The sequence below is a fragment of the Arsukibacterium sp. genome, assembly GCF_018402695.1.
GTDB lineage: Bacteria > Pseudomonadota > Gammaproteobacteria > Enterobacterales > Alteromonadaceae > Alishewanella.
The window spans coordinates 1-57,671 of the sequence record NZ_JAGYIM010000011.1 but is presented as its reverse complement, the minus strand read 5'-3'; the positions used below and the strand labels follow the sequence as shown (position 1 = coordinate 57,671).

General features: G+C 49.5%; 56 protein-coding genes and 1 pseudogene (1 of these 57 running past the window's edge). 26 read left to right on the top strand and 31 right to left on the bottom strand.

Annotation, left to right across the window (positions count from 1 at the left end):
- On the top strand, window positions 1-857 hold the end of the coding sequence (locus KG631_RS05055) for a family 20 glycosylhydrolase (RefSeq protein ID WP_213995978.1). It extends 1,711 nt beyond the left edge of the window; 857 of the gene's 2,568 nt are visible here — the last part of the coding sequence; its start codon lies beyond the left edge, outside the window; its stop codon occupies window positions 855-857.
- Between the two features lie 71 nt (window positions 858-928).
- Here the strand turns inward: KG631_RS05055 and KG631_RS05050 are convergent, their stop codons facing one another.
- The 3 genes from KG631_RS05050 to KG631_RS05040 form a co-directional block, all read right to left on the bottom strand.
- Window positions 929-1,639 (bottom strand): SapC family protein, encoded by a 711-nt coding sequence (locus KG631_RS05050; protein WP_213995974.1) that lies wholly within the window; start codon window positions 1,637-1,639, stop codon window positions 929-931.
- Window positions 1,640-1,824: 185 nt separating this feature from the next.
- Window positions 1,825-2,853 carry a cupin-like domain-containing protein gene (locus KG631_RS05045; RefSeq protein ID WP_213995970.1) on the bottom strand — a complete coding sequence of 343 codons (1,029 nt, stop codon included), beginning with the start codon at window positions 2,851-2,853 and terminating at the stop codon, window positions 1,825-1,827.
- 71 nt (window positions 2,854-2,924) lie between these two features.
- Entirely contained in the window at window positions 2,925-5,600 is a 2,676-nt protein-coding gene (locus tag KG631_RS05040; protein WP_301003615.1) for a TonB-dependent receptor, read from the bottom strand.
- 423 nt (window positions 5,601-6,023) lie between these two features.
- On the opposite strand from KG631_RS05040, the gene KG631_RS05035 reads away from it, so the two are divergent.
- The gene (locus KG631_RS05035) at window positions 6,024-7,049 is read left to right on the top strand and encodes a substrate-binding domain-containing protein (protein ID WP_213995963.1); all 1,026 of its coding nucleotides are present in this window, start codon (window positions 6,024-6,026) and stop codon (window positions 7,047-7,049) included.
- 55 nt (window positions 7,050-7,104) lie between these two features.
- Here KG631_RS05035 and KG631_RS05030 read toward each other — a convergent pair whose 3' ends face one another.
- Entirely contained in the window at window positions 7,105-8,706 is a 1,602-nt protein-coding gene (locus tag KG631_RS05030; protein WP_213995957.1) for an AbgT family transporter, read from the bottom strand.
- Between the two features lie 413 nt (window positions 8,707-9,119).
- Between KG631_RS05030 and KG631_RS05025 the strand changes: the two genes are divergently transcribed.
- From KG631_RS05025 to KG631_RS05000, 6 genes are all read left to right on the top strand, one after another.
- Window positions 9,120-9,869, top strand: coding sequence for a 3-hydroxybutyrate dehydrogenase (locus KG631_RS05025; RefSeq protein ID WP_213995951.1), 750 nt, complete (start codon window positions 9,120-9,122; stop codon window positions 9,867-9,869).
- 43 nt (window positions 9,870-9,912) lie between these two features.
- Window positions 9,913-13,398: a PAS domain-containing hybrid sensor histidine kinase/response regulator gene (locus KG631_RS05020; protein ID WP_213995943.1), complete on the top strand. Its 3,486-nt coding sequence runs from the start codon at window positions 9,913-9,915 to the stop codon at window positions 13,396-13,398.
- A 127-nt stretch (window positions 13,399-13,525) separates the two neighbouring features.
- Window positions 13,526-14,674, top strand: a complete 1,149-nt coding sequence (locus KG631_RS05015) for a hypothetical protein (protein WP_213995938.1) — start codon at window positions 13,526-13,528, stop codon at window positions 14,672-14,674.
- Complete coding sequence (locus KG631_RS05010) at window positions 14,665-15,678, top strand: HlyD family efflux transporter periplasmic adaptor subunit (protein WP_213995933.1); 1,014 nt, start codon at window positions 14,665-14,667, stop codon at window positions 15,676-15,678. The genes KG631_RS05015 and KG631_RS05010 overlap by 10 nt, the downstream gene beginning before the upstream one ends.
- A gap of 6 nt (window positions 15,679-15,684) precedes the next feature.
- Window positions 15,685-17,220, top strand: coding sequence for a DHA2 family efflux MFS transporter permease subunit (locus KG631_RS05005; RefSeq protein ID WP_213995927.1), 1,536 nt, complete (start codon window positions 15,685-15,687; stop codon window positions 17,218-17,220).
- A complete protein-coding gene (locus KG631_RS05000; protein WP_213995921.1) occupies window positions 17,217-18,272 on the top strand; it encodes a YbdK family carboxylate-amine ligase in 1,056 nt (351 codons plus the stop codon). Before KG631_RS05005 ends, KG631_RS05000 begins: the two co-directional genes overlap by 4 nt.
- Here KG631_RS05000 and KG631_RS04995 read toward each other — a convergent pair.
- The gene (locus tag KG631_RS04995) at window positions 18,269-18,910 is read right to left on the bottom strand and encodes a response regulator transcription factor (protein WP_213995905.1); all 642 of its coding nucleotides are present in this window, start codon (window positions 18,908-18,910) and stop codon (window positions 18,269-18,271) included. The genes KG631_RS05000 and KG631_RS04995 overlap by 4 nt on opposite strands.
- A 72-nt stretch (window positions 18,911-18,982) precedes the next feature.
- On the bottom strand, window positions 18,983-21,295 hold the full coding sequence (locus tag KG631_RS04990) for a TonB-dependent receptor (RefSeq protein ID WP_213995899.1): 2,313 nt from the start codon (window positions 21,293-21,295) through the stop codon (window positions 18,983-18,985).
- A gap of 154 nt (window positions 21,296-21,449) precedes the next feature.
- Between KG631_RS04990 and KG631_RS04985 the strand changes: the two genes are divergently transcribed.
- The 3 genes from KG631_RS04985 (at window position 21,450) to KG631_RS04975 (ending at window position 24,871) form a co-directional block, all read left to right on the top strand.
- On the top strand, window positions 21,450-22,751 hold the full coding sequence (locus tag KG631_RS04985) for a GntP family permease (protein WP_213995895.1): 1,302 nt from the start codon (window positions 21,450-21,452) through the stop codon (window positions 22,749-22,751).
- A gap of 10 nt (window positions 22,752-22,761) precedes the next feature.
- Window positions 22,762-23,937: a homoserine O-acetyltransferase gene (locus tag KG631_RS04980; RefSeq protein WP_213995888.1), complete on the top strand. Its 1,176-nt coding sequence runs from the start codon at window positions 22,762-22,764 to the stop codon at window positions 23,935-23,937.
- A gap of 190 nt (window positions 23,938-24,127) precedes the next feature.
- Window positions 24,128-24,871 (top strand): transporter substrate-binding domain-containing protein, encoded by a 744-nt coding sequence (locus tag KG631_RS04975; protein ID WP_213995885.1) that lies wholly within the window; start codon window positions 24,128-24,130, stop codon window positions 24,869-24,871.
- Between the two features lie 14 nt (window positions 24,872-24,885).
- Here the strand turns inward: KG631_RS04975 and KG631_RS04970 are convergent, their stop codons facing one another.
- The 6 genes from KG631_RS04970 to ilvC form a co-directional block, all read right to left on the bottom strand.
- The gene (locus tag KG631_RS04970) at window positions 24,886-25,926 is read right to left on the bottom strand and encodes an ABC transporter ATP-binding protein (RefSeq protein ID WP_213995878.1); all 1,041 of its coding nucleotides are present in this window, start codon (window positions 25,924-25,926) and stop codon (window positions 24,886-24,888) included.
- Window positions 25,927-25,928: 2 nt separating this feature from the next.
- A complete protein-coding gene (locus KG631_RS04965; RefSeq protein ID WP_213995871.1) occupies window positions 25,929-27,563 on the bottom strand; it encodes an iron ABC transporter permease in 1,635 nt (544 codons plus the stop codon).
- 42 nt (window positions 27,564-27,605) lie between these two features.
- Entirely contained in the window at window positions 27,606-28,625 is a 1,020-nt protein-coding gene (locus KG631_RS04960) for a Fe(3+) ABC transporter substrate-binding protein (protein WP_213995863.1), read from the bottom strand.
- Window positions 28,626-28,721: 96 nt separating this feature from the next.
- The gene (locus KG631_RS04955) at window positions 28,722-29,534 is read right to left on the bottom strand and encodes a TlpA disulfide reductase family protein (RefSeq protein WP_213995858.1); all 813 of its coding nucleotides are present in this window, start codon (window positions 29,532-29,534) and stop codon (window positions 28,722-28,724) included.
- A gap of 7 nt (window positions 29,535-29,541) precedes the next feature.
- Window positions 29,542-29,976, bottom strand: a complete 435-nt coding sequence (locus KG631_RS04950) for a methylglyoxal synthase (protein WP_213995851.1) — start codon at window positions 29,974-29,976, stop codon at window positions 29,542-29,544.
- Window positions 29,977-30,142: 166 nt separating this feature from the next.
- A complete protein-coding gene (gene ilvC, locus KG631_RS04945) occupies window positions 30,143-31,624 on the bottom strand; it encodes a ketol-acid reductoisomerase (RefSeq protein WP_213995844.1) in 1,482 nt (493 codons plus the stop codon).
- 188 nt (window positions 31,625-31,812) lie between these two features.
- Between ilvC and ilvY the strand changes: the two genes are divergently transcribed.
- Window positions 31,813-32,715: an HTH-type transcriptional activator IlvY gene (gene ilvY / locus KG631_RS04940; protein ID WP_301003613.1), complete on the top strand. Its 903-nt coding sequence runs from the start codon at window positions 31,813-31,815 to the stop codon at window positions 32,713-32,715.
- Between the two features lie 47 nt (window positions 32,716-32,762).
- On the opposite strand, the gene KG631_RS04935 is transcribed toward ilvY, so the two are convergent.
- The 8 genes and pseudogenes from KG631_RS04935 to zapE all read right to left on the bottom strand — a co-directional run bounded on the left by KG631_RS04935 (window position 32,763) and on the right by zapE (window position 38,914).
- On the bottom strand, window positions 32,763-33,182 hold the full coding sequence (locus KG631_RS04935; protein WP_213995838.1) for a ClpXP protease specificity-enhancing factor: 420 nt from the start codon (window positions 33,180-33,182) through the stop codon (window positions 32,763-32,765).
- Window positions 33,182-33,820: a stringent starvation protein SspA gene (gene sspA, locus KG631_RS04930; RefSeq protein WP_213995832.1), complete on the bottom strand. Its 639-nt coding sequence runs from the start codon at window positions 33,818-33,820 to the stop codon at window positions 33,182-33,184. The genes KG631_RS04935 and sspA overlap by 1 nt, the downstream gene beginning before the upstream one ends.
- A gap of 77 nt (window positions 33,821-33,897) precedes the next feature.
- On the bottom strand, window positions 33,898-34,635 hold the full coding sequence (locus KG631_RS04925) for a cytochrome c1 (RefSeq protein ID WP_213995825.1): 738 nt from the start codon (window positions 34,633-34,635) through the stop codon (window positions 33,898-33,900).
- Window positions 34,635-35,895: pseudogene (locus KG631_RS04920) on the bottom strand (cytochrome b N-terminal domain-containing protein). The gene KG631_RS04925 and the pseudogene KG631_RS04920 overlap by 1 nt, the downstream one beginning before the upstream one ends.
- A gap of 14 nt (window positions 35,896-35,909) precedes the next feature.
- Window positions 35,910-36,500: a ubiquinol-cytochrome c reductase iron-sulfur subunit gene (gene petA / locus KG631_RS04915; RefSeq protein WP_213995818.1), complete on the bottom strand. Its 591-nt coding sequence runs from the start codon at window positions 36,498-36,500 to the stop codon at window positions 35,910-35,912.
- Between the two features lie 272 nt (window positions 36,501-36,772).
- Window positions 36,773-37,165: a 30S ribosomal protein S9 gene (gene rpsI, locus KG631_RS04910; RefSeq protein WP_097112381.1), complete on the bottom strand. Its 393-nt coding sequence runs from the start codon at window positions 37,163-37,165 to the stop codon at window positions 36,773-36,775.
- A gap of 12 nt (window positions 37,166-37,177) precedes the next feature.
- Window positions 37,178-37,606 carry a 50S ribosomal protein L13 gene (gene rplM / locus KG631_RS04905; RefSeq protein WP_019675269.1) on the bottom strand — a complete coding sequence of 143 codons (429 nt, stop codon included), beginning with the start codon at window positions 37,604-37,606 and terminating at the stop codon, window positions 37,178-37,180.
- A 216-nt stretch (window positions 37,607-37,822) separates the two neighbouring features.
- On the bottom strand, window positions 37,823-38,914 hold the full coding sequence (gene zapE, locus KG631_RS04900) for a cell division protein ZapE (protein ID WP_213995811.1): 1,092 nt from the start codon (window positions 38,912-38,914) through the stop codon (window positions 37,823-37,825).
- 123 nt (window positions 38,915-39,037) lie between these two features.
- On the opposite strand from zapE, the gene KG631_RS04895 reads away from it, so the two are divergent.
- The 3 genes from KG631_RS04895 (at window position 39,038) to KG631_RS04885 (ending at window position 42,106) form a co-directional block, all read left to right on the top strand.
- Window positions 39,038-39,484 carry a YhcB family protein gene (locus KG631_RS04895; protein WP_213995806.1) on the top strand — a complete coding sequence of 149 codons (447 nt, stop codon included), beginning with the start codon at window positions 39,038-39,040 and terminating at the stop codon, window positions 39,482-39,484.
- Between the two features lie 91 nt (window positions 39,485-39,575).
- Complete coding sequence (locus KG631_RS04890; protein ID WP_213995799.1) at window positions 39,576-40,928, top strand: Do family serine endopeptidase; 1,353 nt, start codon at window positions 39,576-39,578, stop codon at window positions 40,926-40,928.
- A 92-nt stretch (window positions 40,929-41,020) separates the two neighbouring features.
- The gene (locus KG631_RS04885; RefSeq protein WP_365868211.1) at window positions 41,021-42,106 is read left to right on the top strand and encodes a trypsin-like peptidase domain-containing protein; all 1,086 of its coding nucleotides are present in this window, start codon (window positions 41,021-41,023) and stop codon (window positions 42,104-42,106) included.
- Window positions 42,107-42,133: 27 nt separating this feature from the next.
- On the opposite strand, the gene murA is transcribed toward KG631_RS04885, so the two are convergent.
- Genes murA through mlaF form a run of 7 tightly spaced genes read right to left on the bottom strand, consistent with a single transcriptional unit; the run spans window position 42,134 to window position 46,679 of the window.
- Window positions 42,134-43,393, bottom strand: coding sequence for a UDP-N-acetylglucosamine 1-carboxyvinyltransferase (murA, locus tag KG631_RS04880; RefSeq protein ID WP_213995790.1), 1,260 nt, complete (start codon window positions 43,391-43,393; stop codon window positions 42,134-42,136).
- A 7-nt stretch (window positions 43,394-43,400) separates the two neighbouring features.
- Window positions 43,401-43,658, bottom strand: a complete 258-nt coding sequence (locus KG631_RS04875) for a BolA/IbaG family iron-sulfur metabolism protein (RefSeq protein WP_213995773.1) — start codon at window positions 43,656-43,658, stop codon at window positions 43,401-43,403.
- Between the two features lie 9 nt (window positions 43,659-43,667).
- Window positions 43,668-43,961 (bottom strand): STAS domain-containing protein, encoded by a 294-nt coding sequence (locus KG631_RS04870; RefSeq protein ID WP_213995767.1) that lies wholly within the window; start codon window positions 43,959-43,961, stop codon window positions 43,668-43,670.
- A 4-nt stretch (window positions 43,962-43,965) separates the two neighbouring features.
- Complete coding sequence (locus tag KG631_RS04865) at window positions 43,966-44,640, bottom strand: ABC transporter substrate-binding protein (protein ID WP_213995759.1); 675 nt, start codon at window positions 44,638-44,640, stop codon at window positions 43,966-43,968.
- A 2-nt stretch (window positions 44,641-44,642) separates the two neighbouring features.
- On the bottom strand, window positions 44,643-45,107 hold the full coding sequence (mlaD, locus tag KG631_RS04860; RefSeq protein WP_213995748.1) for an outer membrane lipid asymmetry maintenance protein MlaD: 465 nt from the start codon (window positions 45,105-45,107) through the stop codon (window positions 44,643-44,645).
- A 1-nt stretch (window position 45,108) separates the two neighbouring features.
- Window positions 45,109-45,891: a lipid asymmetry maintenance ABC transporter permease subunit MlaE gene (mlaE, locus tag KG631_RS04855; RefSeq protein ID WP_213995747.1), complete on the bottom strand. Its 783-nt coding sequence runs from the start codon at window positions 45,889-45,891 to the stop codon at window positions 45,109-45,111.
- Window positions 45,888-46,679: a phospholipid ABC transporter ATP-binding protein MlaF gene (gene mlaF / locus KG631_RS04850; protein WP_213996920.1), complete on the bottom strand. Its 792-nt coding sequence runs from the start codon at window positions 46,677-46,679 to the stop codon at window positions 45,888-45,890. Before mlaF ends, mlaE begins: the two co-directional genes overlap by 4 nt.
- Window positions 46,680-46,966: 287 nt before the next feature.
- On the opposite strand from mlaF, the gene KG631_RS04845 reads away from it, so the two are divergent.
- From KG631_RS04845 to KG631_RS04795, 11 genes are read left to right on the top strand one after another with little or no spacing between them, the layout of a single operon-like run.
- Window positions 46,967-47,944, top strand: a complete 978-nt coding sequence (locus KG631_RS04845; RefSeq protein ID WP_213995746.1) for a calcium/sodium antiporter — start codon at window positions 46,967-46,969, stop codon at window positions 47,942-47,944.
- Window positions 47,945-47,972: 28 nt separating this feature from the next.
- Window positions 47,973-48,941, top strand: coding sequence for a KpsF/GutQ family sugar-phosphate isomerase (locus KG631_RS04840; protein WP_213995745.1), 969 nt, complete (start codon window positions 47,973-47,975; stop codon window positions 48,939-48,941).
- A gap of 1 nt (window position 48,942) precedes the next feature.
- A complete protein-coding gene (kdsC, locus tag KG631_RS04835) occupies window positions 48,943-49,497 on the top strand; it encodes a 3-deoxy-manno-octulosonate-8-phosphatase KdsC (RefSeq protein WP_213995744.1) in 555 nt (184 codons plus the stop codon).
- A complete protein-coding gene (gene lptC / locus KG631_RS04830; protein WP_213995743.1) occupies window positions 49,494-50,051 on the top strand; it encodes an LPS export ABC transporter periplasmic protein LptC in 558 nt (185 codons plus the stop codon). The genes kdsC and lptC overlap by 4 nt, the downstream gene beginning before the upstream one ends.
- Complete coding sequence (lptA, locus tag KG631_RS04825) at window positions 50,038-50,532, top strand: lipopolysaccharide transport periplasmic protein LptA (protein WP_213995742.1); 495 nt, start codon at window positions 50,038-50,040, stop codon at window positions 50,530-50,532. Before lptC ends, lptA begins: the two co-directional genes overlap by 14 nt.
- Window positions 50,529-51,251, top strand: coding sequence for an LPS export ABC transporter ATP-binding protein (gene lptB / locus KG631_RS04820; RefSeq protein WP_213995741.1), 723 nt, complete (start codon window positions 50,529-50,531; stop codon window positions 51,249-51,251). The genes lptA and lptB overlap by 4 nt, the downstream gene beginning before the upstream one ends.
- Window positions 51,252-51,297: 46 nt before the next feature.
- Window positions 51,298-52,794, top strand: coding sequence for an RNA polymerase factor sigma-54 (locus KG631_RS04815; RefSeq protein WP_213995740.1), 1,497 nt, complete (start codon window positions 51,298-51,300; stop codon window positions 52,792-52,794).
- Window positions 52,795-52,820: 26 nt separating this feature from the next.
- On the top strand, window positions 52,821-53,108 hold the full coding sequence (hpf, locus tag KG631_RS04810) for a ribosome hibernation promoting factor (protein WP_019675250.1): 288 nt from the start codon (window positions 52,821-52,823) through the stop codon (window positions 53,106-53,108).
- A gap of 7 nt (window positions 53,109-53,115) precedes the next feature.
- Window positions 53,116-53,589 carry a PTS IIA-like nitrogen regulatory protein PtsN gene (gene ptsN / locus KG631_RS04805; protein ID WP_097112363.1) on the top strand — a complete coding sequence of 158 codons (474 nt, stop codon included), beginning with the start codon at window positions 53,116-53,118 and terminating at the stop codon, window positions 53,587-53,589.
- Window positions 53,586-54,443: an RNase adapter RapZ gene (gene rapZ, locus KG631_RS04800; protein ID WP_213995739.1), complete on the top strand. Its 858-nt coding sequence runs from the start codon at window positions 53,586-53,588 to the stop codon at window positions 54,441-54,443. The genes ptsN and rapZ overlap by 4 nt, the downstream gene beginning before the upstream one ends.
- Window positions 54,433-54,705, top strand: coding sequence for an HPr family phosphocarrier protein (locus KG631_RS04795; RefSeq protein ID WP_213995738.1), 273 nt, complete (start codon window positions 54,433-54,435; stop codon window positions 54,703-54,705). Before rapZ ends, KG631_RS04795 begins: the two co-directional genes overlap by 11 nt.
- An 11-nt stretch (window positions 54,706-54,716) precedes the next feature.
- Here KG631_RS04795 and KG631_RS04790 read toward each other — a convergent pair whose 3' ends face one another.
- From KG631_RS04790 to KG631_RS04775, 4 genes are read right to left on the bottom strand one after another with little or no spacing between them, the layout of a single operon-like run.
- A complete protein-coding gene (locus tag KG631_RS04790; protein WP_213995737.1) occupies window positions 54,717-55,115 on the bottom strand; it encodes a Na+/H+ antiporter subunit G in 399 nt (132 codons plus the stop codon).
- Between the two features lie 10 nt (window positions 55,116-55,125).
- Complete coding sequence (locus tag KG631_RS04785; RefSeq protein ID WP_097112359.1) at window positions 55,126-55,395, bottom strand: K+/H+ antiporter subunit F; 270 nt, start codon at window positions 55,393-55,395, stop codon at window positions 55,126-55,128.
- Window positions 55,389-55,925 (bottom strand): Na+/H+ antiporter subunit E, encoded by a 537-nt coding sequence (locus KG631_RS04780; RefSeq protein WP_213995736.1) that lies wholly within the window; start codon window positions 55,923-55,925, stop codon window positions 55,389-55,391. Before KG631_RS04780 ends, KG631_RS04785 begins: the two co-directional genes overlap by 7 nt.
- Window positions 55,922-57,445, bottom strand: a complete 1,524-nt coding sequence (locus KG631_RS04775) for a monovalent cation/H+ antiporter subunit D (protein WP_213995735.1) — start codon at window positions 57,443-57,445, stop codon at window positions 55,922-55,924. The genes KG631_RS04780 and KG631_RS04775 overlap by 4 nt, the downstream gene beginning before the upstream one ends.
- Window positions 57,446-57,671 lie beyond the last annotated feature (226 nt).

The window sequence follows — 57,671 nt, the reverse complement described above, 5'->3', positions numbered from 1 at the left end:
CTTATTTTATTAACCGGGTAGCCCAGCTGGCGGCAAAGCGGGGGCTGGCATTAGCTGCCTGGGAGGATGGGTTAATGGCCACCCCAGCCCAACCTTTTGCCCGCGACCAGTTCCAAAATCCGCAGGTGGTGGTAAACGCCTGGGATAATATCTGGGAATGGGGTTATGGCGACAGAGCTTATCTGTTTGCAAATGCCGGTTACGACGTGGTGCAATCACCAGGCACAAACCTGTATTTCGACCACCCGCAGGAGGCACACCCGGCAGAGCGGGGTTACTATTGGGCGGCCCGGTATACCGATACAGAAAAAGTATTTTTCTACCGGCCGGATCATTTGTATCACAACGCAGAGTTTACCCGCGACGGTACCGCCATTACCGATTTAGCGGCGCTTCTCGGCCGGCCATTGCCTCAGCTGGAAAAGCCACAGCACATGCTGGGCATTCAGGGCCAGCTATGGAGTGAAACCATTCGTACCCCGGCCCAACTGGAGCAGATGCTCTATCCCAGATTAATTGCCCTGGCAGAGCGGGCCTGGCATAAAGCCAGCTGGGAGCCGGATAAAGCGGCCAGTGCCGCCCGCGACGACTGGCGACACTTCAGTCAGCGTTTGGTCAGTTATGAATTACCGCGGCTGCAGCAGAGTAACAGCGGGCATTATTTACCGCCTCCGGGTGCTCTGCGAGACAATGACAAGCTAAAAGCGAATACGGCCTGGCCGGGTTTAACTATCGAGTTCAGTACGGATCAGGGGCAAAGCTGGCAGCGCTATCAATCAACACTAACGGTCTCTGAGCAGCAGGTATGGCTGCGTAGCCGGCTTGGCAAAGTCAGTAGCCGGATCATTAAACTCTGAGTCTTTAAACTTATAAACTTAACCAAAAACGGCACCTGTTCAGGTGCCGTTGTCAGTTAAACAGCTTGCTATCAGGCAGGTTTAACCAGCTTCTGCACCAGTTTCTGGGTATGCTGCAGTGACATTAAATGGGCATAAATAGCGGTCAGGAAGCCCAGTTTCCGTAATTCCAGAAACACTTCGTTGTCCAGTTCATTTAGCTTTTTTTCATCAATCATGTGAATACCATTAATGTTGCGCGGCTCACCGTCAACTGTAATGGTCAGCACCTGTTCTTTAATCAGATCCAGACTCTTTAACTTTTCACTGAAACCACGGGTCATCCGGCTGAATTCAACATATTCACCCATTTGCTTTTTCCGATCGGCCAGGTAATCGGTTTCGCTGCCGTCGTCTTTAAACAAAGGCAAGCCTTCCGTCTCGTTAACCCGGGCAGATGACTCATCTACCGCTACCACTAACCGATCACTGTTCGGCTCTGGCTGTACCAGCACTAACGGATAATTCCGCGCCACCCGCGGCACATACAGCGCCTGCCATTTACCATCTTCAATAACCAGATTCTGATTTGCCGCTAAGCCCAGTAACACTACTGGCTGATAGCTGTCACTCTGACCATCTTTGACAAATACCACCGGAAACTCAGCACCGGCAACCACGAATTCCTGCACCACGATTGGCAGCATATGTTGATCGGCAATGTGGCTGAATGCATTTTCATTACTGATTCTGGTCTTGGCGTGTTGTTCTTTATTTAGCGCTACTACTTTTTTCTGTTCCATAGATAACTCATTGTTATGGGATTTTTAAGATACCAGCTGGTTGCGGTGTCGATATTTTAAGCAGCTGCAGGTGCTGCGACCGTCTAATCCACTGGCGTACCGGCGTTATCTTGCGTCAAGTTGGCCTGTGAATCAACTGCTGAATGCCGATAAAGCCCGCTACCCCTTATCACCCGTCAGCGATATCAAACATCGGTTTGTCTGGTCAGCGAACTTATTAACCACCGGGTTAATGCATCTTCCGCTGCAAAGGCACCTTGCCCCTGAATTCCCTGCTTATCAACTGGAATATGGGCCAGGGCTTCATTACTGCTGTTATTCAATATGAAGTGGCGGAACATCGCATTCCACGCCTGCCGCTGCGGCGCAGGTAAGCCGCGTAAGCAGAGCAAACTGTGCAGCAGGGCATTTAACGGTGCCGGCCGGCTGTCAGCCGTGCCGATGGAGCCGTTCCACCAGTAGTTAACCAGCAAATTGATAGCAGCTGTGGACTGTACCTGATGCCACCACAATGCCGGAATATACAATACGTCACCCGGCTCAAGCTCTGCTACCTGCGCCTGTTGCAGTGCTTCAGCCGCTTTAGGAAAACGCTTCAAATCTGGCTGGCTAAAGTCAACCAGGCTAATTGGCGCGCCGGTTGGTGTATAGTCCAGCGGTCCGATGTACAAATTGGACACCTGCTCTGGCGCAAACAAAGTAAAAATCCGTTTGCCGGCGACAACACATGCCAGATTATCGGCGTCATCGAAGTGCGCGGGCACCGTCACCATATTACCCAGCCAAATTCGGGGGATCACCGTCCGCGGCAGCAACGGGTTAGGGTTCTCTGAAGTAAAATCAGGCAAGCAATCACTGACTAAAGCACTTTGCGCGGCAATACGCACGGCCTGCGGATCTGTTTTAGTTTTCTGCAGCTGCGCCAGTATGGCAGTTAGCGGGTACTGACGTTTTTCATAGTTAAAGCCTGCCCAATCTGGCTTATAGCCTATCCGGCCAGCTGTTTGCGCTGCCAGTAGCAAGGTATCAACCTGCCAGCCGCTATCCATAGCAGCGATATACTGCTGCAAACTCTCTGCAGACGCCACTGCCCGTTGCACCACCGGCCAGTGCTTTACCAGCCCTTTTAAGATTGCCGGCTTAGCAGCAGGCATTATCTCTTGCTGCCACTGCGCCAGCGTGACGTTATGCCAGCATTTTACTGCCTCAGCCATCGTTCACTCCAAAAACTAAAAGGGGTTAACACCTGATGCCAACCCCTTATCCTGACTATTGTTTAGCTCGCTCAGAATGCCATTCTAACCCCAGCAGTAAAGCGGCGGCCATTCTGATAAATCGAGAATAAGCGTGCCGTATCGGTGTTGTACTCCACCACTTCTTCATCAGTCAGGTTAACCGCTTCCAGTGACAATGTGATCGTGTCTGTCAGATTGTAACCGAAACTGGCATCCAGCTGACCGTAGCTGTCATTCCACAGTTCATCACCATTGAAATGTAAGCCTTTATACCACTCCGTCCGGTAGTTATACATCAGCCTGGCACTGAGGGTATCCGTTTCATAGTAGATACTGGCATTCATCATATGCCGTGAAGTACCTTCCACCAAACCAGAGCCCGGCTGTGTCAGTTGCCGCTCTTCATCACGCTGGGCATTGGTGTATGTGTAATTCGCACTGACCCCATAATCACCAAAAGCCTGCTGAAATGTCAGTTCGATCCCGTCGGTTGTGCCACCAGGGCCATTTTCCGGCCGGGTAAAGGTCACATCAACCCACTCCTCGCCTTCTTCCCAGTAGCGCTGATCAACAAAGGTTGAGAAGCTGCGGTAGCTTTTAATATCTTTATGGAAATAGGTAACGGCTAACAACGCTGACGCGTCGAAATACCATTCAAAGGATAAATCAAACTGGTCAGCAATTTGTGGCATCAAATTGGGGTTGCTGGCGCTGCCCGTTGGCTGCGCCACATTCAGTGAGCCATAGGTAACTGAAGAGGAGATATTATTCCAGTCCTGGCGCGCCATTACCCGGGCGGCGCCAAAGCGCAATATTTGATCGTCAGATAAATCAAAAGCAATATTCAGGCTGGGCAGCACTTCGCTGTAATCATTATCAGTCTCGACCCATTCCAGTACTTCAGGAGTCAGCCACTCCCTGTCAATGGTCCACAATCCCCAGGAATCACCGGAAAATTCATAGCCACCGGATGTTTGCCGGGTATCGACAAAGCGCACCCCGACATTGCCGCGAAAGCCTTCACCTTCAAAATCACCCTGGGCATATAATGCCAGAATGTCTTCCTCCACCGCCCAAATCTCAGCCAGGTTTTTCGAGCGGGCGAAATCTGCCGGTACCCCATTTAAGCCGTCAAAGGCAATTTGCTCCATCGCAGCGCGGTTGTGCGCCATTTGCTCAGTCATATTGCCATTGACCACCGCATCAATATTGACCGTGCCATTAAACAGGCCGCACTGTGCCCAGTCGTAGCACGTGGCAAAAATATGATCAAGATAACTGCCGGCGATATCTTCATTGCCAGTCATCGTTTGCGGGCCATGCCAGCTATAGGCTACCCGGTCCTGAGTCCGTTCAGCCATCCGGTATTTGGCCCCGGTTTTAATGGCGGTAAAGGCCCCTTTCTGTACCGGAATAGTAAAATCAAACTGGGCATAGGTTTCTTCATCAGTGGTCGGCTTTTCGCCACCCCATATCCAGCCCGGCCGAAACTGGGTCGGATCAGTTGCATCGACAACCGTATTGGCCGTCGGCGTGCCACCCCGTAAATCGAAGTTATAACCGGTGCCACCTGCCGGACCGTATTCCCACGATGTCTCCCGGTAGGTGCCTCCTTTCGCTTCGGTATGGCCAAGCTGAGTATGCAATTCAAAGTTGTCGGCACTGTAGTTCAAATCAAAATCAATAGCGCGGGTTTCAGTAGACGAAACCCGGTTAATAAAGTTATAAGCCGCTGTGCCAGCGCCAGCCACGTCACCAGCAACAATGCTGCCGTTTTCAAGCGCAGTATTAGTCAGTGAATCCGCATTATTGTTAACGAATATTAACCAGTTCTGATTGTGGTTATTGGCATCAACTTTTGAATCCAGAATATTGAGTACCATATCCAGATTGTCGTTGGGCCGGGATTGCAACGACAAAAACAGGGTTTCACGCTCGCGATCCTGCTCAAAGCGGGGCACGCCAATATGGCTTGGTAAAGAAGCGTCTAACTCGGCATTATTTGGCCAGCCCAGCACTTCAAAGCCCTGCCGTACCACTTTCCGATCTTGTTTTATCGCTGATACCAACACACCAAAACTTTCGGCTTCATTCTTCCAGGAATACATGCCTGACAGTTGCGGGTCCCATTGCTCCGAGGCCTCTGAATACTGCCCTTCCAGCGAAAGGTTTACCGCGTTTGCTTCCATCGACAACGGCGTACGGGTACGCAATATAACAGTGCCACCGATTGAACCTTCATCAATACTTGCCAGCGGAGATTTATACACTTCTAAATCTGATACCAGAGCCGACGGCAACATGGTGTAGTTAAAACTACGCCCCGGGTTATCCAGAATAAACCAATCGGCCGTTGCCACCGTCTGACCATTTAATAAGGTACGGTTTGTTGAAGAACTGGCGCCACGAATGGTAATTTTTTCACCTTCACCAAATTCCCGGCTTACACCGACACCAGTGATCCTGGACAATGATTCGGCGACGTTTTTATCCGGAAACTTGCCAATGTCTTCCGCTGTCACCACATCAACCACTGCATTGGAATATCGTTTGGCATTCAGGTTGGCTTCCTGCGAGGCACGAATCCCCCGAACCTGAATGACTTCAACCTGTTGCTCTTTTGCAGCGTCATCCTGCGCCAGTACCGGCATTGCAGTAACTGCAGCTCCGGCGATTAGCGCCATTTTTACCGCTATAACACTTTTTTTTACGTTGTTGTGCAGCATGTGTTTCTCCCGTTCCTGTGCTCTTTGGCATGGTACTTTTTATGCTTTATCCTAATGACAGCGTTGTCATGCAAATTAAACATACACAAATTAATATGGCTTTGCAAAGTTTTTCAGCTGTTTTTTTAACCAGCTATTTTGGCAGTGCCATTGCCAACCTGCCCTGACCTATAGACTAAAAACAGCAGTAATCTGCCACCAAAATAATGATAAGTAATTAATTTAAAATGAATTAATAGCGTTTACAGTTTAATTGCCGCAACATCTTGAATAGCACTTAGCTTAGCTAGCTGCGATGTTGCAGGTTAAATTTATTCCGAACATTGACCAGCGCTGTCATCGAAGGCGATAAGGCATGTTATAAACGCGCTTCAGTATGCTAGACTGAGCGGCATAAACGGCTATGCCGAGCTGAGAAGACCAATGAAAATAACAATTAATGATGTAGCAAAACTGGCAGGGGTATCGATAAAAACGGTATCGAGGGTGATGAACAACGAACCGTCGGTACGCAAAGACACCTTTGATAAAGTGACTGCCGCCATGAAGCAGCTGCAATATCAACCCAACTCGGCCGCCCGCAATCTGGCCAGTAGCCGCTCGTACAGCATCGGTTATGTTTACGACAACCCAAACGCCTATTATGTAATTGAAATGCAGCGCGGCATGCTGGATGCCTGCCGCAAACATAATTATGAGTTAATTATTCACCCTACCAACGCCAAATCACCCGATATCGTGCAGGAAGTACTTGAACTGGTTGATCGCTCCCGCCTGGCTGGTCTGGTGCTCACCCCGCCGTTTTCTGAAATGCCGCATCTGGCTGATGCACTGAACGAAAAAGATATTGCCTTTGTCCGGATAATTTCCGGTTCTACGCCATCGCCAAAACTCAGCAACTGTGTGTTGGTGGACGATTTTACTGCGGCATTTAAAATTACTAATCACTTACTGGAGCTTGGCCACACCGATATCGCCTTTTTAGGTGGCGACGAAGAACATAGCTCCAGTGGTGAACGGCTGGCAGGCTTTGAAGCTGCGCTGGTTAAACGTGGCCTGAAACCAAAACCTGAGTGGGTCGTATCCGGCTCCTATTCATTTGAATCGGGTGTCGCGCGTGCCAAAGCCTTGTTAACTGCCAGGCAGAAACCCACAGCAATATTTGCCTGTAATGATGAAATTGCGGCCGGTGCCTTATTCAGCGCCCGGCTAATGAATGTCTCGATTCCGGATCAGCTGGCCATTGCCGGTTTTGAAAACAGCCCGTTTTCACGCCAAACCTGGCCTCCCCTCACCACCGCCCATCAACCAAATACGACGATTGCCCAATATGCTGCTGAACTGCTATTTAAGTGCAGCAAGAAAACCAACAATAAAGCGGATGTTAAACAGCAAACGGTATTTATTCCGGAACTGGTAGTACGCGAGTCGACTTCGCCCGGCAGTTAAGCGTTAATTATAAAAAAACCGCTGAAATCAGCGGTTTTTTTTATAAACGCCAGTATTACCCGGCACTAAACTGATAGTAAGTTGGCGCATTCGGCCCCACCGGAAAACCGCCTACAAATACCCATAAAATAAATAAAAGCGTCCAGCCAACAAAGAACACCATTGAATATGGCAGCATGGTCGCAATCAGCGTGCCAAGCCCCATGTCTTTTTTATATCGTGCTGCTACAGCGAGAATAAGTCCGAAGTAGCTCATCATTGGCGTGATAACATTGGTTACCGAATCACCTATCCGGTAAGCCGCCTGAATAACTTCCGGTGAATAACCAACAATCATCAGCATAGGCACAAAAATGGGCGCCGTAATAGCCCACTGCGCCGATGCCGACCCCAGCATCAAGTTTACAAAACCACACATGGCAATAAAAAACACAAACAACAATGGCCCGGTCAGACCCATTTCCTGCAGAGCAGTCGCACCTTTTACCGCGAAAATAGCGCCCATATTTGACCAGCCGAAGAAGGCCACAAATTGCGCCGCAAAAAACACCAACACAATATAAAGTCCCATGGAGCCGATGCTTTTCGACATTGCATTAATGACATCACGATCGGTTTGCATCGTGCCGACAATTTTGCCGTAGACAAAGCCTGGTATGGCGAAGGTTACAAAAATAAAAACCACTATCCCTTTTAAAAAGGGTGAACCCGGTACGCCTCCGGTTTCCGGGTTACGTAAGATCCCCCACTCGGGCACTATGCTTAATGCCAGTAAAACGGCTAACAGTAAAAATGTCAGGCCGGCCCCGGCTAAACCACGCTTTTCTTTCGATGTCAGTTTATCAAGCTGTTGGGCCCCTAAATCGATGGACGCTTCATCAGCATTGTACTTACCTAGTTTGGGTTCAACAATTTTTTCAGTGACAATGGCGCCTAACGTTGCAATAACAAAGGTACTGGCAATCATAAAATACCAGTTTGCCTCAGGGCCGACATTATAATCAGGGTCGATCAGGTTAGCCGCAGATGTGGTAAAGCCGGCCAGCAACGGGTCGACAGTTCCAATAAATAAATTAGCACTATAGCCGCCTGATACCCCGGCAAAAGCGGCAGCTAAACCGGCCAGCGGATGACGGCCCAGAGAGTGAAATATTACCGCCGCCATCGGGATAAGCACCACATAGCCAAGCTCAGAGGCGGTATTCGAAATAATACCGGCAAACACAATAGTCACGGTAACCATTCTTTTTGATGCGCCCATCACCAGGCCACGCATCGCTGCCGAGATAAGGCCGGAGTGCTCAGCAATACTGACGCCAAGCAGCGCTACCAGCACTACGCCAAGTGGCGGGAAGCTGGTAAAGTTAGTCACCAGATTAGCAATAATCCGTTGCAGGCCATCAACACTAAATAAGCTGACTACCCGGATAATGCCATCGGCAGAACGGCCGGCTGCTCCCTCTGGCCTTGGGTCTACCGCGCTGAAATCAAAATAGGCAGCAACACCGCTACCGACAACAACCAGCACAGCAAATAAAGCAAATAAGGTTACCGGATGGGGTAATAAATTCCCCAGCCACTCTACCGTATCCAGAAAACGGGTAAACCAGCCACGCTTGGGTCCTGCCGGAGCAGGTGTTCTACCAGCGTTTGTCATAAATGAATTCCTCTTGGTCAAAGCACAGATAATGTCGCCAGTTATCTGGAATTAGTTAACAGCTTTATAGTTATTTTGTAGCTCAGGGCAGGAAATTAGCGCAAGAGCCTGATATATCCCAACTTAACCAGGCCAGAAACGGCCTTAAGCTGACTTTTTATAGTATTTATCGGCCAAATCTATCACAGGAAAGAGCAAGCGCAAAGCCTGAGACTGTAGTCGCACCGGCTATTAGGGCAAACTGCAGTTGAAAACAACCGAAAATATGACTAATCCAGTGTTTTGCCGGCCAGGCTTGCTAATGATGCCGCATCCTGCTGCAAACTCATCATCCGCAAATAGCACTAAAGTACCGTTGCCAGTGGCGTGCTGACTGCCTAGCATAAGCTATTACCGATTACAGGAGTAACCCTATGCGTGCAGTCATTACCGGTGGTACCGGAGGTATTGGTTTTGCTATCGCCAGCCACTTTGGTAAAGCCGGCTATCATATTGTGTTAGCCGATTTAAACCAGTCCCTGTTGCAACAAAAAACAGATGAACTCAGTAGCCAGGGTATTGCCGCTGACTATTGTGTGCTGGATGTTACTGATCAGCAAGCCATTGAAGAATGCGCCAGACGCTTTCCGGCGGACATTCTGGTCAACAATGCGGGTATTCAGCACGTGGCACGACTGGAAGACTTTCCGCCGGAAAAGTGGGCTCTGTTGCTCAGCGTCATGCTAACCGGTCCGGCAATGCTCACCCGCGCTATGTTGCCATATATGCGCAATAATAATTTTGGCAGGGTTATTAACATCGGCTCTATCCATGCGGTAATAGCCTCACCGTTTAAGTCTGCCTATGTTGCTGCCAAGCATGGCCTGCTGGGTTTTAGCAAAGTGGTGGCGCTGGAAAATGCCGATAAAAACTTTACGATCAACACCATTTGCCCGGCTTATGTGAAAACGCCACTGGTCGAACAGCAAATTGCTGCTCAGGCTAAAGAGCATAACCTGACCGAGCAACAGGTCATCGAACAGATTATGTTAGCGCCGATGCCACAGAAAGCTTTTATTGATGTTAGCGAAATCGCCGAGATGGCCGCGTTTTTATGTCAGGATGGCGCCCGGCATATGACCGCACAAACTCTGATCCTGGACGGTGGCTGGACAGCCCGCTAGCACTAAGCCGGCAACTGAGGCACAATCGGCCTACGAGTATTAGATGACCTCACCACAACAGATGATTGAAAATGGCAGCGGCATTGGCTTAGCCACCATTGCCGCCATTTCACTGGTATACCTGCTGATTTTATTCAGTGTTGGCCGCTTTGGCCGGCGCATTACGGCCCGTCATCCGCTGGCTCCCTGGATATTCAGCTTCGCCCTGTCGATTTACTGCACCTCATGGGCGTTTTATGGGGTTACCGCTCAGGCGGCGGTAAATGGCTGGTGGATCCCACCGACCTATATCGGCTCTTTTATTCTGTTCTGGTTCGGTTTTAAATTAATCGCCCGCATCGCCATAGCCTGCCGGCGCTATCGCATTACCTCTGTGGCCGACTTTATTGCCACCCGCTTTGGCCATTCCCGCTCGCTGGCGGTATTAATTACCTTAATTTTGATCATGGCGGTTATCCCCTATATTGCGCTGCAACTGCACGCGGTCTCTACCAGTATTAATACCCTGGTTCAGGCAGAGGTAGGTCAGCATTGGTATACCGATACTGGCTTCTATGTCAGCTTATGGATGGCGGTATTTGCCCTGCTGTTTGTCAGCAAAAGCGCCCGGGCCCATCAGCCAAACCCGGGCCTGATGACGGCCATCGCGTTTGAATCGCTGATAAAACTGCTGGCGCTGCTGGCCATTGGCTGTTTTGTGGTGTTTGGCATGTTCGATGGCTTTGCCAGTATTTTTGACAGTGCCGCCGCTGATCCGGCAATCAGTAAGTTACGCCAACAAGCCTTACCGATGCATGCTTACTGGCTACACGCCCTGCTCGGCTTTTTTGCAACCCTTTGTTTACCCAGACAGTTCCATGTCAGCTTTGTGGAAAATCAGAAGCTGAGCCATCTGCGCAGTGCCCGCTGGATTTTCCCGCTCTATTTACTGTTAATGAGTATTTTTACCCTGCCGCTCGCCTTAGCTGGCGTGATGTTACTGGGAAACGATGTCAATATTGATGTAGTGGTATTACAGTTGCCGCTGGCAGCTAACCGCACCGATATTGCCTTGCTGGCTTATCTTGGTGGGTTTTCTGCGGCTACCAGTATGGTAGTGGTCGCCACGGTGGTGCTAGGCATTATGATCACTAACGAATTACTGGCGCCTCTTATTTACCGCAGCAGCCAGTTACATCCCGAACAACAGAATAAAGTTAAAGTAGCCACGCTGCGTCGCTCGGCGATGTTAACTGTGATGGCGCTGGGCTTTGTGTACTACCGGTTTATCGGCACCGAAACCGGGCTGGCCCAACTGGGCTTAATGGCTTTCGCGCTGGTGGCACAACTGGCACCATCGTTAATTCTCGGGTTGTTGTCCCGTAAGGTCAACCGCCAGGGTGCGATCGCCGGGGTGCTCAGTGGCGCGGTGGTCTGGGCTTACATTTTGCTGTTGCCGGAAGTCAGCCGGGCCGGCCTGATGGGATCTGACTGGCTGGGCCAGGGGCCACTGGGTTTGTCGTGGCTGGCCCCGCAGCAGTTGTTTGGCTGGCAGGCCGATCCGTTAAGTCTTGGGGTTTTGCTAAGCCTGTCAGTAAACTGCCTGATGGTGTTACTGGTCAGTCAATTCAGCAATACCCGGGTTAGTGAATGGCTGGAAAGCGGCCGTTTTTTGCGGGCCCAGCTCAGTAGCGAACATAACCGGCGCAGTCTGCCACTGAGCGTGCAGGATTGTTTCTTACTGGTAAAGCGTTTTGCCGGCGAAAAAGAGGCACGGCGCCTGCTACTGCGCAATTTAAAAGATCCCAGTCCGGCTCAGAACCAACTGGCCCCGCTTAATCTGGTGCAAGCTGCAGAGCGCAGTCTGGCGGCGGTGGTAGGGGGCGCCTCGATGCGACTGATCATGGATGCTGCCGGCAAACATGCCCAATTGCCGATGGAAACGGTAGAACGTTTCGTTGACGAAGCCAGCCAGGTGTTTCAGTTTAATCAGGCTCTGCTGCTGTCGACCATTGACAATATCAGCCAGGGGATTAGCGTCGTCGATGCCGATTTAAGGCTGATAGCCTGGAACCAGCGTTATATTGATATGTTCAGTTATCCGCCGGGTATGGTTGAAGTAGGCAAACCGGTCGCTGAGGTCATTCGCTTTAATTTGCAACGTGGTCTGATTGACAGTGAAAATATTGATGCAGAAATCAGCAAACGGCTGAGCTTTCTGCGCCAGGGCAGCAGCTATAAGTTTCAGCGCCAGCAGCAAGATGGCCGGGTATTGGAAATGCAGGGTAACCCGTTACCTGGCGGCGGCTTTGTCACGACCTATACCGATATCAGCTCATTTATTGAAGTACAGACCCAGCTGGAGCAAAGCAATACCCTGCTTGAGCAACGGGTAAGTGAACGCACCTATGAGCTGCAGCAGTTAAATCAGCAATTGCAGCACACCCAGCAACAGCTGGAAGTCAGCACTGCCGCCAAAACCCGCTTTTTCGCCGCCGCCAGTCACGACCTGATGCAGCCTTTCAATGCTGCGGCATTATTTGCAGGCTTACTTCGCCAGCAAAGCACCACTCCTGAACTGCGTCAGCTCAGTGTCAATCTGACTAACTCTCTTAATTCAGCAGAAGAGCTGTTAACCGCAATTCTGGATTTAACCAAGCTTGATTCAGGCGTAATTAAAGCCTACCCGCAAACGGTTACCGTCAGTCAGCTGCTGGATGACATTGGCCGGGATGCGGCCGCACTGGCCGCCGAGAAAGGCCTGCAGTTTCGGATTTACAGCAGTAAACTTAGTGTCAGCACCGACCGCAAACTGGTAAAGCGGGTCATCCAGAACCTGCTGGCCAACGCAGTGCGCTATACCAGTAAAGGTAAAGTAGTACTCGGCGTTAAACGCACTGGCAAGCACTTGCAGATCAGAGTGATGGATACCGGGGCTGGCATTGCGAAAGCGGACCAGCAACGGATATTCGAAGAGTTTCAGCAAGGCAGCCAGCCAGATCAGAAAGGTCTGGGCCTGGGGCTGGCCATTGCGCTTAGAATAAGTGATATTCTCGGTCATAAATTAAGCGTGCAGTCGATACCCGGCAAAGGTAGTTGTTTTAGTTTAATGCTGCCGTTGACAACATCACCCGCAGTTTCAGCGGCGCTGCCTGCCAGCAGCAATGAAATCAGTGCCAGCTTTGCTGGCAAAAAAATCTTGTTGTTAGATAACGAAGCGCACCTGCTCAGCGCGGTTAGTGCCCTGCTAACCAGCTGGCAGTGTCAGGTTACCGCGGTTAGCCAACCCGGCGAGGCATTGGCAGCCATTAGTCAGGGACTGAAACCTGACCTGTGTCTGTTTGATTATCATCTGGACAACGCCGCAACCGGCGTAGCAGTGGCAGAGCAATTAGCCAGCCATTTCGCGATAAACGTACCGGTGATTATTCACTCGGCAGATCACGATCAGAATATCCGCGAACAAGCGCTGAACAGTGGTTTTTACTTTTTGTTAAAGCCGTTAAAACCCGCTGCATTAAAAAAGCTGTTTAGCCGGTTACTCCGCTAACCTCCCATCAATTAATACACAATAAACCGACATCACCGACAATTAGATAAATAAACTAAAACTGTAATTTACTTTGGCGCCAAATAAGATAACATTTGCTACATTTTTGACCATCAATGTAGTAACAATGGATCTGAACCTAGTTAGGGCCCCTTACCGACCTGATGCAAAGGCCGCATTACATCGTCTAATCCAGCATCATAGCGCCGGTGTGGTGACCGACTATCCACTATTACTGGCGCCTGAACTTAGCCGTCGCATACTCCATGCCAATACTGAGGTGATGCATCAGGCAATGCAACAGCATACCCTTGCTGGCGTCAGGGCTTTATTACCCTCAGCTATGTTGCTGGGGAATGCACCCGCAAAGCCGCATTTTTTCGCGGTCGACTTCGCGCTAAGTTATGACCGGCAAGCACAACTGACTCCTCAGCTAATTGAGTTGCAGGCTTTCCCATCAATGCTGGCGATGAGTTTTTTTCTGGAACAACATTATGGTCCGACGGTACTGGCCGGACTAACGTTAATACAACGCCAGCAGCTATGGCAGCAGATGCTCAAAGCGGAACTACTACCAGAGCAGGGTGAGGTTATTATGCTGGACTACCAGCCGCTGGCCCAGCGTTCAGCGTTAAGCTTTATTCTGACCGCCAAACTCGGTGTACCAACGGTATGTCTCACTGGATTGTATCGCAAAGGCCGACAACTATATTTTCGTCTGAATGGCCGTGAACGCAAAGTGCAACGAATTTACAACCGGCTTATTTTAGCTGCATTGCCACCGGACGTTGCGCAACGGGCCAGACAATTACTCAGTGATGCCGAAGTAAACTGGCTTGGCCACCCGGACTGGTATTATTTTGTCTCCAAAGCCAGCATGCTGTTTATGCACGGGCCCTGGTTACCTCAGGTCAGTCTTATTAACAGTCCGGCGACAGACCCCCTGCTGCCAAACAGTGTGTGTAAGCCACTATTTGATTTTGCCGGTCGAGGTGTAGAGTTGTCGCCGACAGCTGCTTATCTGTCGTCCCTGCCCTCTGCTGACTATATGTTGCAACAAAAGGTGTGCTACGCCCCTTGCGTGATGACAGCGCAACAGCAATCGCTGAAAACCGAGATCCGCGTCCTGAGTCTGTGGCCAGAAAATACGCCTGAACCTGTAACGGTAGCAATGATGGCGCGAGTATCTGCCGGAGCCTACATGGGAATGAATCAGCAGCAGGATGCAGGAGGAGCAACAGTAGCACTGTCTCCGCAGGAGGCTTTATGCGGATAAAGTGGTGGCTGCTGCCGACCCTGCTGGCAACCCTCATTTTGAGTGGGTATGCCCTGTGGGAGCACCATTGGAATCGCACAATACGGACTGATATGGCTTATGTCGAAGCCGATCTGGTCTATGTCAGGGCTCAGCAAAGCGGTATCGTCCTTACCCGTTACACGCAGGAACTCAGCCAGATCAATGCCGGACAACCTATATTGCAACTGGACGATGCAACTGAACGACATCAGCTGGCTAACTTAGGGGCTGAGCAGCTGCAATGGCAACAGCAACTGGATGCCAATGCCAACCAGCAGGCGATAATTCATCACCAGCTCCAACAACTGCAATTTGATATTGCACTGGCCCAATCGGAGTTAGAGTTGGCTGAGGCAGATTTATTTCGCCAGCAGCAGCTACAACAGCAAGGCCTGGTGCAACAGCGCGACTGGCAACAAGCTTCCTACCGGGTGCAGCAGACCCGTATTATGCAGCAGAAACTGCATGGCCAGCAGCAGGGTCTGACACTACAACAACAACAATGGCAGTTGCAGGCAAAAGTCCTGCAGCAGGACCTGGCAAAAAATGTTCTTGCTCAGCAAGACAGTAACAGACGCATCAGCCAGTTCCGGCTGATAGCACCAGCCAGTGGTATCTTGTCAGGCATCAGCTTTCAAACGGGCGAGCTGGTTAATGCTGGCGACCATGTGGCCACACTGGTACCTACTGATGCGATTTGGATTGAAGCCTACTTCAAAGAGAGTGTCATCGCCTCGATTACCCCTGGCCAGCCAGCCGAAGTGCAGATTGATGCTTTTCCAGACCAGAAATTTGTTGGTGAAGTGATGGCGGCGTCCCCACTGGCCGGCGCTAAACTCAGTTTAATCAGCCCTAATTACACTTCAGGAAATTTTATCCGAATTGAACAGCGAGTACCGGTAAGGATCAAGCTTGACGATAATGTCGTGACCACGTTGCGCCCGGGATTATCAGCCCGGGTTACTCTTAACCGCCCTGATTAACGACTGATGCAATTCTCCCGTCAAAGTATTGCTGCAGTTGCCATTATGCTGGGCGCCTTTATGGCGCTGGCTGGCATTAATATCACCAACACGGCTACCGAATTATTACAAGCCAGAGTAGGCGCCAGTTTGCGTGAAATGACCCTGATCACATCCAGCTATATTATTGCCGAAATTGCTGCGATGCCTTTAATGCCTGTGCTGGTCCGCCGGTTGGGGCTGAAACGGCTTGCAGTATGCGTTTTATGTGGTTTTATGCTGGCATCTGTTGCCTGCGCCCATGCCAACAGTCTTGACACCCTGATTGTCTGGCGGATTGTGCAAGGTGCCTTTGGCGGCATTTTGCTGCCTTTAGTCCATACATCAATAAAATTGCTACTGCCACAAAATAAGCATGCTGCTGCATTTGGCGTATTTTCTGTGTTTGCCTCGCTGGCACCGGTAGCTGGCCCCGCTTATGCCGGGTTGCTTAGTGCTGCAGATTACCCCTGGTTGTTTTATATTAATATTCCACTTGGTCTGGCAGCACTGACTGGTCTGCTCTGGGCATTGCCAGGTCCGGACAGTTGTGGTCAGGTTGCAGAACAACGCAATTGCAGGTTGGACGCCTTTGGCATCGCCATACTATCGCTGTCGCTTGCCAGCCTGGTATTTGCCCTTGAGCACGGTGTCGAGCGTGAATGGCTTGCCGACCAAACTATTCGGGCAAGTCTGGTATGTGGTCTTATTGGTCTGATGTATATTGGCTATCTGCAAACCCGGTTGCAGCAGCCCGTGCTGAACGTGCGCCTGCTGGCCTCTTCCCGCTTCGCCTTAATTTGTCTTGCCAGTTTTATGGCGGGTGTAGTCATTTATGGCTTTGTTTATCTGATCCCGTATTACCTTATTTCGGTGCACGGTTATAGCCCGGCGCAGGTCGCCAGGGTCATTCTGATGGCTGCGGCACCGCAACTCCTGATGTTACCCCTGATGGTAAAATATGCGCCACGGCTCAACCCCTGGCTGGCAATAGTAGCAGGGGCATTACTGTGTGCTGTCAGCACAGCGCTGTGCAGTCGGATGACTGTCGACTTTGCCGGCGATCAATTTCTCTGGCCACAGTTAATCCGGGTTATTGCTGTACCGCTGCTTATTATGCCACTTACCCTGCTGTCACTGCAGGTGGTATCTGACCGCGACGCGCCCTCAGCCGCAATTTTGTTTAATGTGGCGCGTAATCTTGGCGGTGCGGTAGGCGTAGCAGGACTGGTGACTTATGTCGAACATTACAAAGTTGTATTTTTTCAACAAAGCCTGTTGCAGTTTAACCAGCATACCTTGCCCATGGCTCAAAGCCAGAACAGCAATGCATTCGCCAGTCAACTGACCCTGCAGCTAAACCAGCATAGCAGTATCTGGGCTTTTAATGGCGCGTTCAGTATCCTGAGTGTCAGCTTGCTGCTGATGGCAATATTGTTCCTGACACTGTATCTGCTTGACGGTAAATACCGCTCACTTTCCGCTTCCCTCTCTCTGGATCACGCAAGGACTGGCAATTCATGAGTATAAAATTGAGCTTTGGTAATGAAGAAGAGTTTTTACTGTTGAAAAACACACAGCCGTTTGTGATGCCTTTGCAACCGCTGCGGGCAGAGCCTGACTGTCCGCCGGGGATTTGGTCATACGAAGCACATCAAGGCGTGTTGGAACATGCGACGCCGGTATACCACAGCCTGCACGGTCTTTATCAGCATATTTTACACTCTCGCGCTTTTCTGGCCCGTGTTGCCAACAGCATGCAACTGGATCTCTTCTGTGGCGGGACCCATCCCAGCCTGGACTGGCCGACACTAAAAATGACTGCGGATTACCAAGCCGTGGTTGATGAGTATCAGGATACCGTAAGGGCACTAACTTTATTTGGTATGCACACTCATATCGGTATCAGTGATCACAGTTTACTGGTACAGGTATTTAATGCGTTGCGGCCATTTCTGGCTCCGTTGCTGGCATTAAGCGCCAACTCACCATTTTATCGTGGCCGTGACACCGGTTTATGCTCTTACAGGGCAATGCAGTTCCTGCTGATGCCGCGTACCGGCACGCCGCCAATGATCCAGTCGGTCCAGGGAGAGCAAGCGCGTATTAGCGAATTGCTCCGGCGCGGTTGTATTCACAAAGCGACCAGTATCTGGACTGACGCCAGACTGCATCCGACCTACAACACGATTGAAGTACGTATTTGTGATATGCAAACCTCGCCGCAACACGCTGCCGCCCTGGCGGTAATTACCGGCGCAATTGCTATCTGGCTGGCCCAGCAAATTGACAGCGGTTTGCAGCCTGATTACGGCGATGACTGGTTACTCCGGGAAGACAGGTGGCAGGCTGCACGGCGTGGGCTATCCGCAACTATTCAGCAAAAAAGCACCACTGAGGCAGTAACTGCTTTCTGGTACCGAATGCTGGATAATCTAATGCCTATATTGCAGCAGCAACGGGTAGCCGAAGTGGCAGAAACCATTAAAAGCATGCTTCACTATGGCGGGGGGGCGACGATACAGCGACAAGAGAGAGCCGCTGGCCCGTCCCCTCAGTTGGCCGTGGTGAATTAAGCTGGCAGGCGTAACTTTTCGAACATAATGCCGGCCAACGTCCGGTTATTGACATTTAGTTTGCGCAAAATAGCCGAGACATGCTGCTTAATGGTGGTTTCCTGCACATTCATTTCATAAGCAATTTGTTTGTTCAGTAAGCCATCGGCAATCATTTTCAGTACCCGGAATTGCTGCGGGGTCAGCTGCTCTAAACGCTCAGCAAAATCGTTATCGATAAGCGGCTTGGCATTTTTAACATCCTCTGCCAGGCCCGGCGGCAACCAGCTATCGCCGTTTAATACCGCACTAACCGCATCAGACAGTAACTCCAGTGGTACTGATTTTGGAATATAGGCGGCCGCGCCCAGCGCCAGTGCCTGCTTAATAATAACCGGGTCTTCTTCGGCCGACACCATAATCACCGGCACATCAGGGTATTCAGTACGCAGCGCACTCAGGCCGGTAAAGCCGTCAGAGCCTGGCATTTTTAAATCAAGGAAAATAAAGTGGGTATCGGGGTGCTGGCGCAGTAATGGCCAGACTTGCTCCATGGTTTGTGCCTGCAGCAGCAGCGCATCGCTGCCTAGAATGGCAGAGGAGGCCTGAGCTAAGGCAACCCGGAATAAGGGGTGATCATCAGCGATGATAGCTATCATAATGTTTACTTCTGAGCACTGTGGCTCACTATAATGAACCGGGGCTTACGCCCCGGCAAGGTTTTTAACTTATCAGAAGCGGTATGCTACCGTTAAGCTGACTTCACGGGGCGCACCATAGTAGCCAATTAAGGTGTTATCACCGCCTAAGCCAGGAATAAACTCACCCGGGTTAGCCGGATCTGGGGCAATAAAGGCGTAATTGCCGATTAAATATTGCTCGTCGGTCAGGTTCTTACCATGTAAGCCAACCCGCCATTGGCCACTCTTACTCAGCCAGGTAACGCCCAGGTTTAATAAGCCATAGGCGTCCTGCGACAGCAGGTTATCCAGCTCGACCAGATCATAGTCACTGCGATAAGCGTAGTTACCATTAAAGATAACATCACCGAAATCAGTAATCATATCGTAGCTGAACCCGACTGTAGCAGTAGTTTCCGGCGTATTAGTAATGGTAAAACGGTCCGAGATATCCACTGCCCCTTCAACCGGGTCAAAGGTAAGTGCTTCTTTAAACTTGGCGTCGATAAAACCGACGTTGGCAAAGATATTCAAATTACGGCTGGCTAACCAGACGACTTCCAGTTCAGCACCGGTGGCTTCTGAGCGACCGATATTACCCAGCCGCTGGTTTAATGCCGAGGCATCGTCCGGGTCTGGAATAACGGAGATATACTGACGGTCTTTATGGTCCAGCATAAATAGGGTCGCGTTTAAGCGCAGGTTATCGTTCCAGTCACTCTTCATACCTATTTCGTATGAGTTAACCGTTTCCGGATCGGCTGCCGGCTCAGCAACGGTTGCTCGCGGGTTAAAGGTACCTGACTTAAAGCCCTGACTAAAGCTGGCATACAACATCATATCTCTACTGTGCTGGTATTCGACCCCGATTTTCGGCGTCAGCTTGGTCCAGTCTTCTTTATCATCCAGCACCACAGGGGTGGCTAAACCATCTGGCCGCACGTAGCCTGGGATCCAACCCGACTCAGGGTAAACAGTATCAAATATCAGGCCGTTGCGAACCGTCGCTTCTTTTTCATCCTTGGTATAACGTAAACCAGCAGTAACAGACCATTTATCGTTTAAGTCATAACTACCCTGGGCGTAGGCAGCTGTGCTATCACCATTACTACAGCCTCCCACCTCACGGGTTAACCCCGGTGCTGCCAGTGATTTACCCAGCTCTTCCAAAATGGCATCAAACACCCCGCAGGAATCGGAGGTGTAGTAATACAAGCCTGACACCATCTTAAAACCGTCAGTCTGGTAGTTTAACTGCAGTTCCTGAGTAAAACTTTCATCATCATAAATCGCTGGCACATCGAAAATGCGGATAGAGGTATTGTCAAAATCAATGTTAGTTGGCGAGTAACTCGTGCGCTTGGAGGTTATCGACTTCAGGGTATAGTTATCGTTGATATCCCACGCTGCGGTTAAGCTGATACCATCGGTCTCAACTTTATTCCAGGTTGGCATACTGGTGTAGGAGTCATACACACTGTCTGGCACCGGCGCGTCTGTTAATAAACTGGGCAGTAACCGATAGCCGCCTTTGGCGTTCGAGTCGTCTTCAGTTTTGTCATAGTTTAACCGGAAGAACAGATTGTCCTGCGGACGGTATTCCAGGGTCAGGCGCAGTGCCTGTAAATCTTTGTTGTAGTTTTCGTTATCCTGGCCAGGCAAGGCAGATGTCAGAAACTTGCCATAACCATCGCGCTGTAAGTTGGCATAGCCAACACCCAGATACAAAGTATTAGCAATCAGCGGGATCTGGCCAGTCACTTTGACATCACGCTGGTTATAACTACCGACAGTACCACTGACCGAGAACTCGGTATCACCGGTCATCTCACGGGTTACGTACTTCAGCGCACCACCAATAGTATTTTTACCATACAGCGTACCCTGTGGGCCGCGCAGCACTTCAATCCGTTCCACGTTCAGGATATCCAGTACCGCGCCCTGCGGCCGGGCCACATAGACATCATCAATGTAAATACCGACACCCGGCTCATAACCCCACAGCGGATCTTCCTGGCCTACCCCACGAATAAATGCCGTTAACGTAGAATTTGTACCCCGGCTGGCCTGCAAAGTGGTATTGGGTGAAAACTGTTGGATTTCCACTACCGACGCCAAGCCGCGCTCGGCAATATCAGTTGCACCTATTGAAGTAACCGCTACCGGCACTTCCTGCAGACTTTCTACCGTACGCCGCGCCGTGACTTCAATCCGCTCCAGCTTCATTTCCGCTTCAGCTTCTGCAGGCTGCTGAGCCATGGCAGGTACTGCCAGGCAGCTGCTGATAGCAAGCGCGATAAGGCTGGGTTTAAGGGCCGAGCGGGTAAACTTGTGCTGTGCATCATTGTTATAGTTATTGGCCATCGTTGGCTCTCCTGCTGATTGATTGCAAAATGTGGTACTAACCAGTGATGATACTGTAGGCCTAAACGCGGAATTTTTAACCTGTACCTTAGTACTATGGTGGCAATCGCCAAGCTGTATCAGACTAGCTGAAAATGATAACAAGGATTTGCCGATGTTAAGTATCTTTGGCTTACTGCTGGGTCTGGGCTTGTTGATCGTGTTTACCATGCGCGGTTTTAATTTATTTATCACAGCACCGTTATGTGCCTTACTGGTTGCGGCAACCAATGGTATCCCATTTTGGCAAGTCGCTGATAAAATAGATTTTGTTCATGGTTATATGAATGGCTTTGCTGGCTTTGTCGCCGCCTGGTTCTTGATGTTTTTGTTAGGCTCGTTGTTCGGCAAATTGATGGAGCACACCGGTGCTGCTGATGCGGTAGCACTGGCCATTGTTAAACGGCTGGGACATACCCGGGCGGTGCTGGCGATTGTGTTAGCCTGTGCCGTGTTAACTTATGGCGGCGTAAGTTTGTTTGTGGTGGCTTTCTCTGCCTACCCGATGGCCGTAAGCTTGTTTAAAGGCGCCAATTTACCCAGGCGTTTTATTCCTGCAGCGCTGGCGCTGGGGTCTGTTACCTTTACCATGACCTCTGCCGGCTCACCGGAAATTCAGAACTGGATCCCCATCGCTTATCTGGGTACCACCCCTTACGCTGGCTGGCAGGTCAGCATTGTGGTAGCGCTGTTTATGGCAGTCGGCGGTTACTTCAGCCTGATGTGGATGATTAAAAATGCGGTGAAAAACGGCGAGCAGTTTATCCAGCGCGCCAGCGATCCAACCTTAACCGACAAACCGTTACCGCATTGGTTAACCGGTTTAATCCCGCTGTTAGTGGTGCTGGTCACCTCTTTTTTGCTGCACGACAGCTTGCAACAAGCCGCATTAATCATCGCTCTGGCCGGTGGCGTAGTCAGCCTGTATCTGCTTAATTTTCGCTTTCTGGCCAATCCGGCCGCTGCCACCAACGAAGGTGTGTTAGGCGCACTACTGGCTATTGGCAATACCGCGGCAGTGGTCGGTTTTGGCAGTGTTGCCAAATTAACCCCGGCCTTTAGCAGCGTGGTCGACTATATGACCCATTTGCCCGGCCCGGAGTTAGTAGGCGCGGCGGTAGCAGTTAGTGCGATTGCCGGCTTAACCGGCTCGGCCTCGGGTGGTCAGGCGATTGCCCTACCGGAAATTGCGCCAACGTATTTGGACCGTGGCGTCGATGCCGAGCAATTACACCGGGTGGTGGCTATTTCGTCGGGCGCGCTCGACTCGTTGCCGCATAATGGCTACGTCGTCACCACTATTCGTGCTATCTGTGGTGAAACCCACCAGAACGCTTACTGGCCTATGGCGGTAGTTAGTGTACTAATGCCGCTGCTGGGCGTAGTACTGGCCATCGTATTATTTCAATGGTTTTAAGGACAAAAGAATGACGTTATTCAGGACATTTTTATTACTGACATTATTACTCGCTGGCTGGCACAGCCAGGCCATGTTAGTCAGTAAACAAGCATTTGAGATTGAGCGCTTTACCACAGAAAATGGTGCCGTAATCAGCCCGGTAAAAGTTGGCTGGGAAGCCTATGGCGAGCTGAATGCCGATAAATCAAATGTGATCTTAATAACCCACTTTTTCTCTGGCACTTCGCATGCTGCAGGCAAATACGATGAAAAAGACGCTGCACCCGGCTATTGGGATGCCATTATCGGCCCAGGCAAAGCTATTGATACTAATAAATTTTATGTAATAAGCGTCGACACCCTGGTCAATGCCAATGTATTTGACCCTAACGTTATTACCACCGGCCCCGCCACCACTGATCCGGCTACCGGCAAACCTTATGGCTTAAGTTTTCCGGTGGTAACCATTGGCGATTTTGTTGAGGTGCAAAAAGGGTTGCTCGACAGCTTAGGAATTAACAAACTGTATGCAGTAATCGGCGGTTCAATGGGCTCATTTCAGGCAATTGAATGGGCCACCCGTTACCCTGAGCGGGTTGAACGGTTAATACCGGTCATCGGCACGGCTTACATCGATGCCTGGGCGGCAGTGCGTTTAGAACGCTGGGCCTACCCGATTAAACAGGACCCGGCTTGGCGCGGCGGTGATTATTATCAGCATGGCCAGCCCGAGCAGGGTTTAACCACAGCATTGGCTTATATTATTCAGGATGCGGTCTACCCCACCGGCTTTAATATGCGTTACCCGGCCCCGGAAACCGATAAAGCACCACACAAGGATATTCTGGCCAGCTTTTCCGCCTGGGATCAGTTAATGGCTCACGCTAAACTGCGTGCCCAAATGCAGGACGCAAACCATATTTTATACCTGATACGCGCTTCTCAGTTGTACCGTGCCGGCATGGGCGATAACTGGCAACAAGCGCTAAGCCGGGTGCAGGCCAAAACCTTATTTTTGCCCGCTACCGGCGATCAACTGTTACTACCGGAAATGGCTCAGGCCAGTGCCGAGGCCATGCGTGCGGCAGGTAAAAAGGTGGAATATGCCGAAATTCCCGGCATTTGGGGGCACCTGGATGGGGTAGTCGGTATCGCTGCGGTTGCCGACCATATCCAAAGCTTCCTGGATAAAGAATCACCCTGACTTCTGTTACTGTTCCTGGATGGGATGCCGCTTGCTCAGGGTGTCCCTTTTTTGTTTCTGATAGAAATCTGATATTTCATTGATTCCTTAATATTGGCTAGTCACACGACCATAAATTTATGTAACACTTTCATATATCGAAACTAATAACGAAATAATGTTTTTGAAATAGTTATTAAGGCGACGCTGTATGATGTTTAGACTATCCAAGATTATGCTGTTAATGCTGCTTATCAGCTTCGCTGGCAAAACAGAGGTTATCCGGCTGGCCAGCAGCAATTATTACCCACACTATGGCGAGCAACTGGCCCAGCAAGGCGCCACTATCGAAATAATCCGCCAGGCGTTCGCACTGCAAGGTGTACAACTGGAAATAGAGTTTTTACCCTTCGCCCGCGCATTGTATGAAAGCCAGCAAGGGAATTACAGCGGTTTAGTGGCCGCCTGGTATAGTGAGCAGCGCACAGCACATTTTTATTACTCGCAACCGCTATACGCCAACCAGATTGTGTTATTCAAACGCAAAACAGACATTATCAGCTTTCACAATTTTCAGGATCTGGCCAGGCAGCATAGACGACTGGGTGTGGTGCAAGGTTATATGCATCCGGCTGGTCTGGTAGAAAGCGGTATTAAAACCATCCAGGTTGCGACCGACGAGCAGGCGTTGGCGATGCTGGCACGGCAACGGGTAGATTTAGTACCCGCCGATTTGCTCAATGGCTTATACCTGCTTGAAAACCAGTTACCGCAACATCAGCAGCAGCTGGACTGGTTAACGCCCGTACTGGAGCAACGGCCAATGTATCTGGTGTTATCAAAAAAAGACCCGGCTAATCAGCAACGGATCGAACAATTTAATCTGGGGTTACAGCAATTACGGGCCTCGGGCAAGTACCAACAAATTATTGATACGTTACTACCGCAGTATTAGGTATCCCGTTATTATCACTGAATGCGGGGAAATAGTACCAGATGGTCTAAATCAAGCCGGATGCCGATTTGCTCGCTGATGGCATGGTTGTGATGGCTTAGTGCCAGACAGTAAACCTGCTCGCCACCGCTGAGCGCCAGGGTATACAGGATATGTGAGCCACGAAACGACTTCTCCAGTACTTTGGCGGTAATACCGCTGGCATCATCGTGCACAATATCATCGGGCCTTATCAGCACATCGACTTTATCACCACTGTTAGCATTTTGCAGATAACGCTGGTTAAAAATACCGAGGCAAGTCTGCACCCTTGTAGCGTCCAGCATTTCACCGGGTAGCATCACTCCGCGACCGACAAAGTCGGCAACAAAGCGGCTGGCGGGTTTATGGTAAAGCTCATAAGGGGTCGCCCACTGCTGCAGCTTACCATGCTGCATTACCCCCACCATGTCGGCCATGGTAAAGGCTTCAAACTGGTCATGGGTTACCATCACTGCGGTAATTTTTAACTGCTGCAAAATCTGTCGGATATCGCGGGCCAGCGCTTCACGCAGCTCGGCATCCAGGCTGGAGAATGGCTCATCCAGCAGCAGCACCTTAGGCTCCGGTGCCAGGGCACGGGCTAACGCTACCCGCTGCTGCTGGCCACCGGATAACTGGTGCGGATAACGGTCGGCAAGGTCGGGTAAGCCCACCAGTTGCAGTAACTGTTTCACTTTGGCGTGCTTTTGTTTGCTACTCTGCCCCTGCAGGCCAAAGCTGATGTTGTCGGCCACAGATAAATGCGGGAACAAGGCAAAATCCTGAAATACCATACCGACCCGGCGCTGCTCAGTAGGCAACTGGGTTTGCTGATCGCTGACAATTTGCTGCTGCAAGCTGATACTACCACTGGCGGCGGGCTCGAAGCCGGCTATTGCCCGCAGCAAGGTGGTTTTACCACAGCCAGACGGGCCAACTAAACAGCCAATCTGACCTTCGGCCAGCGCCAGGCTGACATCTTTAACCACCACATGAGGCCCATAGGCGACTGCCAGCTTATCCAGAACTAACATCTTTAAGATCCTCTGCTGGCATCCAGCGTCCGCGACAACAAAATAACCGGAATAATACTAACACAAACAATAGCCAGCGCTGGCAAAGCAGCGTCGGCCAGTCGCTCGTCTGAGGCCAGCTCATAAGTGCGCACGGCCAGGGTATTAAAATTAAATGGCCGCAGAATCAGGGTGGCTGGCAACTCTTTTAACACATCAACAAACACCAACATTAATGCAGTCAACACACTACCGTGCAGCAATGGCACATGCACTCGCCGCAGCACCTGCAACGGGCTGGCACCGAGCGAGCGGGCTGCATTGTCCATACTGGGTTTAATCCGCTCCAGCCCCGCTTCTACGCTATGTAACGATACTGCCAGGAAGCGCACACTGTAAGCCAGTAACAAGGCAAATAAGGTACCCGACAACAGCAGACCCGTGCGACTATCAAACCATTGTTCGGCCAGCAAATCAATATTCCGGTCCAGCCAGGCCAGCGGGATCATCACGCCAATAGCAATAACGGTGCCCGGAATCGCATAACCCAGCGCCGCCAGCCGCACCGGTAACCGTACCAGCGGGTCGCGGCGCAGCCGGCTTGCGTAGCCAAACAGTAAAGCCAGCAAGACCGACAATATAGCTGCCAGCGCTGCCAGGCTGAAGCTATTCCAGATCAGCCGGCCAAAATCTGTGGTAAACAGAGTTGGCCAGTTTGGTAAGGCCCAGCTGGCCAGTTGGCTGGCCGGAACAATAAAACCCAGCAATACCGGCAACAAACAGATAAGCGCCACCAGCAGCTGGCGGGAGAGCGGTAATTTACGGAGCGGGCTGATTTGCTGGCGCTGCCCCTGGAAAAAGTAACGGATTTTACGCCTGGACCATTGTTCGAGTACCAATAACACCAGCACAAAACTACTCAGCAGCGCAGCGAGCTGGGCTGCGCCGCCCTGGCTGCCCATCCCAAACCAGGTTCGGAAAATACCGGTGGTAAAGGTCGCAATGCCAAAATACTGCACAGTGCCATAGTCAGCGAACGCCTCCATCATTGCCAACGCCACCCCGGTCAGTAATGCCGGCCGGGCCAGCGGTAAAGCGACCTTCCAGAAATGCTGCCGCGGGCTGAAGCCCAGTGTGCGACTGGCTTCCAGCATACTACTGGATTGCTCGCGAAAGGCACTGCGCGCCAGCATGTACACGTAAGGATAGAGCACCAGCGATAACATCAGAATGGCGCCGGTTAAAGAGCGGATCTCCGGAAACCAGTAATCGCCATAAGCCCAGCCAAAATAATCGCGCAACCAGCCTTGCACCGGCCCGGCGAAATCAAGCATGCCAGTGTAGGTATAAGCAATGATGTAAGCCGGCATCGCCAGTGGCAGCAATAATAACCACTGCAACATCCGCCGGCCGAAAAACTGATACTGACTAACCAGCCAGGCGGTACCAGTGCCAATAAGCAGAGCACCAGCGCCTGTACCAAAGGCCAGCAGCAAAGAATTGATAATATAGTCGGCAAGAACTGTTTGGCGTAAATGGCGCCAGACCTCAACATCGGGGCTGAATACGCTGCCAAAAACGACTAAAACCGGCATTGCTAACAGCAATGCCGGTATCAGAACTGACCAACGCCAGATATCCGCTTTTAATGGCAGCATACTACCTCTTTGCTGAACCGCCGTGCTGAATCTGGCGGCTGATTAACGCCAGCCTGCCCGGTCCATTACCCGGATAGCTTCACCATTAAGCTCGCCCAGTTTATCCAGGTTCAACTTATCAGCTTTAAACTCACCCATGTTTTGCAATAAATCACTGGTTTGTACCCCAGCAACAACCGGATATTCATGGTTTGTCTCGGCGTACCACTGTTGCGCCTGCTCAGTCACCATATACTCCAGTAAGCGCACCGCATTTGCTTTATTCGGCGCATAAGCGGCGACACCGGCGCCTGAAATATTAACGTGCACACCGTTACCATCCTGATCAGGCCAGAACACTTTCACTTTTTCTGCGGTTGCCCGCTGTTGTGCATTGGCCAGCATGCCACCCAGATAATAGGTATTGGCAATGGCGATATCACATACGCCATTGGCGGCGGCACTGATTTGATCCCGATCGCCACCGCGTGGGGGCCGGGCAAAGTTCGCCACCAGACCTTCTACCCATTGCTCGGCAGCCTCGGCCCCTTGATGGGCAATTAACCCAGCCACCATTGACTGATTGTAAATATTGTCAGAGGAGCGAATGCAAATACGCCCCCGCCATTTTGGGTCTGCCAGGTTGGCATAAGTAGAAAGCTCTTCCGGTTTCACTTTACCAGGCACATACATAATGGGCCGGGCACGCATTGTTAACCCATACCACTGACCAGCCGGGTCGCGCAGTTGCTGCGGAATTGCAGTTGTTAACGCTTCAGACTCAACGCTTTGTAATACGCCCTGGGTTTTGGCACGGTACAAACGGCCGACGTCAGTGCTGATTAATAAATCGGCCGGGCTGTTGCGTCCCTCACTGGCCAAGCGGCTAATCAGTTCATCCGGTTTGCCGGTGATTAAATTCACTTTAATGCCGGTATCCCGGCTGAAATTATCCAGCAAAGGCTTAATCAGTTCTTCCTGGCGGGCAGAATAAATATTAACTTCGTTGGCAAAAACTGTAGCAGTGCTGAACAACGCACTGCTCAGTGCGGCAATAACTAATAAGGTTTGTTTCATTCGCATAGTAAGGCTACTCCGGTTTGCGGGCAACATCAGGGTTGCTATATAACCATAAACGCGAATTATTCTCAATAAGTTTGCGATCTATATTTCAAAATTTTAATCAGCGCTCACACCCAGCTGTTGCAGACGCTGCGCCAGACTGGCAGCAGAAAGCTCGCCCATATGACTTTCCAGCAACCGACCATCCGCCCCAAAGAATAAAGTAACCGGTAAACCATGAGCGCCTAACTGGCTGGCAAGCTGGCCTTGTCTATCCAGCAGTAAATGGTTAAACCGCAGTCCCGCTTGCTGCAAGTACTCCTGCACAATCTCCGGGTGCTCCCGCTGATTAAGCAGCACAAACCGTACGTCAGGGTACTGCAGCTCAGCCTGCTGCAGTACTGGCATCTCCCGCCGGCAGGGCGGGCACCAGGTCGCCCATAAATTAACAACGGTCAGCGTGCCCTCTCCCAACTCTGCCAGGTCAACGCTGTCACCGTTAAGTTGCTGAAAGCTCATTGCCGGCAGTACTGCCTGTTGCCGGCCAACATAAATAACCGAACTAAAAGCACCAAACAGCATTGTCACAGTGAGCACCCCGGCCAGCAACGCCTGCCGCTGCTGGCGGCGGCGCCATAGCAGCCAGACTAAAATAACTAGCGCAGAGAGCACCGTGGCGGCAATATCAAAACCGCGATCACGGATATCCAGCATCTGCCAGACAGAGTCATAGTTGTCGGCAAAACGCGCCACAAACACCAGCCGGCCAAACAGTAAGCTGCCCAGCAAAATGGTTAACAACGGATCGGTAACCGATACCTTATATTTCCGTCCCACCAGGGCTGCTACCACTAAGCCAAGTAACACATTGATAAGCAATAATAGCGGAGTGATGGGCAATGCCAGAGGGCCAACAGATACTACGTTCATTTTAATATCACTTATTTTTGTGCAAACGCTGGTTGTGGGCCGAAAAGTCCGGTACTTCGCGCTGGTAGTCCTGCTGATATAAACTGGAGTGAATAATGAAGTCTGCAGTAGCGCGGTTACAGGCCACCGGAATATTCCATACCACAGCTAAACGGATTAACGCTTTTACATCGGGGTCATGCGGTTGGGAGGACAACGGATCCCAGAAGAAAATCAACCAGTCAATTTGCTGTTCGGCTATTAAGGCGCCAATTTGCTGATCGCCGCCCAGCGGGCCGCTGGCCATACATTGCACCGGCTGCTGCAAGGCATCGCTAATCAGTTTGCCGGTGGTACCGGTTGCAAATAAATTTTTATCGGCAAAAAACGGCTTATGTTTGCCAATCCACTCCAGCAAAGTGGCTTTTTTACCATCATGCGCCACCAGGGCAATATTTTTCATACCAATTCTCGCAGTTTATGTTGTAGTGACCTTACACCCAAAAAAAAGCCCCGACAAGCGGGGCAAAACAACCAAGGTCCACGTATAACATCGTTATTGGTCTGGCACTAACCGGGACACTACCCACTATTAATCACCATTAACCACATCATTCTTTAAAGGCAGTCTAGCTTGCCTCAACAATTCGTTTCATCGCAGTCATATAACCACGTAATTTTTTACCTACTACTTCTACCGGGTGCTGGCGAATAGCGTCGTTTACCGCAATCAGTTTTAAGTTATCGACGCCGGTCTGGCTTTGGCTGAACCCTTTGCCGATATACTCACTACTTAAGCTGTTTACCTTATCACGCAGCAATGGCACAGCAGCATGAGCAAACAGATAGTTGCCGTATTCAGCAGTGTCAGAAATAACCACGTTCATCTCATACAAACGCTTACGGGCGATGGTATTAGCAATAAGTGGTGTTTCGTGCAATGACTCATAGTAAGCAGACTCCGCAATAATGCCGGCATCTACCATCGTTTCAAACGCCAGCTCTACCCCCGCTTTTACCATCGCGACCAGCAAAATACCGCGGTCGAAATATTCCTGCTCGCTAATTTTTTCGTCCGATACCGGCGCTTGTTCAAAGCCGCTGTCACGGGTTTGCTCACGCCAGCTCAGCAGGTTTTTATCATCATTCGCCCAGTCAGCCATCATGGTGCGTGAAAACTCACCACTGATGATGTCGTCCATATGCTTTTCGAATAATGGCCGCAGGGTTACTTTCAACTCTTCTGCCAGGTCATAAGCTTTAATTTTGGCCGGGTTGCTCAGCCGGTCCATCATATTGGTAATGCCACCGTGCTTCAGTGCTTCGGTTACTGTTTCCCAGCCATACTGAATTAATTTGGCGGCATAGCCCGCTTCAGTGCCTTCAGCAACCAGTTTATCGAAAGCCAGAATCGCACCGGTTTGCAACATGCCGCACAGGATGGTTTGCTCACCCATTAAATCTGATTTTACTTCAGCAATAAATGACGACTGCAACACCCCTGCCCGATCGCCGCCAGTAGCCGAAGCGTAAGCTTTCGCTACCGCTAAACCCTGACCTTGCGGGTCGTTTTCCGGGTGCACCGCAATTAGCGTTGGTACACCAAAGCCGCGTTTGTATTCTTCCCGCACCTCAGTGCCCGGGCATTTCGGTGCCACCATCACTACCGTGATATCCGGCCGGATTTGCTTACCTTCTTCAACAATATTAAAGCCATGTGAATACGCTAAGGTTGCGCCTTGTTTCATTAGTGGCATTACCGCATCAATCACGCTGCTATGCTGCTTATCCGGAGTCAGGTTTAATACCAAATCAGCTTGTGGAATTAACTGCTGATAAGTCCCCACCGTAAAACCATTGCTGCTTGCTTTCTCGAATGATGCACGCTTTTCCTTGATCGCCTCTTCGCGCAGGGCATAGCTGATATTTAAGCCAGAGTCGCGCATATTCAGGCCCTGGTTTAACCCCTGAGCACCACAGCCAACAATGACAATATTCCAGTCTTTTATAAAGTTACAGCCATCACTGAATTCGCTTTTATCCATAAAGCGGCACTGACCCAGCTGCTGTAACTGCTGGCGTAAACTTAAGGTATTAAAATAATTGCTCATACTATTTCTCAAAATTCAGGTTAGCGGATAAGCCAGGCTTACCTTACGCATCTCTGGTTTACTTATCATAGTCAGGCGCGATGACTGATTGATGACAGGGGCAGCCAGCAAAGTGCGTTAATAAGTTAATGGTAGTCGCTGCTTTATATTGCGTAAAGTGATATATTTACAACTCTGTATTTCACTTTATGCAATTAAGAAAAGCTATGGATATTCGCAGCGCCCAATTATTCTTGCATTTAGCCTCCAGTTTGAATTTTGCTAAAACCAGCGAGCAAATGTATGTCAGTCCCTCTACCCTGACCCGGGTGATCCAGCGACTGGAAGACGAGCTGGGTACTTTGCTGTTTGACCGTGATAAGCGATCAGTACAGCTGACCCGTGAGGGAGTAAGAGTGCAGCAGTTTGTCCGGCTCTGGCTGGATGAATGGCATCAGTTACAGCAGGATTTGCAACTGGCCAGTGCCGAGTTAACCGGTGAAATCCGTTTGTTCTGCACCGTTACCGCCAGTTACAGCCACTTACCAGCCATAATGGATAAATTCAGGCTGCAATGTCCGAAAGCCGACATTACGCTCACCACTGGCGACGCAGCAATGGCGTTTGAGAAAATTAAAGCCGGCGAAGTCGATATTGCCCTGGCGGCCTACCCGGCACATTTACCGGCTAATATGATATTTCAACGAATTGCTCAACTGCCAGTCTGGCTGATTGCACCAGTTATTCCCTGCAAAGTGAATGATTTACTCTATGCCGCTCCTGTCAACTGGAATGACATTCCACTGGTGCAATCGGATCATGGACCAGCCCGCTCCCGCTCTGACCAATGGCTGAGAGATTGCAATATAACGCCTAAGGTGGCGGTAAAGGTTGATGGCCACGAGGCGATGGTATCAATGGTGGCATTGGGTAGTGGCGTCGCGGTAGTACCGGAGCCGGTGATCAACCACAGCCCGGTGCGCGATAGGGTGCGAATTCTCGACATCAGTTACCAGTTTCAGCCGTTTGAGCTGGGTGTCTGTATGTTGAGCAAAAAACGGGAGCAACCCCTGCTCCAAACTTTCTGGCAATTGGCAGCAGCAAAAAAATAAAGCTGCCGATGGCAGCTTTATTACGAACATTATCCTTTGCAAAAACTTTACTTAACAACCTTAAGGTGGCTGCCTTTTTTCGGCTTAGGCGGCTCTGGTGTATCATCATCGTCAAAAGGTTCAGAAAATAACTCGGCATCATCTTCCTCCTCTTCCAGCGTAAACACCGTGCCGGCACCATTTTCCTTGGCATAAATGGCTAACACCGCTTTTACCGGAATAAATAGCGCAAATGGCTGACCGCCAAAGCGGGCGTTAAAAGTAATGGCATCATTTCCCAACTGCATATTACCTACAGCAGAAGGTAAAACGTTCAGTACAATCTGACCATTCTGGACAAACTGCTGGGGTACTTTTACTTGCGGATAGCTGGCATCTACCACCAAATACGGCGTACAGTCGTTATCAACTATCCATTCGTAAAACGCCCGTACTAAATACGGGCGGTTTGGTGACATTGCCGCCATTACAAGCGCATCCCGCGGCGGATTTCCCGCTCAGCTTCAGTCAGTGATGCCTGAAACGCGTCACGCTCAAAAATCCGCGCCATATAATTTTTCAGCTCTTTGCTGCCAGGGCCCTGAAATTCGATGCCCAGTGAGGGCAAACGCCACATTAGTGCCGCCATATAGCAGTCAACCAAACCAAATTCTTCACTCATGAAAAATGGGGTTTCGTTAAACAACGGGGCCAGCGACAGCAAGCCCTCTTTCAATTCCTGGCGGGCATTATCAGCGTCATCGGCATTGGTCAGCACTTTCTCAGCCAGGCTGTACCAGTCATTTTTAATCCGGTACATCATCAGCCGGGCCTGACCACGGGCTACCGGGTACACCGGCATTAAGGGTGGATGCGGAAAACGCTCATCAAGATATTCCATAATAATATCGGCCTGATAAAGCGCCAGTTCACGGTCAAGTAATGTCGGTAAGCTGCCATAGGGGTTAACTTCATACAAATCTTCTGGCAGGTTATCCTGAGCTACCTGAAGGATATCAACAGTTACGCCCTTTTCAGCCAGTACAATACGCACCTGGTGACTGTACATATCATCAATAGCTGTGAAAAGTGTCATCACAGGGCGCTTATTGGCAATGATCGCCATTTATTCCTCCGGTAAAATAAAAAACGGCAAAGGGGCGCTAAGGCCCCTGGTATCTCAATACTAGTTAAATCAACTAATTAGTGAACATCTTTCCAGTATTCTTTCTTCAGCAAGTAAGCTAACACAAAGAAGATCAATAAGAAGATCATCACTTTGTAACCCAAAGCATGTGCTTCGAGTTTGGTAGGCTCACCAACATATTCCATATAGTTTACCAGATCTGCGATAGCGCTATCATACTCTTCTGTACTTAACTCACCGCTACCATCAGTCTGAATGCCAACGTAGACTTCTTTGGGCTGACCATCAACCAACCGTGTCTCGTAAGTCTTGCTCGGTACACCCTGCAATTCCTGCAGCACGTGGGGCATGCCTACCATCGGAAACACTTCGTTATTCACGCCAAATGGCCGGCTGTCGTCAACATAGAACGCCCGCAGGTAAGTATACAACCAATCCGGGCCACGAACCCGGGCTACGTTGGTTAAATCGGGTGGAGTGGCACCAAACCATTTTTCACCGTCTTTAGCCGACATATTGTTGGTAATATGATCCCCGACTTTTTCACCGGTGAACATCAGGTGTTCCATCCCAAGCTCTTCCGGAATATCCAGATCGGCGAAGGTACGGGAATAGCGCTGATACTGCATCTGGTGACAACCCAGACAATAGTTCTGGAACAGCCGGGCACCGTTTTGCAGTGACGCCTTATCGGTTAAATCAATAGGCGCTTTATCTAATGGTACTGCCGGGCCCGCTGCCATCGCCAGTGAAGAAGCTAATAATGCAACAGCAGACAATAACGTTTTCATCATTAGGTAACCCTCACTGGTAATGGCTTGGTATTTTCATTCTTACTGTAGAAGAACAGCAACACGAAGAACCCAAAATAAGTAAACGAGAAAATCTGTGCCAGTAAGGTATAGACACCTTCAGCAGGCAATACCCCCAGTACACCCAAGGCAACAAAGCTGATACAGAAATTAATCAGGTTTACTTTGTGCAGGCCGCTACGGTAGCGTACTGAACGAACTCTGCCTCTGTCCAGCCATGGCAACAACGCCAGCGCCACGATAGCTGCGAACATCGCCACGGCACCCATAAATGGGTGTGGAATTGCCCGTAAAATCGCATAGAAAGGCGTAAAGTACCAAACCGGTGCAATGTGCTCTGGTGTTTTCAGCGGGTTAGCCGCTTCAAAGTTTGGCGGCTCCAGGAAATAACCGCCGCCTTCGGGCAGGAAGAAAATAACCCAGGCAAAAATTAACAGGAAGCCGGCTACACCCACTAAGTCTTTTACGGTGTAGTACGGATGAAATGGGATAGCATCGACAATCACTTTCTTACCACCGCGGGTAAAATACTGATGGAACGTAAATTTCTTATCAGCTTCTGTTTGCTCAACACTGCCGTCGTTATCTTTCTTAATATCGATACCGTCCGGGTTGTTTGAGCCTACTTCGTGTAGCGCCATAATGTGCAAAAACACCAGAATAACCAGTACCAGTGGCAGCGCGATAACATGCAAGGCAAAGAAACGGTTCAGGGTTGCACCCGAGATTACATAGTCACCGCGGATCCACAGCGTTAAGTCTTCACCGATAAAGGGGATAGTACCGAAGATACCAATAATATACCTGTGCACCCCAGAAGCTCATCTGACCCCAGGGTAATAAATACCCCATAAAGGCTTCAGCCATTAATACCAGGAAAATTAACATCCCAAAAATCCACAGCAGCTCTCGTGGTTTCTGGTAAGAACCATACATCATGCCTCGCAGCATATGCAGATAGACCACCACGAAAAAGGCCGACGCGCCGGTAGAGTGCATATAGCGCAGTAACCAACCATAATCGACATCACGCATGATGTATTCAACAGAGGCAAAAGCGCCCTCAGCTGAAGGTTCATAATTCATGGTTAACCAGATGCCGGTAACAATCTGATTAACCAGTACCAACATGGCCAGTGAGCCAAAAAAGTACCAGAAATTAAAGTTTTTCGGTGCCGGATACTGCATCACATGCAGGTTCATCTTATCCATAAAGGGTAAGCGGTATTCAATCCAGCTCATCAGGTTTTTAAACATCAGACAGCCCCCTCATCTTCGCCTACCACTATGGTGTTATCGTCGATGAACATATGTGGTGGCACCACTAAATTGGTCGGTGCCGGTACGCCCTGAAATACCCGGCCAGCCATATCGAATTTAGAACCATGGCATGGACAGAAGAAACCCGCACGAATGCCTTCAACCTGGGCAGAAAAGTCATTTGGCAAATAAGTGGGTGAACAACCAAGGTGAGTACAAATACCAACTGCAACAAAAATATCAGGCTTAATGGAGCGATGACGGTTCTGGGCATAAGCGGGCTGTTGGGCCACTTCTGAACCAGGGTCGCGCAGATTCTCTTCAGTTAACTCTAACTGGTCCAGGGTTTCCGACGTGCGTTTAACGATCCACACCGGCTTTCCCCGCCACTCAACCCGAATTAGCTGCCCTGGTTCAAGTTTGCTTATGTCTGCCGTTACAGCAGCACCGGCTTGTTTAGCCCGCTCACTCGGATTCCAGGATGCAATAAAGGGTACAGCCACTCCTACAGCACCCACGCCTCCCACTACTGAGGTAGCAATGGTAAGGAAGCGGCGGCGACCATGATCTACAGGCGCATTGCTCATCCACTCATCTCCACATTAACGCTTAACTTAAAACAAATTTAAGCGGCTGAATTCCAGCAATTATTATAAGTTTAAAAAATAACGCCGATCATAATGAAAAGCCTTGCTTTACACAAGGTTTAAGGCGAGATGAATAGCTAATATATCGGGGTCACCACGGCTTAAACAGCAACAAAGCGTTACAGTTCAGGGCTTACAGCCAAACAACATCGGCAAACCCCGGAAAATAAAAAACCCGGCATAAAAGCCGGGTTTTTGGTACCTGCAGCGAATTAACGCTTCGAGTACTGTGGACGCTTACGTGCTTTACGCAGACCCACTTTCTTCCGTTCAACTTTACGAGCATCACGCGTTACAAAGCCTGCTTTACGCAGTGCCGGACGCAGTGATTCGTCAAACTCCATCAGTGCACGGGTAATACCGTGACGGATAGCACCGGCCTGACCGCTGATACCACCACCTTTAACAGTGATGTACAGGTCGAACTTCTCAACCATATCAACCAGTTCTAGCGGCTGTTTTACTACCATACAGGCAGTCTCACGGCCGAAGTACTCGGTCAGAACGCGCTGATTGATAACAATGTTACCTGAACCAGCTTTTAAGAAGACACGGGCCGTTGAGCTTTTACGACGACCAGTTCCGTAGTATTGATTCTGTGCCATGTTATGCTCCGATTAAATATCTAAAATTTGCGGTTGCTGAGCAGTGTGTTGATGCTCTGCGCCAGCGTAAACTTTTAACTTACGGAACATAGCGCGGCCCAATGGACCTTTTGGCAACATACCTTTGATAGCAGTTTCCAGAACCATTTCAGGTTTTTTCGCGATCAACTTCTCAAAGCTGATTTCCTTGATACCGCCTGGGAAACCAGTGTGCGAGTAATACATTTTGTTTTTCGCTTTGTTGCCAGTAACCGTTACTTTCTCAGCATTGATAACGATGATGTAATCACCGGTGTCAACGTGAGGCGTATACTCTGGCTTATGCTTGCCACGTAAACGAGCAGCGATTTCAGTTGCGATACGACCCAGTGTTTTACCGTTTGCATCAACAACGTACCAGTCGCGTTCTACGCTTTCTGGCTTTGCAGTAAAAGTTTTCATCTAAACCTATTCCAAATAAACTTAAGTTACACCTAACATTGCGCAGGGCTGTTGCTAACAATGTCGTAATCGCACCCCTTCGAGTACAAAAACTACCGGGCTAACGGCAGTATGAGGCTGTAACGTAGGCCGGGCGCGGATTATATATTAAACAATTACAAAGATCAGCCCTGTTACTGAAAAAATATCAGAAATGTTGCCGTTACCCCGCTACCGCTACGGTAAATGTGGCGATGCCAGATAATCACGTGACTGCATTTCCTGCAACCGGCTGATACAACGTTTAAACTCAAACTCCAGTAAACCCTGCGTATATAACCGCTCCAATTCTACTTCGGCCGAGATAATCAGCTTTACCTGGCGCTCATAAAATTCATCAACCAGGGCAATAAACCTTCGGCTGACATCCTCATTATGGCGGCCCATCGGTTTAACACCGGCCAGCAGCACTGTATGGTAGCAACGGCTCAGCTCCATATAATCGTATTGACTGCGTGCGCTCTCACACAAGGTATTAAAGGTAAACCAGACAATACCGTCTGCTTCCGCCACCGCGGTCAACTTTCTGTTGGCAACTTCAATCTGGCAGGATTGCTGGCGCGGCTCTACTGACAGCGCCATAAAGTATTGTTGTAAATTCTGCTCGGCCTGCTCATCTAATGGATGGTGATAAATTTCGGCCTGCTCCAGAGTACGCAGTCGGTAATCAATCCCACTGTCAACGTTAAAAACCTGACAATGTTGTTTAATCAGATTGATTGCCGGGACAAAACGGGCGCGCTGCAAACCGTTGCGATACAAGCCATCAGGCTCAATGTTCGAGGTAGCGACCAGGGTAATGCCGCGGGCAAACAGTGCCTGCATCAGCGTACCTAGAATCATTGCATCGGTTATATCCGACACAAAAAACTCATCGAAACAAATAATATCGGTTTGCTGTTTAAAATTGTCAGCGACCTGTTGCAACGGATTTTTCACGCCTTTCAACTGTTTCATGTCCTCATGCACCCGATGCATAAAGCGATGAAAGTGAATCCGCATTTTGCGTTTCGTTGGCAAACACTCATAAAACGTATCGACCAGATAGGTTTTACCGCGGCCGACCCCGCCCCAGAAATACAAACCGGTCAGGGGTTTAGTCTCTGGTGTGCCGGACATCAGCTTCTGCCACCATGACTGACGTTGCGGTAACATTTGCACAAAATCGTCATATAACCGCTGCAACTGTTTTACAGCATGTTCCTGCGCCGTATCATGATGAAAGTCTGGTCTGGTTAAGTCTTGCTGATATTTTTCTGTTGGTGTCATGGTCTCTGGCTGGAAACTTAGTTGGTTTAGCGGGCAAAACAGGTGATAATAATAACATGCCTTACCACTGACGCTAAGAAGTTAAGGTACACTGGTTACAGAATTTACTATTTAGGAGTTGATATGGATCTCACGTTCGCCCTGGCGGGCCTGGCAGTCGGTTTAATTGTCGGTGCAATTCTGGCCAGATTGTACAGTTTAAAGCAGTTTAACAGCCATAAACTGCAGCAGGAGCTGGATGCCAGCCGTGAGCAACTTAGCCAATATCGGCAGGATGTGTCGCAACATCTGGACGTGACCAACCAACTGATGACCCAGCTGCAAGATAATTACTCGCGGATAGCCCGCCACGTCCAACAGTCTAAAATGCAATTGGTCGAGCAACCACCTACCACAAAAAATTCTGAGTTGAATTACTTGTCAACCGATACCGCTGCCCATATTAAACAATCATTACATCAGATCGATGAAAAGCGCCGGGTGTATTCCGCAGTTGATGAACAGCCCCGCGACTACTCCGGTGAAGCAAGCGGTCTGATTAAAGAGCGGAAGGTCAGCAAGCCCGAGTAATACTTCGTTACACAACGCTTTTAGTAAACGCTGAACTTTTTCTCTGCGATAACGTTCTTAGTCGCATGTTTGTAGAGGAGACTATTACGCGATGAAGATGAAATTGTCCGTGTTACATGCTGCCGTGCTGGCAGCGACATTAGCTGTTCCGGCCAGCACCGCGCAGGCCGCCTTGCCTTTCTTTAATTCAGACAAACAAGAAATGCCTACGCTGGCGCCCATGCTGGAAAAAGCGACCCCTGCTGTAGTACACATTTCGGTTGAAGGCAGCCGGGAGGTACGCCAGCGTATCCCTGATGCGTTTCGTCACTTTTTCGGCCAGCGCGGCCAGGGCGAGCTGCGTCAGGAGCGACCTTTCAGTGGTCTCGGCTCCGGTGTCATTATCGATGCTGCCAAGGGCTACATTGTGACAAACAACCATGTAGTGCAGGATGCGGATAAAATTCTTGTCCGCTTAAAAGATGGTCGCAGCTTCAACGCAAAGAAACTTGGTGCAGACCCGCAAAGCGATATAGCCCTGCTGCAGATTGAAGCAGAAAAGCTGGTACAGATTCCACTGGCCGACTCAGACAAATTACGGGTTGGGGATTACGCTATTGCCATTGGTAACCCCTTTGGTCTGGAACAGACCGTTACCTCAGGTATTGTCAGTTCACTCGGCCGCAGCGGCCTTAATATGGATGGTTTTGAAGACTTTATTCAAACCGATGCCGCAATTAACAGCGGTAACTCGGGCGGTGCCCTGGTTAATCTGCGCGGTGAGCTGATTGGCATTAATACCGCTATTCTCGGGCCGAATGGCGGCAATGTCGGTATCGGCTTTTCTATTCCCTCAAATATGATGAAAAACCTGGTTGAGCAAATCCTTGAGTTTGGCGAAATCCGCCGGGGCAGCCTTGGTATCCGGGGTGATAATGTCAATTCAGAACTCACTGAAGCGCTGAATTTAGGTGTAAGTCGTGGCGCCTTCATTATTGAAGTTTTACCTGACACTGCTGCTGCAGCCGCAGGCTTGAAAGCCGGTGATATTATAGTCAGTATGAATGGTAACAGCATTAATAATTTCAATGAACTAAGAGCCAGAATTGCTACCCTGGGAGCAGGGCGCAAAGCTGAGCTTGGCATCTTGCGCGATGGCAAGGAGCGTAAAGTCAGTGTTACTTTACGCCAGGCTGAAACGGCTCAGGTTGCAGCAAATGAACTGCACCCGATGTTACGTGGTGCAACCTTAAATAATAGTGATAAAGGCGTCGAGATCACTGAGCTTGCCAGTGGCTCAGTCGCTGAACAAGTTGGATTACGACAAGGCGACATTATTACCGGCGTCAACCGGCAGCGCGTAGCCAATCTGGCAGAACTGAGGCGAATTCTGGAAGGACGGCAAGGCGTGGCGGCACTCTATATCCGCCGTGGCAATGATGACCTGTACATTCTACTCAGATAACTGAAATTAGCTTAAGCAGTAGCTAAGTGGCTACTGCTTGAGCACAAGAAGTGCTATGCTAGCTGCACTTATTGATCGGCTACCAGACTTCTGTGCGAAATTTTTTCCTGTTTATCCTTAAAAGTATTGTTTATGGCCTGGCTCTGGCATTGGTCATTTTACTGTTTTTTCCGAATTTAACCGGCATAAGCCTGCCAACATGGCAAACTAAAGCCGAACAAACTGAACCTGCCCCCGTTTCCTATGCCAGAGCGGTAAGAAAAGCAGCCCCGGCGGTTGTTAATGTCTATACCCGCAGTAGAGTTATTGATCCCCGGGGGTTTCAGCCGCGCTCTATTGAGCGCCAAGAACTGGGTTCTGGCGTTATTATGAGTGCCAAAGGCTACATTTTAACAAATCATCATGTGGTTTCCGGTGCTGATCATATAGAGGTTGCGCTGCAGGATGGGCGCTGGCTGGAGGCCGTATTAATTGGGCAGGATGTCATTTCAGATCTGGCGGTGCTGTATGTCGAAGCGGATAACCTCCCCGTCATCCCCCAGGACAATGAGCTGGACCCGCAGGTAGGCGATGTGGTGCTGGCGATTGGTAACCCGCTGAATCTGGGGCAAACCATAACTCAGGGTATTATCAGCGCCAACGGCAATACTGGCCTTAGTTCCCGTGGTTATATCGATTTTATGCGAATGGATGCAGCGATCAATAAAGGTAATTCTGGTGGTGCTCTGGTCAACACCAATGGCACGTTAGTTGGCATAAATGCGGCGGCATTTCAATTACAAAACCAGGAGATTCAGGGTATTTTCTTCGCGGTACCTTATCAGCTGGCCCAAAATATTATGCAGAAACTGATCAAATATGGCAGGGTTACCCGCAGCCATTTGGGCGTGTCGGGCGACGCGGTGGTCAATGCAGCTGGCGACAAACTGGTATCAACTGGCCAGAAAATGTATGGGTTGGCGCTGACCGCAATTAATCCGGGTGGACCAGCCGACGAAGCCGATTTGCAGATTGGTGATGTTATTCTGAAAATTGCCGGTGAACAATTCTCTGATACCCGCCAGGCACTGAACCTGATTGCTGAAACAGCGCCAAATACTGAATTAATGCTGACCATCGATCGCAATGGCCAGATTATTGAAGTGCCTACTGTGGTGCGTGAGTTACGCCGGGGTTAACACGTTACTAAGCGAAACAGCCTGTTATCAGGCTGCTTCTATCCGTTCAATTTTGGCACCCAGCTTTTGCAGTTTATGCTCAATACGCTCGTAACCCCGATCGATATGATAAATCCGTTCAACCAGGGTCTGACCTTCAGCCACTAAACCTGCTATAACTAAGCTGGCCGAAGCCCGTAAGTCGGTAGCCATAACCTGTGCCGCCATCAGCTTCGGACTATGCTGACAAACAGCAGTATTCCCTTCAAGCCGAATTTTAGCCCCCATCCTTTGTAGTTCAGGCACATGCATAAAGCGGTTTTCGAAAATGGTTTCAGTAACAACTCCCACACCTTCAGCGACCACATTTAGTACGGTAAACTGCGCCTGCATATCAGTAGGAAAGCCAGGGTGCGGCACTGTTTTCACATCGACAGAGTGTAATTTTCTGCCTGTCATGTTCAGTCTGATCCAATCTTTGCCAGTGGTAATGTCGGCACCTGCTTCGCGCAGCTTCTCCAGTACAACTTCTAATTCTGACGGGTCGGCGCTGACACAGGTGACATCACCACCAGTAACCGCAGCCGCAACCAGAAAAGTACCGGTTTCTATCCGATCTGGTAATACCCGGTGACTACCGCCATGTAAAGCACTGACACCTTCAATCCGGATTGTATCACTGCCCGCCCCGGTTATCTTTGCGCCCATAGTATTCAGATAGGTCGCTAAATCGACAACTTCAGGTTCACGGGCAGCATTTTCAATGGTGGTAATCCCATCAGCCAGTACCGCTGCCATTAGCAGGTTTTCCGTGCCGGTAACGCTGACCATTTCCATAATAATATGGGCGCCTTTTAAACGGCTGGCGCGGGCCTTAATATAACCATTCTCAACCTGAATTTCGGCGCCCATCTTACGCAGACCGTCTATATGCAGATTGACCGGGCGCGCACCAATAGCACAACCGCCGGGCAACGATACCTCTGCCTGGCCAAAGCGACTTAGCAGCGGGCCTAGAGCCAGAATAGAAGCCCGCATGGTCTTAACCAGCTCATAAGGAGCATACTGATTGTTAATCTGACCAGCATCAACGGTAACACAGTTTGTATCTACCGATAATTTAGCGCCAAATAACTGTAATAACTGATACGTGGTTTCAATATCTTTTAACTTTGGCACATTGGTAATGGTGCTGGGTTTTTCAGACAAGATACTGGCGAACAAAATAGGTAATGCGGCATTTTTCGCACCGGAGATTATCACCTCACCTTGCAAAGGGCCACTGGCAGTAACGCGGAATTGTTGCATAGTATTCTTACACAGGTGGGTTTAAAAGTTTTTCTCTGCGCCATTGTTCCGGCGTAAAGGCCTTAATGCTAACAGCATGAATACTGCCGTCGGCAATTGCACTCATCAAAGGTGCATATATCATTTGTTGTTGCTTAACCCGGCTGACATCGGCAAAACAGTTACCTACCGCTGTTACCGAATAATGCGAGCCTTCGGCCCGCACATACACTTCGGCGAGTTGCAGCTGCTCTGTCAACAGCTGTTCAATTTGTTTAATCTCCACACAACACCTTTAATCTGTTATCGGTAGCAAGGTCGTCACACCACTTACTTTGGCCAACGCAAGCAGTTGGGTGGGAACCTTATTAAATTCAACCTGCAGCTTCTGCTTACGGGCGCGACCGAGTTGCTGAATTAACCACGCTAATCCAGCTGAGTCTACATTGCTTAGGGCAGAAAAATCAAAGATTACCTTGCCACTGAGGCTATTTAACAATTTAAAAGGTGAATATAGCATTAATGTATCGCGGTTCAGCTCGCCGCTAAACCGTAAAACATCCTGGTCTTGCTTGATATCAAGTGCCACGGCGTTACTCCGGCACCTTGATCGGCTCTTTGGCTTTTTCCAGTAACAGCTCAGTAACCCGGGCCACCCCTTGCTGCCGGATAAGGTTACTCAGCTCAGCACGCTTACTGTCTAATAACGATATTCCCTCCGCAACCATGTCGTAAACCAGCCAATGCTCAGAACCACGATTACGGCGCAGTTTAAAATCGATGGTTATATCAGGTTTTCCGGGATCGATTACCCGGGTTTTAATCGTCATAATACTTTGATTTTCTGGTGGACGTGCCGGTTGAATAATCACTTTCTGATCTCGGTAATACGTTAGTGCACCCGCATATGAGGCAACCATATAGTCTTCAAACGCTACCACAAAATTATCAAACTCCTCCCGCGGCAGTTCACGCAAATTTACTGCCCTGCCAATCACTGTTAAGGCTGCGTATCTGCTGTCGACGTAAGGCACCAGTTCCTCATTAACGATGACCCGCAGATGTTCTTTGTCTTTGGCAATCAGTTCCTGGTCTCTGGCAATTCGCTGAAAGGTTTTATCTGCCACGACTTCCATCATTTTAAATGGGTCGGTATATTGTTCTACCTGTTGTGCTGCTTCAGCTTGTTCTGATTCATTCCCAAGCGCAGCAAGTGGCGTTGCAGCCAACGCAACCAGTAATAAGGCCCTGCCGGATATATGTTTCACGATTAATTCCCCCGGTTAAATAAGAACTGGCCAATAAGCTCTTCAAGAACGATCGCTGAACGCGTGTCCTGAATGGAATCGCCATCAGCTAAAATTTCGACTGTTTCATCTATGAAGCCCGGTTGTAAGCCAAGATACTGCTCACCTAATAAGCCGGATGTTAAAATAGCGACCGAACTGGTCTCCGGGAAATTACTATACTGCTCGTTAATTTCCATCTTCACAACCGGCGTGTAATACACCGTATCCAGGTCTATTGAGGCTACGCGACCCACAACAACGCCGCCCACTTTAATGGGTGACCGTACCTTTAAACCCCCAATATTTTCGAACTTAGCATACAACACATAACTCTCGCCTGAACCACTCACTCCGGCGTTTGCCACCTTTAACGCTAACATCAGAAACGCGGCGGCTGCCAGAACAATAAAAGTGCCTACTAAAATTTCAATTTTCCGTGTGGTCATTTTATCCACCAAACATTAATGCAGTTAATATAAAGTCAAAGCCCAATACAGTTAGTGAAGCCGTCACCACTGTCTGGGTTGTTGCCCGGCTGATACCTTCAGAAGTGGGTATTGCATCGTAGCCTTTGTGTAATGCTATCCAGATTACAATTACGGCAAAAACGATACTTTTGATTACCCCATTCAGCACATCCTGATATAAATCGACATTGGCTTGCATCGTCGACCAGTAACTACCGCCGTCAACACCTAACCAATCGACACCTATTAAATGACCGCCAAGAATACCCACTGCATTAAATACCAGTGCTAGCAATGGCATGCTGATCACCCCTGCCCAGAAACGCGGCGCAATAATGCGACGCAGCGGATCAACTGCCATCATCTCCATGCCGGATAATTGCTCAGTGGCTTTCATCAGGCCTATTTCTGCCGTTAACGCACTACCAGCACGCCCGGCAAACAGTAACGCAGTCACCACCGGGCCAAGCTCCCGCAGCAAGCTTAATGCCACCAGCGGACCGAGCATTCCCTCGGCACCAAACTTAACCAGTACTGTATACCCCTGCAGTGCCAGTACCATGCCGATAAATAAGCCTGAAACTACGATAATTAACAGTGATAACACACCAATGACATATAGCTGCTTAATAAGTAGCGGGAAACCTTTACGAAAATCCGGTTTACCAACCAGTGCGCCGAACAACATTAAACCTGAGCGACCAAAGCCAGCAACATTGTTAAGAGTATTCCGCCCAAGATGTTGAAGTTTGTCTGTAATCACCTGGCAGACTCCATTAATTCATCCTCATAGGCATTGGCCCGGTAATGAAAGGGCACAGCACCATCGGCCTCTCCCTGCAGAAATTGTTGAACCAGCTCCGACTTATCCTGACGCAACTGCTCCGGAGTGCCATGCCCTATTACCTTCTTCTCGGCAACGACATAAACGTAGTCAGCAATACTCATTACCTCAGTAACATCGTGGGAAACCACTATAGAGGTTAAACCCAGTGCATTGTTCAGCTCTTTAATCAGACGCACGATAACCCCCATTGAAATGGGGTCCTGCCCGGCAAAGGGTTCGTCATACATTATTAACTCAGGGTCCAGTGCTATGGCTCTTGCCAGCGCCGCGCGCCGTGCCATACCACCTGATAATTCAGCAGGCATAAGATCCCGCGCTCCGCGCAAGCCAACAGACTCAAGTTTCATCAATACGATTAACCGGATTATCGACTCTGGCAAACGGGTGTGCTCACGTATTGGAAAGGCGACGTTGTCAAAAACCGACATTTCAGTAAACAGAGCGCCACTTTGAAATAGCATGCTCATTTTTTTTCGGGCCTGATACAACTCCGCCCGCGACAATGCAGGAATATCCTGACCATCGAATAATATATGGCCACTATCTGGTTTTAACTGGCCACCAATAAGCTTAAGTAGCGTTGTTTTACCAATACCACTGGGGCCCATAATGGCTGTCACTTTACCGCGACGTACCTGCATGCTCATGCCGTCGTAGATCAGGTTCTCGCCCCGGGAAAAGCTTAAGCGCTGGATATCAACCATAATATCGGACAAATTGGACTCCACCTGAAAACAACCGCTAACGCGGTTTTACCTTACCTGGCACCTAGCCTGCCAATATACATACAAGAGTGTATGTTTGCAATCGAAGACCGTTATCATCTAACGTTGTAATATTGTAAAGGTATTGCACCGCAAAGTCGTTACAAAAAATCGTAACAAAGTGTGCGAAAAAATCGAAGAGAGCTGAAGCAGCAGGTTTTTTTGCAATTGCTGGCAATAACGCGGAAAATACTGCTAACGTTACCGGTAAATTACAGGACTGTTGTGTGTCTCCTCTTATAGTCGCTATCTTTTTTGTGGTCGTCGGCCTGGTGTTATTGATTTGGAGTGCCGATCGCTTCGTATTTGGTGCCTCCTCTATAGCCAGAAATAGTGGTATTTCGCCGATGGTTATTGGCCTGACCATTGTTGCTATGGGGTCCTCTGCCCCTGAAATGCTGGTATCGGCAACAGCCGCCTGGCAGGGTAAACTGGATACCTCGGTGGGTAACGCTATTGGTTCAAACATTACTAATATTTTATTAGTAATTGGTGCAGCAGCGTTGTTAAAACCTATTGCGGTATCGTCGTTAACGTTACGCCGGGAATTCCCCCTGCTATTAATATGTACCTTGTTTGGATACTACTTGCTTTCGGATGACCTGCTAACCCGTACAGAGGGAGTTGTACTGCTGGTCGCGTTTTTCAGTTTTCTGGCCCTGTTAGTATATTGGGGCAAGCATGCTACCCCCGACGACCCTTTAATTGCAGAAATTAACGCTGAATTGCCCACCGTCAGTATTTCAACCCTGCAAGCTGTCATCTGGGCGGTCGTGGGGTTAGTGTTATTACTCGCCAGTTCACAGCTACTGGTGCACGGAGCCGTTACCATTGCCCGCTATGCTGGCTTAAGCGATCTGGTCATTGGTCTGACGATCATCGCAATCGGCACCAGTCTGCCAGAACTGGCCGCCAGTATTATTGGTATTCTAAAAGGCGAAGATGACTTAGCACTGGGTAATATTATCGGCTCCAATATCTTTAATATTCTGGCCGTGCTGGGCTTAGGTGCCGTCATAGGCCCGGACGTTATTGATGCCAATGCAGGTGGTCGTGACAGTTATGTCATGATCGGTGCAACTATTTTAATGTTGGTGATGTCAGTACGTCTGACGCGGATGCAACGGATTAACCGGGTAGAGGGTGCTATACTGCTGGCAGGCTTTATCGGCTATCAATATCTGTTGTTTTCTCAGGTAGCGTAGTTTTTTATCCTTACTAATGGCAAGTATTATGACCAGCACTTTTTGTACCCGGGCACTGGCAGTTCTGCAAATTGAAGCAGAAGCCGTGCGTCAGCTTGCGCAATATATCAATGCTGATTTCGAACAGGCCTGTCAGCTGTTATTTCACAGCAAAGGTAAAGTTATTGTGATGGGCATGGGTAAATCAGGCCACATCGCCAACAAGATATCTGCCACGCTGGCTTCTACCGGTACCCCGGCATTTTTTGTTCACCCTGCTGAAGCCAGTCATGGTGATCTGGGCATGCTTACCACAGGTGATATTGTGCTGGCCATTTCTAATTCTGGTGAGACCGCCGAAATATTAACGATATTGCCCGTTATCAAAAGGCTTGGCATTACCTTGATCAGTATGTCGGGTAATCCGGGGTCGACCCTGGCTAAGTTATCTGATGTTCATTTATGTGTCAGGGTGGAACAGGAAGCCTGTCCATTAGGGTTAGCGCCCACGGCCAGCACCACAGCAACCTTAGCTATGGGTGATGCGCTGGCTGTTGCTTTGCTTGATGCCCGCGGCTTTTCAGCTGACGATTTTGCGCTGTCCCATCCCGGTGGCAGCCTGGGCCGGAAATTATTGTTGCGCCTGAGCGATGTGATGCACACAGACTCGCAAATCCCGGTAGTAGAGCGCCGGGCGACAATTAAAGAAGCCTTGCTGGAGATTTCAGAAAAAGGCCTTGGCATGACAGCAGTGGTTAACGACGATCGCAGCCTGGCCGGTATTTTTACCGACGGTGATTTACGCCGGATCCTTGACCTGAAACTGGATATTCACAGCACGCCCATTGAACAAGTGATGACAACCCCCTGCACTACCGCCAGCGCTGAAATGCTGGCAGGTGAAGCGCTTAAAATAATGCAACAGAAGAAAATCAATGGTTTACTGATTGTCGATCAGCATCAGATCCCCGTCGGGGCAATGAATATGCATGATTTATTGCGGGCAGGGGTACTTTAACATGTCATTGTTTGCCAAGCTTTATCAACCTGTCAGTGCGGAACTTATTGCCAGAGCAAGTGGTATTAAACTACTGATTTGTGATGTCGACGGGGTATTCTCCGATGGCCGGATTTATCTGGGCAATGACGGTGAAGAGCTGAAGGCTTTTCATACCCGCGATGGCTATGGCATTAAAGCCTTGCGCCATGCCGGGATAGAAGTAGCCGTAATAACCGGCCGCACCTCTGCTATTGTTGAACAACGCATGCGTTCGCTAACGGTTCCTTACATTTATCAGGGCCAGGAAAATAAACTGGCAGCCTTTGCCAGCTTGCAGCAGCAACTGGCGCTGAGTACTGAGCAGATTGGTTACGTTGGTGATGATTTGGCAGACTGGCAGGTCATGCAGCAGTGCGGTTTATCGGTGGCAGTTAACGATGCTCATCCTTATTTGCGACTGCACGCAGACTACATCACCTCTTTGCCCGGCGGCTTTGGCGCAGTGCGCGAGCTGGCCGATTTATTGCTAATAAGCCAGCAGAAGTTTCAACAATTTGATGGCAGCAGTTCATGAAAAAAGTGTTGTCGCTATTGGTATTGGCGCTGGTGCTTACAGCCACCTACCTGTGGTTTAACCCGAGCGAACAAACTGATCCCAGCTCCGCAGATCGTGAACTGTTGCCTGATTATATTGCCGAACAGGTTACCCGTACCCTGTACGACGAACAAGGTTATGTCGCTGACCTTATTCAGGCTGGCCGGCTGGAGTTTTTTGAACGACTCGGTTTCACCCAGTTCGAACAACCCAAATATACGTTATTCGATGAAGAACACGTTGCGGCATGGGAAGTCACCAGTCAGTTTGGTATCTGGTTACCTGACGATAAAATTATCCTGGAACAGCAGGTTAATATACATAATGTTAATGGCAACGAACTGATTGACCGGATAGACACCGATAACCTGGAACTGTTGCTGCCAAGTAGACTATTGCAAACCTCTGCAGCAGTTAAAATAATCGGTAAAGGTTTTCACATAAATGGTATAGGCTTGGAAGCAGACTTAACTGAACAAAAACTGCGCATCATCAAGCACCTGGAGACAGTATACGCCAATGAACAAAATTAAATTTTTCTTATTTGCCACGCTTTTCTCAGCAAACAGCTATGCAATTAACGCTGATTACAGCCAGCCTATTGCAATAACCTCTGACAATAATGAGACCTCAATCAAGGAAAACGTCTCGGTATATACCGAAAATGTCGAAATCCGTCAGGGCAGCTTAAATATTAAAGCCGATCGCTTAGAAATTAATGCCACGGCAGGTAAAGGCAATGAGATATTTATTGCGACAGGTACCCCAGTCAAGTACAGCCAGCTACTGGACGGTGATGTACCTGTAAATGCCAGCGCAGCTGAAATTCGCTATGATCTGGCCAGCCGTACCCTGACCTTAAGTGGCAACGCCGAATTAAGCCAGAGCGGCAGCCAGGTGCAAGCTGCGGTCATTCGTTACAACATTGAAACTCAGCAAATCAGTGCAGAAAGTGGTGAACAGAAAAAACGGGTAACCACCATTTTCACCCCGGAGAACAAGGAAAACCCATGAAGTTAGTGGCAGCGCATCTGGCCAAAAGTTATAAAGGCCGACAGGTGGTAAAAGATGTCAGCCTGGAAGTCAGTGCCGGCCAGATTGTCGGTTTGCTCGGACCCAATGGGGCCGGTAAAACTACCACCTTTTATATGATTGTCGGCCTGGTACCATCAGATAAAGGCAAAATCACGCTGAATGAGCAGGACATTACCTTCGATCCTATTCATGCCAGAGCCCGCGCAGGCATCGGCTACTTGCCGCAGGAAAGCTCTATTTTCCGCAAATTATCCGTATACGATAACCTGCTGGCCATTTTACAAACCCGCAAAGAGCTCAGTACGGCAAAACGGGAAGAGCTGGCAGACGACTTACTGGAAGAGTTTCATATTGGCCATATCAAGAATAGCCTTGGCATGAGCTTATCGGGTGGTGAGCGGCGCCGGGTGGAAATAGCCAGAGCATTAGCAGCTAACCCAGCCTTTATTCTGCTGGATGAGCCCTTTGCCGGTGTCGACCCTATTTCGGTACTGGATATTAAAAAAATTATTCAACATCTGGGACAGCGTGGTATTGGTGTGTTAATCACCGACCATAATGTCAGAGAAACCCTTGATGTCTGCGAAATGGCCTATATTGTCAGTCATGGTGAGCTGATTGCGGCTGGGCCACCACAAGAAGTATTAGTTAATCAGCAGGTTCGTGATGTATACCTCGGTGAACAATTCAGGCTATAGTTAAGAAAAACAATAAACGCCTGCTTCAGGAGAGAAATAGACGTAAATGAAACCCTCTTTGCAACTTCGGCTAGGTCAGCAACTTACAATGACACCTCAGTTACAGCAGGCGATTCGCTTACTGCAATTGTCAACCATTGAGCTGCAGCAGGAAATACAGGAAGCATTGGATGCTAATCCGCTGTTGGAAAGTGAAGATGAGTTTGAAAGCTTCTCTGCCGACCCTGACAGTAGTGACGTTAATGATAATGACGTCCGTTCTGCTTCTGACGAAAGTAACGACACCGCTCAGGAAAACCTGACTGAAATTGCCGAGCGTGATAGCAGTGAATCAATGGCTGAGCAAGGCCTGCAGGACGACCTGCCACTGGACAATAACTGGGATGACCTGATAAGTGCTGCACCGGTCAGTGCCGGCTCACCACCTGATGAAGATATGGTTTTTCAGGGAGAAACCAGCGAAACCCTGCAAGATTACCTACGCTGGCAAATGCAATTAACGCCGTTCTCTGAAACCGATTTGGCTATTGCCGAGATAATTATTGAAGCGATTGACGAAAGTGGTTTACTTACCATAGACGTCGCTGAAATTCTGGAGTCACTGGGTCTGCCAGACGTTGAAGCGGATGAAGTTGAAGCGGTGATTAAACGGATCCAGTTATTTGATCCTGTCGGCGTCGGTGCCCGCACTATAGCCGAATGTCTGCTGGTGCAGTTGCGTCAGTTTGACCCGCAAACCCCATTTCTGCAGCAAGCTCAGCACGTCATAAAAGAACATACCGACTTTTTAGCTAACCGGGACTTTCGTTCTTTAATGCGGGTGACTAAACTGAAAGAAGATGAGCTGAAAGAAGTTATGCGGCTTATCCTTAGTTTAAACCCCAGACCGGGTGCCGATGTGATCCGACAGGAACAACAGTACGTGATCCCGGATGTTTCGGTAAGCAAAGTTAAAGGTCGCTGGCAGGTTGAACTTAACCCCGATGCCATGCCCAAAGTAAGAATTAATCAGCAATATGCGGCGATGTCGCGTACGGCAAAAAATACCGCCGATACCCAATTTATCAGGTCACACCTGCAGGAGGCAAAGTGGTTTCTGAAGAGCCTGGAAAGCCGCAACGAAACACTACTGAAAGTTGCAAACTGTATTGTCCAACAGCAGCAGGCTTTTTTTGAACATGGCGAAGAAGCAATGAAACCGATGGTGTTGAATGATGTAGCGGAAATGGTTGGCATGCACGAGTCCACCATCTCCCGGGTGACGACACAAAAATTTATGCATACTCCCAGGGGCATATTTGAACTTAAATTCTTTTTTTCCAGTCATGTCAGTACAGAGAGTGGTGGCGAATGTTCCTCCACCGCGATTCGCGCTTTTATTAAAAAACTGGTGGCCGCTGAAAACCCGGCCAAGCCACTAAGTGACAGCAAGATGGCGGATATATTGTCTGAACAAGGTATCAACGTCGCGCGGCGTACTATCGCCAAGTATCGGGAAGCTTTGTTTATTCCGCCATCGAATCAACGCAAGACCTTGGTTTAGGTCGGCAAAACAGAAGGAAAACGTCTATGCAAATCAACTTAACGGGTCGTCATGTAGAAATTACCACTGCATTAAAAGAGTACGTAGACAATAAATTCGCCAAGCTGGAACGTCATTTTGATCACATTAACAATGTACATGTCATCCTAAACGTGGAAAAATTGAAACAAATTGCTGAAGCTAAGCTGCATTTAAACGGCGGTGAGGTTTTTGCTGCATCGGAAGATGAAAATATGTACGCGGCTATCGATCAGTTAATAGACAAGCTCGATAGGCAAGTTATTAAACATAAAGAAAAAGTGGCCCGACACTAAGTCAACTATGATCAACTTAAGCGCTATGCTAGCCGAGAACTGCACCAAGAGTGCAGTTCTTTTTAACAGCAAAAAACGAATTCTCGAATATATTGCCGAGCTGGCGCATCAGCGCTTACCCGAAATAAGCGAGTACACTATCCTTGAAGCGTTAATGACCCGTGAAAAGCTGGGTTCGACCGGTATTGGCGGGGGCATAGCCATTCCACATGGCAAGCTTAAAACGGTTACCCAGCCCATTCTGGTATTCGTGGTGACCAAAGATGCCATTGCTTTTGACGCTATCGATAATCAGGCGGTTGATATTTTCTGTGCCATCCTGATCCCGGAAGAACAGTGTCAGGCTCACTTAACGACCCTGGCCGGTATCGCCCGTTTGTTAAGCCAGAAAGAACTCACCCGGAAAATCAGGCATGCTGAGTCTGACGAGCATCTGTATGAGTTGATCATCGACGCCAGTGAGGTAATGAGCGCATCATGAAACTTTTGGTTGTCAGCGGTCGCTCAGGTTCCGGTAAGTCAGTCGCGTTAAGAGTATTAGAAGATCTCGGCTACTATTGTGTCGATAATATTCCGGTAAATTTGTTACCGACACTGGCAACGACGGTGATGGGCCAGTACGAGCGGGTTGCCGTCAGTATTGATGTTCGTAACTTGCCACAGGACCCGGATGAACTGGCAGATATTTTGTCCTATCTGCCGCGAAAATTAGACCTGACCATTCTGTATCTCGACGCTGACCATGCCAGTTTAATTAAACGCTTTAGTGAAACCCGGCGCTTGCACCCACTATCACATCAGGCCATGTCGCTGGATGAAGCGATTTCCCGCGAACAACAATTACTCGATCCTATTTCCAGCCGTGCCGATTTGTATATTGATACTACTGAGCTGAATGTCCACCAGTTAGCAGAACAACTGCGCGAGCGGATCCTTGGCCAGAAAACCGGCAGACTGGTGATGCTATTTGAATCATTCGGTTTTAAATATGGCATTCCCAAGGACGCTGATTTCGTTTTTGACGCCCGTTTTCTGCCTAATCCGCACTGGGAACCTGAATTAAAGCCGTTAACAGGGTTGGATCAGCCGGTAAAAGATTACCTGGCGTCGCAAGCCGTAGTGGCAAAATATACCTGGCAGATTAATAGCTTTATCAGTAGCTGGTTGCCGCACCTTGAGCGCAATAACCGCAGCTACCTGACTATTGCTATTGGCTGCACCGGCGGCCAGCATCGTTCAGTTTACATTGCTGAAAACCTGGCGGAAAGCTATCGCAGCCAGCGGGAAGATGTACAAATCAGGCACCGGGAGCTGGTACGCCATCATGGCCACTAAGCTTAGCCGCAATGTCACTATTGTTAATCAGCTTGGATTACATGCCAGAGCCGCAACTAAGTTAGCCCAGTTGTGCCAGCAGTTTGAATCACACATTGAATTAGTCTGTGAAGATAAAACAGCTGACGCCTGCAGTGTCCTGGCATTACTGATGCTGGCGAGCAGTAAAGGCAAAACCTTGCAGGTTACAGCACAGGGCAGCGATGCGCAGGCCGCACTAAATGCCGTTGTCTCCCTTATTGAACAAGGCTTTGGAGAGTAGCCACTGCAAGCCTAAGATCCCTTACTCCGTTTATTCTCTGGCATTGCCTTTTTTATATTCGGGCTGCCTTCCTGTTGTCCCTGCTTCAGTTCACGCTCGCCCCGGGTCCTATCAATTGCCTTTAGCTGGTGATGCAGTGCCGTTTTAATTAGCATATGCGCACTGATCGGGGCGGTAATCAGCAGAAAAATAGTAATAAGTAACTCATGGACACTAATGCTTTGCTGCAGACTGAAGTAGAAAATTGAGCCGAGTAATATACCGCCCATCCCCAACGTTGTGGCTTTAGTCGGACCATGCAGCCGCATAAAAAAGTCTGGCATCCGGCTTAAGCCAATGGAACCAATTAATACAAAACTACCGCCGAGAAACAGGAAAAACGCGACAGCCCACTCCATCCAATTATGCATTTCACTATTCCTATTCGATTATATCGCCGCGCAATAAAAACTTACAAACGGCAACGGTGCTGACAAAACCCAGCATCGCAATTAGCAGCGCCGCTTCAAAATACAACGGCGAGCCCATTAACAGCCCGTATAAGATAATCAGTGCGATACTGTTGATAAACATGGTGTCCAGTGCCAGGATCCGGTCTGGCAAACTTGGACCTATCAGCAGCCGCCATAAATTCAGCAGCAATGCCAGGCTGATCATGCCAAACACCAGAAATATGACATTCTCTAACATTGAAATATCTCCTTCAGCGGCGTTTCATAACGGCTTTTTATAGTAGCAATTAACTCTGCCTCATCTTCTAAATTCAGCACATGAATTAACAGCCAGCGCTGGGTTATTTCGCCGGCATTGGGTTCAGTGTCATGACACGGATAAACATCCGCGCTAACGGTTCCCGGGGTCATTGATACCGTGCTGGCCAGAATAGTAATCGGTAAATCATGCTGTAAGTCTAATGGCATCCGTACAAAAGCCGGGTTCAGCCTGCGCTGAGGCCCCAGGATCAGCACAGCAACCTGGGCATTGGCGGTGATGATATCGCCAAACACCCGTAAAATATAACGCAGCGCCAGTAATGGCCGCTCAATTAATGGCTGCGGATCCCGGAACTTGGCACTTATCCAGGGGATAATTAATGCCAGAATAGTACCAAAGAACAGATGAATCACAGCGACACTCTGATTCAATAACAGCCAGACCAGCAGCAACAGTAAGCTGCGATAGGGTGTAGGTAACCAGCTAAAACGTGGCGTTACTCTCATGGTTGTTCTCCAACAGGTGCCGCATCACCCAGAATGATTGCAATACTACCTTGAATATCACGCATTTGCTCAGCTGCAGCAAATGACAGCTCTGTCAGCGGTCCGGCAAAAACCACCATCAACGGTGCAGCCAGAAGCAACCAGCCTAAAGCAAAGGCTTGCAATGGTAATACCCGTTCCGGCCCAGCTTCATTGCCACTGACCCGCCAGAACAAAATGCTGCCGGCGCGAGATAAACCAATAAGTACCATTAAACTACTGACGAGCACCACAGACCACAGCAAAACCTGCTGCAAAGGTGAACTTGCTGCCTGCAGAATCATCAGCTTGCCGACGAAACCTGACAGCGGTGGCAAACCGGCGACTGCGACTGCCGCCGCCACAAACATGGTACCCAGCAAAGCCGGTTGGGCCATTCGCCGGCCCGGTACCAGTCGGTCACCGGCTTTACCCCGCTGGGCACCGATTAAATCAGCAAGTAAAAACAAGGCGCCGCACACTAAAGTGGAATGCACGGTGTAGAAAAGTACCGCTGAGGTGGCTGCTGAGTTTTGCAAAGCAACCAGGGTAACCAGAGTACCAACCGAAATAATAACCAGATTTGCCACCAGCTTTCTGAAATCCTGACTGGCCAGCACACCAATGGCACCAAGCATAATAGTGGCAAGGCCAAAGGGCCATAGCCAGTCAGACGCCATCCCGGCCAAGGGCCCGGCCTGCTCCCCAAAAATAGTGGTATAAACTCTTAGCAAGGCATAAATACCAATTTTAGTCATAACAGCAAACAGCGCAGCAACCGGCGGCGACGCTGCCGAATAGGTTGCCGGCAACCAGAACTGTAATGGTAAAATTGCCGCTTTCAGTGCAAATACAATTAACAGCAATAAGCCGCCGGATTTCACCAGCATAAGGTTTTCAGCTGGTAACTGCGCGACCTGAACCGCCATATCGGCAATATTCAGGGTGCCAAGGGTGCCGTACAAGATACCCAGCGAGAATAGAAATACTGCCGACCCCGCCAGATTAAGCACCACGTAGTGCACTGCCGCCTTGGTTTTGTTTTTACCACCGGCATGCACCAGTAACCCATAGGACGCAATCAGCAGCACTTCAAAAAACACAAACAGGTTAAATAAATCGCCGGTTAAGAAAGCCCCATTGATACCCATCAGTTGAAACTGAAATAATGGATGGAAAAACGAGCCCCTTTCATCCTCACCAGCGCTGCCATAGCAAATGGCGCCCAGCGCCAGTACCGATGTTAAACACACCATACTGACACTAAAAATATCCGCGACCAGAATAATCCCAAAAGGAGGCTGCCAGGCGCCTAATGCATAAAATGAAATGCCTTCCGCCTGCGTCTGCCACAACAGACACACGGTCAGTATCAGCAAAATGACGGTAGATATCATGCTGACCCAGCGCCGGCGCATTGGCGAGTAGTGAATAGGTGGCAGCATAATTAGCAGCGCAGTAAAAATTGGCAGTAAAATGGGCGCGATAATCAGATGCGACATTAACGGCTCTCCTTGCGACTACTTTCATTTTCCGGCAATTTGCCATCGACACGACCACTGCCCAACCAGCGCGGGCCTGACCACACAGGATCGAGGCATGCAACGTAAAGTCTGCAACGGCTGCGGTCAGCAACATAGTGCCCGCTGTGGCAGCGTTATTAGCTAAACGATGGAAGGAGCATTCTAATCAAGATCAGAAGATTTTACACCAGTGCTAACACCATCA

Coding starts and splice junctions, on each gene's coding strand:
- KG631_RS05050 (WP_213995974.1), bottom strand. CDS start 1,639: ATGGAACAGAAAAAAGTAGTAGCGCTAAATAAAGAACAACACGCCAAG.
- KG631_RS05045 (WP_213995970.1), bottom strand. CDS start 2,853: ATGGCTGAGGCAGTAAAATGCTGGCATAACGTCACGCTGGCGCAGTGG.
- KG631_RS05040 (WP_301003615.1), bottom strand. CDS start 5,600: ATGCTGCACAACAACGTAAAAAAAAGTGTTATAGCGGTAAAAATGGCG.
- KG631_RS05035 (WP_213995963.1), top strand. CDS start 6,024: ATGAAAATAACAATTAATGATGTAGCAAAACTGGCAGGGGTATCGATA.
- KG631_RS05030 (WP_213995957.1), bottom strand. CDS start 8,706: ATGACAAACGCTGGTAGAACACCTGCTCCGGCAGGACCCAAGCGTGGC.
- KG631_RS05025 (WP_213995951.1), top strand. CDS start 9,120: ATGCGTGCAGTCATTACCGGTGGTACCGGAGGTATTGGTTTTGCTATC.
- KG631_RS05020 (WP_213995943.1), top strand. CDS start 9,913: ATGACCTCACCACAACAGATGATTGAAAATGGCAGCGGCATTGGCTTA.
- KG631_RS05015 (WP_213995938.1), top strand. CDS start 13,526: ATGGATCTGAACCTAGTTAGGGCCCCTTACCGACCTGATGCAAAGGCC.
- KG631_RS05010 (WP_213995933.1), top strand. CDS start 14,665: ATGCGGATAAAGTGGTGGCTGCTGCCGACCCTGCTGGCAACCCTCATT.
- KG631_RS05005 (WP_213995927.1), top strand. CDS start 15,685: ATGCAATTCTCCCGTCAAAGTATTGCTGCAGTTGCCATTATGCTGGGC.
- KG631_RS05000 (WP_213995921.1), top strand. CDS start 17,217: ATGAGTATAAAATTGAGCTTTGGTAATGAAGAAGAGTTTTTACTGTTG.
- KG631_RS04995 (WP_213995905.1), bottom strand. CDS start 18,910: ATGATAGCTATCATCGCTGATGATCACCCCTTATTCCGGGTTGCCTTA.
- KG631_RS04990 (WP_213995899.1), bottom strand. CDS start 21,295: ATGGCCAATAACTATAACAATGATGCACAGCACAAGTTTACCCGCTCG.
- KG631_RS04985 (WP_213995895.1), top strand. CDS start 21,450: ATGTTAAGTATCTTTGGCTTACTGCTGGGTCTGGGCTTGTTGATCGTG.
- KG631_RS04980 (WP_213995888.1), top strand. CDS start 22,762: ATGACGTTATTCAGGACATTTTTATTACTGACATTATTACTCGCTGGC.
- KG631_RS04975 (WP_213995885.1), top strand. CDS start 24,128: ATGATGTTTAGACTATCCAAGATTATGCTGTTAATGCTGCTTATCAGC.
- KG631_RS04970 (WP_213995878.1), bottom strand. CDS start 25,926: ATGTTAGTTCTGGATAAGCTGGCAGTCGCCTATGGGCCTCATGTGGTG.
- KG631_RS04965 (WP_213995871.1), bottom strand. CDS start 27,563: ATGCTGCCATTAAAAGCGGATATCTGGCGTTGGTCAGTTCTGATACCG.
- KG631_RS04960 (WP_213995863.1), bottom strand. CDS start 28,625: ATGCGAATGAAACAAACCTTATTAGTTATTGCCGCACTGAGCAGTGCG.
- KG631_RS04955 (WP_213995858.1), bottom strand. CDS start 29,534: ATGAACGTAGTATCTGTTGGCCCTCTGGCATTGCCCATCACTCCGCTA.
- KG631_RS04950 (WP_213995851.1), bottom strand. CDS start 29,976: ATGAAAAATATTGCCCTGGTGGCGCATGATGGTAAAAAAGCCACTTTG.
- ilvC (WP_213995844.1), bottom strand. CDS start 31,624: ATGAGCAATTATTTTAATACCTTAAGTTTACGCCAGCAGTTACAGCAG.
- ilvY (WP_301003613.1), top strand. CDS start 31,813: ATGCAATTAAGAAAAGCTATGGATATTCGCAGCGCCCAATTATTCTTG.
- KG631_RS04935 (WP_213995838.1), bottom strand. CDS start 33,182: ATGGCGGCAATGTCACCAAACCGCCCGTATTTAGTACGGGCGTTTTAC.
- sspA (WP_213995832.1), bottom strand. CDS start 33,820: ATGGCGATCATTGCCAATAAGCGCCCTGTGATGACACTTTTCACAGCT.
- KG631_RS04925 (WP_213995825.1), bottom strand. CDS start 34,635: ATGATGAAAACGTTATTGTCTGCTGTTGCATTATTAGCTTCTTCACTG.
- petA (WP_213995818.1), bottom strand. CDS start 36,500: ATGAGCAATGCGCCTGTAGATCATGGTCGCCGCCGCTTCCTTACCATT.
- rpsI (WP_097112381.1), bottom strand. CDS start 37,165: ATGGCACAGAATCAATACTACGGAACTGGTCGTCGTAAAAGCTCAACG.
- rplM (WP_019675269.1), bottom strand. CDS start 37,606: ATGAAAACTTTTACTGCAAAGCCAGAAAGCGTAGAACGCGACTGGTAC.
- zapE (WP_213995811.1), bottom strand. CDS start 38,914: ATGACACCAACAGAAAAATATCAGCAAGACTTAACCAGACCAGACTTT.
- KG631_RS04895 (WP_213995806.1), top strand. CDS start 39,038: ATGGATCTCACGTTCGCCCTGGCGGGCCTGGCAGTCGGTTTAATTGTC.
- KG631_RS04890 (WP_213995799.1), top strand. CDS start 39,576: ATGAAGATGAAATTGTCCGTGTTACATGCTGCCGTGCTGGCAGCGACA.
- murA (WP_213995790.1), bottom strand. CDS start 43,393: ATGCAACAATTCCGCGTTACTGCCAGTGGCCCTTTGCAAGGTGAGGTG.
- mlaD (WP_213995748.1), bottom strand. CDS start 45,107: ATGACCACACGGAAAATTGAAATTTTAGTAGGCACTTTTATTGTTCTG.
- mlaF (WP_213996920.1), bottom strand. CDS start 46,679: ATGGTTGATATCCAGCGCTTAAGCTTTTCCCGGGGCGAGAACCTGATC.
- KG631_RS04840 (WP_213995745.1), top strand. CDS start 47,973: ATGACCAGCACTTTTTGTACCCGGGCACTGGCAGTTCTGCAAATTGAA.
- kdsC (WP_213995744.1), top strand. CDS start 48,943: ATGTCATTGTTTGCCAAGCTTTATCAACCTGTCAGTGCGGAACTTATT.
- lptC (WP_213995743.1), top strand. CDS start 49,494: ATGAAAAAAGTGTTGTCGCTATTGGTATTGGCGCTGGTGCTTACAGCC.
- lptA (WP_213995742.1), top strand. CDS start 50,038: ATGAACAAAATTAAATTTTTCTTATTTGCCACGCTTTTCTCAGCAAAC.
- lptB (WP_213995741.1), top strand. CDS start 50,529: ATGAAGTTAGTGGCAGCGCATCTGGCCAAAAGTTATAAAGGCCGACAG.
- KG631_RS04815 (WP_213995740.1), top strand. CDS start 51,298: ATGAAACCCTCTTTGCAACTTCGGCTAGGTCAGCAACTTACAATGACA.
- hpf (WP_019675250.1), top strand. CDS start 52,821: ATGCAAATCAACTTAACGGGTCGTCATGTAGAAATTACCACTGCATTA.
- ptsN (WP_097112363.1), top strand. CDS start 53,116: ATGATCAACTTAAGCGCTATGCTAGCCGAGAACTGCACCAAGAGTGCA.
- rapZ (WP_213995739.1), top strand. CDS start 53,586: ATGAAACTTTTGGTTGTCAGCGGTCGCTCAGGTTCCGGTAAGTCAGTC.
- KG631_RS04795 (WP_213995738.1), top strand. CDS start 54,433: ATGGCCACTAAGCTTAGCCGCAATGTCACTATTGTTAATCAGCTTGGA.
- KG631_RS04790 (WP_213995737.1), bottom strand. CDS start 55,115: ATGCATAATTGGATGGAGTGGGCTGTCGCGTTTTTCCTGTTTCTCGGC.
- KG631_RS04785 (WP_097112359.1), bottom strand. CDS start 55,395: ATGTTAGAGAATGTCATATTTCTGGTGTTTGGCATGATCAGCCTGGCA.
- KG631_RS04780 (WP_213995736.1), bottom strand. CDS start 55,925: ATGAGAGTAACGCCACGTTTTAGCTGGTTACCTACACCCTATCGCAGC.
- KG631_RS04775 (WP_213995735.1), bottom strand. CDS start 57,445: ATGTCGCATCTGATTATCGCGCCCATTTTACTGCCAATTTTTACTGCG.